The following is a 42,363-nucleotide window of genomic DNA, read 5'->3' as shown; positions in this document are numbered from 1 at the left end:
CCGCCCGAGACGAACTGCGGATCGCGATCGTGACCTGGATCGAGCGCACCTACCACCGCCGCCGACGCCAGACCGCCCTCGGCCGGTTGACCCCCGTCGAATACGAAGCAATTATGGCCACGCCAGCCAGCCAGCCAGGCTGCGTGACTACAACTGTCACCTACTCGTGCAGCAGACCCCCTGTCTGTCACTGGTTGCTACCTCACCGCTTTCCCTCTATCACTCGTTTGGGTATAACCTGATCGGGTGACTGCGGTCACGTTGAGCAATAGCGGGAGAACTGGTGCCACTGGTATGGGGCAAAGCTGCGGATCTGTTACAGGAGTCGCGGCAGGACAAGCTGCACTCACGACTGGGCAAGGCTTACTCCGCGACCTACTTCAGGTCGTTCAGCGCGGGCGAGTACCGGTCGTGGCAGCACAGCCTCAAGGCGCTGCTGGAAGCGTTGGCCGAGGCAGGACTGAGCAACAGCCATGTGCTGCTGGAACACTCGCTGCCGCGTTCGTCACTGCGGGTCGACGCCATCGTGTGCGGCGTCAACCCGGGCACGGGTCGTCCCTCTTACATCTTCGTCGAGCTGAAGCAGTGGAGCCACGTGCACTCGGTCGAGGGAGTTCTCGTCCGGCAGCACAAGAATGATGAGCTCAGGTTGCACCCAGCGGACCAGGTGCGGGACTACTGCCGCTACGTCTGCCATTCGATCCAGCTGGTGGCGGAGGAGAAGGAGCTCGTCAGCGGACTCGCCTACCTGCACAACGCGAGTCGGCGAGACGTGGGACCGCTGCAGCAGTACACCCCTGATCGCTGGGGTCGGATGTACACGAAAGACGACCGGTCCGAGTTGCTGCGGGATCTGGCCCTGCTGCTCGACCGACAGCGCGGTCATGAGGAGAACGTCATCGCCGCGGAGCGGTTCCTGAAGTACCCGGCGCGGCCTTCCGCGCAGTTCATCGAGATCGCCAAGGACGCCATCCACCGGCGTGAGCTGCTGCCGCTGGTGGATCAGCAGATGGCCGCCTACCAGCTGGTGCGGGATGCGCTGACCACGGCGAACGAGGGAGTCCGCAAGAAAGTCGTGGTCGTCGTGGGAGGACCCGGCTCCGGCAAGAGTGCGATCGCCTTGAGCCTGCTGGGCAGCCTCGAGGAACTCGACATGCGCGGGTATCACGCGACGGGCTCCAGGTCGTTCACCGAGACCTTGCGACGCAACCTCGACCCGGAGCGCCGCACGGGAGTCTGGCACCTCTTCAAGTACAACAACAACTTCCGCGAGAATCGCAATCACGGCGTCGACATCATCGTCAGCGACGAGGCACAGCGGCTGCGCCGCTCGAGCACTCCACCGGGGTCGAGGAGGAGCGACGAGAACGCGGAACCCCAGATCAAGGAACTGATCACGGCGGCGCGCGTGCCCGTCTTCCTGCTCGACGAGAACCAGCGGGTGCGGGCCGACGAGGTCGGATCCGTCGCCGAGATCACGAGAGTCGCCCATGAGCTCGGCTGTGAGGTCGAAGAGATCAACCTGCGTGGGCAGTTCCGGTGCGGCGGCAGTGCCGCGTTCGACCGGTGGGTCGACTGCCTGCTCGGGATCGTCGACGAGCCACCCGTCGCCTGGTCAGACCTCGCCTCCGATGATCGATTCGAGGTCCACGTCGGTGACAGTCCACGCGACATGGAGAACTGGCTCCGCGAGCGCAAGAAGGACCGCCAACGGGCACGCATGACTGCGGGCTTCTGCTGGGACTGGCCGTTCGATCGCCGCGCGGAAGAACCCGACATCCAGATCGGGAACTGGCGGCGGTGGTGGAACTTCCGCGAGCCCCAGGAGGATGGGCCCGACCACACCTACTGGGCCACGGAGGAGGGATCACGGCAGCAGGTCGGCTGCGTCTACACCGCTCAGGGGTTCGAGTACGACTGGGCCGGGGTGATCTTCGGTCCTGACCTCGTCTGGCGCGGCGACCGGTGGGTCGCACAACGACACAGGTCCTTCGACCAGAAGGCGAAGAAGGATCCGGGGTTGTTTCCCGAGCTGGTGCGCAATGCCTATCGCGTGCTGCTGACCAGGGGCATGCGCGGCGTCACCATGTTCTCCGTCGACCCGGTGACCCAAGACCACCTTCAGGCGATGGTCGGTCAGCCGAGGAGCTGATCAGCTAACCTCGGGTCGCGGCCCGCCAGGCACCGGATCCCGTAGCTGCCTCCACCCGCGTGTGGATCACGCATGCCCAGGTGGGGGAACGAAGAGTGGCTCTCGTCCGCAGGAGCGCCCAGTCGCTGCTCGAAGACGCGCTGGCAGACCGACTGCACAAGCTGTTGGAAGACCAAGCCCGGATCCAGTTCGAGGCCGGTGTGAGCGTCGGCGAGGTGCGGTCCTGGCAGAACAGCCTGCCTGCCTTCCTCCACGACCTCGTCGACGCGGGTCTCGGCCACGTCGAGGTGCTGCTGGAGCACAAGCTGCCGCACAGTCCGAAGCGGGTGGACGTGGTGCTCTGCGGCCGGAACCCTCAGCACGGCAGGCCTTCGTACGTGCTCGTCGAGCTGAAGCAGTGGTCGAAGGCGGAGCCGTACGGCGACGACCTGGTCAAGGTCGAGTTCTACGCCCAGCCCGTCCTGCACCCGCTCGAACAGGTCCGGCGGTACCGCGAGTACCTGGTGGACTCGACGCCCGCCCTCGCCGACCAACCGGACTCGGTGCACGGAGTGGCCTACCTGCACAACGCCCGGAAAGCCGGCGTTTGGAATATCACGCGCTACGAGGTCGACGAGTTCGGTGAGCTCTACACGCTCGACAACAAGAACGAGCTGATCAACCGGCTCCGCACGTTGCTCGACACCGACGCTGCGACGCGCGACGGTGCCCGTGAGGCCGCCGACGAGTTCCTCGCGATGCGGCACGCACCCTCGAAGCCACTGCTCACCGTTGCGGCAAAAGAGATCCAGGAACGCGAGCAGTTCGTGTTGCTGGACGAGCAGCAGGTCGCGTACAGCCTGGTCCGCAGGGCGGTGGAGAGGGCACGCGCATCGCGCAAGCAGACCGTGGTGATCGTGCTGGGTGGCCCCGGCTCCGGCAAGAGCGTCATCGCGCTGAGCCTGCTCGGCGAGCTCGCGCGGCAGGGCCGGGAGGTGCTGCACGCGACGGGTTCCTCGTCGTTCACCAGCACGATGCGCAAGCACGCCGGCAGCCGCAACCGGCGGGTACAGGCGATGTTCAAGTACTTCAACAACTTCATCGACGCCGATCCGCTCGACCTGGACGTCCTCATCTGCGACGAGGCCCACCGCATCCGCGAGACCAGCCTCAACCGCTACACGAAGCGAGAGGTCCGGGTGAAGGCGCGCAGGCAGATCGAGGAGCTGATCGACGCCGCCAGGGTGCCGGTGTTCCTGCTCGACGAGAACCAGACGGTGCGGCCCGGCGAGATGGGGTCCCGGGTGGAGGTCGAGGCCGCGGCCGAGGCGGCGGGGTGTGACGTGCAGGTGGTGACCCTCGGCGGACAGTTCCGTTGCGGCGGATCGGAGTTCTTCGACGCGTGGGTCGCCAGGCTGCTCGGCGTCACGGGCAAGGCCGCGCAGTGGTCGGAGCTGGTGACGCGCACCGATGACGAGTTCGTGGTCCGCAGCGCCGAGTCGCCGCGCGAAATGGAGTCGTGGCTGCTCGCCCGGCAGGCCGAGGCCGGTGGAACCGCGCGCATCGCGGCCGGGTACTGCTGGAGGTGGAGCGACCCCGTGGTGGAGAACGGGGTGAAGGTGCTGGTGCCGGACGTGCGGATCGGCGAATGGCACCGGCCGTGGAACGCCAAACCCGAACAGCGCGTTCCTGACGTACCGGCGTCGCACTTCTGGGCCAGCGACGAACGCGGGTTCGGGCAGGTCGGCTGCATCTACACCGCTCAGGGGTTCGAGTACGACTGGGCGGGCGTGATCTTCGGGAAGGACTTCGTCTGGCGGAACGACCACTGGGAGGCGCGGCGCGAGCACTCGCACGACCCCGCGGTGAAGAAGGCCGACGAGCTCCAGTTCGCCCGGCTGGTCCGCAACACCTACAAAGTGCTGCTCACCAGGGGCATGCGCGGTGTCTGCGTCTATTCCGAGGACGAGGAGACCCAGGACCACCTGCGGTCGATGGCGCAGTGACGCGAACTATGGCCTGACGGCCCACGATGTCACCCGGAAGAAGTAGGCGCACCCGCTACGGTGGTGCAGGTGACGACGTTTCCGACGGTGCCCGCGGACCTGTTCCGCTTCACCACGGCGCCGAACGCGGAGCTGCACACCGCGGTCCTCCACGTGTTCGGCGAGGCGGCCGAGCGCCTTGAGACCGCTCTCACCACCGACGACCTCCACGAGGAGCTGCGCAGGACGCACCGCCCGGTCGGCGACGAGGAGCTGAAGACCGCTCTCGGGAACCTCGGGCGGTGGGGTCTCACGGAGACGGTCCAGCGGCACGCCGCGCACTTCACGACCGCGGCCGAGTACGAGCGCCACAACGTCGTCCACGTCCTGACCCGCCACGGCGAGGCCGCCGTCGCCGCCACCAGGGAAGCGCTGAGGACGATCACGAGCCGTGGCGCGCTCGACGCCACCCACCTCGACGCCATCGCCGACCGCCTCGAAGCGCTGGCCGCCGCCGAGACGCGCACGAAGGCGACGCTCCGGGAGCTCGAAGCGCACCTGGACGCGTTCCGCACGGACATCGTGCTCTTCGTCGGCGAGCTGCAGCGCGGGGAGCACGTGCCCACCGCCGACACCGTCGGCCACCTGCAGGGGTTCGTCGAGGACCTGGACGCGCGCAAGGACCGCATCCGCCGCGCGCTCGCCGGGCTCACCCGTGATGACCTGCACGAACGCGTCGAGGAGCTCACCGCCTGGTCGCGGCGGCTCGACCGGCTCGAGGACGTCGTCCGCGCCGCCATCGTCGACTTCCTCGGCAAGCTCGACCGGATCGGCGAGCAGCGCCGCAAACCCACCAACACCGCCGCCGACTTCCGGGCGCTCGCGAGCTGGTTCGCGCGCACGAGCGACGACGACGAGGCGCACGCGCTGTTCAACGCGGCGTTCGGGTTGTGGCCGGCCAGGCACGCGCACCTGCAGCACGCGGACGGCGAGCTGATCCCGAGCGCGGAGCCGTGGCACAACACGCCCGCGGTGCCGGTGTCGCCGCAGCTGCGCAAGTCCGGCCGGCAGGAGCACATCGGCGCGACCGGCAAGGTCCGCGACGTCGAGCAGATCCGCCGGGCGCGCAAGGAGCAGGCGCAGCGGGAGCGGCAGCAGCTGGAGCTCGCCTGGCAGCAGCTGCAGACCGACGGCCCGATCCGGATCTCCAGCCTGCAGGAGCTCGACCACGACACGTTCGACCGGCTGCTCGACCTGGTCGGCAGGGCGCTCGGGGCGATGCCGGACAGCACGGGCACCCGCGCGGCCTCCACCAGTGACGGCCGGGTGCACATCAGGCTGCGCAACGCCCGCGGGTGGGCGAAGATCACCACGCAGAGGGGTACGTTGAGCGGCCCGGACTACGTGATCGAAGTGCAGCGCCGATGAGCCGGACCGGGAACCAGCTCGCGCGGTTGGAGAGCGAGGAGGTGGCGCGTGGCATCAGGATGCTGCTCGCGAGCCCGTTGCTGACCGCCGCGCTCGAACCGGACGGCTTCGACCTGGTGCGCCGCCGCCGTGAGCCGATCACGAAGTGGTTCGACTACTACTGCGGCTGGCGGCTGCACGTCGAGCCGCGCGCCGGGTACGCCCGGCTGACCAAGACCACGCAGCGGCCCGACCCGACCCGGCCGGCGCGGCGTGCGCGGTCGGGACGGGCGCCGTTCGACCGCCGCCGCTACACGCTGCTGTGCGTGGTGTGCGCGGAGTTGCTGTCCGGTCCGGCGACGACGATCGGCCTGCTCGCCGACCGCGTGCGGCAGACGACCGCGCTGGAGGGGTTGCCGGTGTTCGACCCGTCCCGCCGGGACGAGCGGTCGGCGTTCGTGGACGTGCTGCTGTTCCTCGAACAGCACGGTGCCGCACGGCCTGTCGACGGCAAGGCGGAGAGCTTCCTCGACCAGCCCGGCGCGAAGGTGCTGTACCGGGTGGACGCCGCGCTCGTCACCCGGCTGCTCGCCGCGCCCGTCGCACCGTCCACAGTGGATGACATCGAGGGCCTGACCCGGGAGAACCGCTACGAGGACAGCTCGGCGGTCCAGCGCACGACCTGGACCCGGCACTCGGTGCTGCGGCGGCTGGTCGACGATCCGGTGGTGTACCGCGACGAGCTCACCGAGGACCAGCGGGCGTTCCTGGCCTCGCCGAGCGGGCGCAAGCTCGTGCACACCGCGGTCGGCATCGCCGGGTGCACGCTGGAGGAGCGCGCGGAGGGCTTCCTGGTCGTCGACGCCGACGCGATCGCGACGGACACGCGGTTCCCCGATGACGACGACCACGCCAAGGTCGCCGCGCTGGTCCTGCTCGACCGGCTCGCCCGGGGCGACGCGACCGAGGACGACCTGGTCGCGGAGACCGACGAGCTGCTGACCCGGTTCCCCAACTGGGCCAAGGCCTACCGTTCGGACGGCGGCGCCGCCCGGCTCGCGCAGGACGGGCTCGCGCTGCTGCGGGCGTTCGGGCTGGCCCGCGTCGAGGACGGCAACGTGAGCAGGCTGCCCGCGGCAGCCAGGTACGCGGTCGAGGAGCTGCATGACTGACCGGTGGCAACCCAGCCGCGCCGGCATCATCAACGTCTGGCGCTACTACGACGAGATCTTCACCTTCCACGAGGGCCGGCTGCTGCTCAGGGGCCCGAACGGCACCGGCAAGTCGAAGGCGCTCGAACTGCTGCTGCCGTACCTGTTCGACGCGAACCTGCGCCCGCACCGCCTGTCGACGTTCGGCAGCGCGGACCGCACCATGCACTGGAACCTCATGGGCGAGGGCGTGCACGGCAGCACACGCGTGGGCTATGTGTGGCTGGAGTTCCAGCAGGGCGAGCGCTGGTTCACCTGTGGCGCGCGGTTGCAGGCGACCACGAACACCAACAACGTCACCACGCACTACTTCACCACCGACCAGCGCGTCGGCGACCTGGCGCTGGTCAACGAGGCCGGACGGCCGCTGACCAGCTCCGACCTCGCGACCGCGATCGGTGAGCACGGCGCCGTGCACCCGTCTCCGGCCGAATACCGCGACACGGTCCGCACGACGTTGTTCCCCGGTGTGAGCGAGCAGCGCTACGACTCGTTGATCACGGCCCTGTTGCAGCTGCGCACGCCGAAGCTGTCCGAGCGGCTCGACCCGAGCGTGCTGTCGACGTTGCTGTCCAGGGCACTTCCGCCGCTGGACACCACTGAGCTCGGGGAGATCGCCGAGGGCTTCGAGCTGCTCGACGGGCAACGCGAGGAGCTGCGGCGGCTCAACGAGGAGATCGCCACGGCCGACGTGCTCGCCGCACGTCAACGCACCTATGCCCAGCGCGTGCTGCGTGCGGCGGCCACGGCGCTGACGTCCGCCGAGGCGGAGCTGGCCGAACGCACCCGTGCCGCCGAGGAGAGCGAGCAGCGCTACCACCAGCAGGTCTCCTACGTGGAGCAGAACGCGGAGCAGCTCACCGCCCTGATCGCGGAGGCGAGCGGGGTCGAGGCCGAGATCACCGGCATCACCGAGCTGCCCGCCTACCGGAAGGGCAAGCAGGTCGACCGGCTGCGCCGCCAGCTCGACACCGCGAGCGCGTGGGCCGCCGCTGCCGCCGCGCACGCCGAGAAGCTGCGCGCCCGTGCCACCGAGGACGCAGACCGGGCGGCCGCGGCCAGGTCCACGGCCGCCGACCGGGCCGAGCACCTGCGCAAGTCCGCCACCGAGGCCGAGCACGCCGCCGAACGCGCGGGCATGCCGTCGGTGTTCGGCGAGCTCGACCGCGGCACCGACGTGCGAGTGCAACGCCAACTGCTCGACGCGGCCGTCGACGCCAGGACCGCGCAGGTCGCCGACGTGCGGCGGGTGCTCCTCGCGCACGAGGTGGCCCTGCACGTGCAGAAGGCGGCGCAGCAGCGGCTGGAGGAGACCCGCGACGAGCTGGCGCAGGCCGAGCAGGCGGAGGTCCAGGCGCAGAAAGCGCACGAGCAAGCGTTTGCGCGCTTCGCGGAGGAGTTCGCGACGTGGGCCCGCGGCTGCTCCGAGCTGACGCTGGCCGACCCCACCGAGATCGTGCCCTCCGCCGTCGTGGAGGCCGCCGCGCTGGCCCGTGAGGAGTTCGCACGCGCCGAGGCGACGTTGCACGAGAGCCGCAACGCGCTGAACCGGCAGCTCTCGCAGTACAACGCCATCCGCGAGAAGCTGGCCAACCAGGTCGACGTGCCACCTCCGGCGCCTTACACCCGCGACCTCGACCACCGGATGACGGCCGCGGGCACCCCGCTGTGGCGTCTCGTCGAGTTCCACCCGGACGTGCCCACCCCGGTGCGCGGGTCCGTCGAGGCGGCACTGGAGGCGTCCGGCCTGCTCGACGCGTGGCTCACGCCGGTCAACTCGTACGGCCTGAGCGACGAGGACCGCTTCGCCGAGCCCCTGCTGGCCGCGCCCGCACCCGGCCGCACTCTGCTCGACGTGCTGACCAGCGAGGACAACCGCGCCCGGCAGCTGCTCGAAGGCATCGCGTTCGGTGAGACCGCGACCGGTCACACGGCGGCGATCGGCGCCGACGGTTCGTGGCGGCTCGCGGCGGCCCACGGTCGCTGGACCAAGCCGGAGCCCACCTACATCGGTACCTCGGCACGGGAGCGGGGCCGTTCCCGGCGCATCGCCGAGCTCACCGCGTCGATCGAGGAGCTCGCCACCGACCTCTCCGGCCTCGACGCGGCCCTGTCGCTGCTGTCCGTGCGCCGCGCGACCCTGGCCGGTGAGATCGCCCGCCAGCCCAGCCACGACCCCCTGGAGCTCGCCGAGGAGCAGCGCACGCGCGCCCAGCTCCGTTGTGCCGCACGGAAAGACGCCGTCGCCGCCGCGACCACCCGGTGCGCGGAGGCCGACCTCGCCGTCACCGAGGCCCTGCGCGCCGTGACCGCGCTGGCGACCGACCTGCCCACGACCGAGCAGGGGCTCGACGCGGTCCTGGCCGCGGTCGCGACGTTCCGCACCACGGGCCAGCGCTGGCTGGACGACCGCCTCGACGCGGCCGCCGCCGAAGCACTGGCCGCCGACGCCGTGGCCCGCGCGGCCACCAGCGCCGAGCTCGCGGAGGAGGCATCCGACTCCGCCGCGACGCAGCAGCAGGAGGCCGAGGGGCTCGCGATCGTCCTGGAGACCGTCGAACGCTCCTCCGGCGCCGAGTACCAGGAGCTGGACCAGCAGCTCGTCACGTTGCGCGCGCAGGCCCGTTCACTGCTCGACTCGCAGGAGGCGTTGCGGCACAAGCAGACCTCGCTCGCGCGCGTCCTCGGCACGTGGGAGGAACGCCGCAAGGCCGACACCGCCCGCGCCTTCGAGGCCACCACGGCCCGTGACGCCGCGAGGACCCGGTTCGGCCACCTGATCGGCAGCCGGCTGCCCGCCGACGCCCTCGTGTCCACATCGGACGCCGCGGGGCTCGTCGAGGAGCTGGCGGACGTCCCGTTCGAACAACGCCTGATCCGCGACGCCGAGGCCCAGCTCAACAACACCGTGCACGACGCACGCCACCAGCTCGCCGGCCGCGTCGACCTCTCCCTCGAACCCGACGACGACGTCACCCTGCTCACCGCCACCGTGAACGGCGTGAGCACCGGCGCCTCCGGCCTGCTGGCCACCCTGCGCTCCGACCGCGACCGCATGCTCGCGCACATCGCCGACAGCGAGCACGCCCTCTTCGACCAGCTCCTCACCGGCGACACCCGCCGTCACCTCGCCCAGCGCATCAGCTCCACCATCGACCTCGTCGACACGATGAACCAGCGCCTGGAGCGCGTGCAGACCGCGTCGAACATCCGCGTGCAGCTCGTCTGGCAGGTGGACCCGCAACTCCCCCTCGGCACCTACGAGGCCCGCGACCTCCTGCTCCGCGACCCCTCCGGCCTCAGGGACGACGAACGCGCGACCCTGCACCAGTTCTTCCGCGAGCGCGTGGAAGAGGCACGCGCCCACGGCACCGCGACAGGCTGGGAACAACAGCTAGCCCAGGTCCTCGACTACACGACCTGGCACCAGTTCGTGGTGAAGGTCGACCGCGGCGACGGCTGGATCCCCGTCACCAAACGCGTCCACGGCGCCCTGTCCGGCGGCGAGAAGGCCATCGTCCTGCACCTCCCGCTGTTCGCCGCGGCTGCCGCCCACTACCAGGCCACCCCGACCGCACCTCGCCTGATCCTGCTCGACGAGGTCTTCGTCGGCGTCGACGCCACGAACCGGGGCCAGCTCCTGGAGCTGCTCGTCGCGTTCGACCTCGACCTGGTCCTCACCTCGGACCACGAGTGGTGCGACTACCAGGAGCTCAGCGGCATCGCGATCCACCAGCTGACCACGGGCACCGACGGCGACGACGCGGTGACGACGGTGCGGTTCACGTGGGACGGCCACAGCCTGCAACCGGACGAGTCGTGACCTGGGGGTGAGAGCGCTTCCAGGTGGTGTTGCGGCGGTTCCCGGAACTCGTGCTCGCCGCTGAGCCCGAGTGGCGGGTGGTGCTTCATCCGAGGCTTGGCGACATCTCGCGTGCGACCGAAGCCCTGACGGCTGCTCGGGCGGCCGACAGGTCGTCGACCGCGTAAATCTCCGGACAGGAGGCGATGACGAGGTCCTTGTCCGACGCAACGGTCAGCAGAGAAACTTTCTCCGACAACGAGCTGGCTTGCCGGACAACTCCCTTGGCGTCGACGCGGATCAGCGTGACCCACGTCTCTGACCAGGGAAAGTCCGCGACGGCGCTGGATTTCCGCAGGCCTTCCACATCGAACTCGGCAAATCTGGGCATGGCACCAAGATTAACCACTGAAGGTTGCGGAAAGCCAAAGATCACCCTTTCACCGCAATGCAGCCAGCAGATGGGACAGGTTGACACCAACGGCGTCGGCCAACCGGCGCACGACTTCTGGAGCGGGTGCCAGCGGGTGGGTGTCGCGGGTGAAGGGCAGGCCCTCGCCGCCGGAGAACTTCGACTGCGGGGTGACCGGCGCGAGGATCGGGTAGACCCGCCAGCGCGGGACCTTGGAGTCCGCCATGGCGAGCGTGTTCTCGTGCCACAGCATCACGGCCGACTGGCGGATGTTCCGCGCGAGCACGCACCCGTAGCCCGTGAGGGTGATGGCGCGGGCGGCGGCGCGGACCGGGTTGCGGAAGTCGCCGTCCACGACCCAGACGCCGTTCATCAGCTCCGCGGACAGCCCTTCGGCCTCCAGCGCCGCGATGGTCTCCGCGTGCTGGTCGTCGGCGGCGGCCGTGGCCAGTTCCACGACCTCCTGCACCTCGGTGGCGGTCACGACGCGTGCGCCGGCCTCCGTCGAGTGGTGCAGCAGCCGTTCGACGTGGCGGTCCTCCGCGTAGGCGGCCCACTCCTGCGCCTTCTCCCACGCCGTGCGCGCGATGACGTCCGCCTCGGAACCACCGCGCAGACGGGCGTCCTGCAGCAGCTGTGCGAGCACCACGGCGATGACGGAGCTCAACAGGCCGTCGTCGCGCGTCTCGTCGTCCTCGGGCACGAGAGAAACGACCAGGTCACGCAGCTCCGCGCGCCAGCTCTCGTCGCCCGCCCACACGCCGACGGCGAGCAGGTTCAGGTAGTGGTCCGCGATGGCCATCCGCACGAGCAACGGCTGACCGGCCGCCTCCCGTGCGTCACGGCGCGCGGTGGCCTTGACCTGCTGCCGTTCCGCGGGGTCCACCGCCGTGACGCGGATCTTGTCGAGCTCGTCGAGGAAGTCGTCCCACCGGTCGTCCGAGAACCGGGCGAAGACGTCGTCCACCTCATACCTCCTGCTGCAGCCGGGCGACGGCCTCGAGTACTCGTCTGGTGCGCGCCACTTCGTGCGCGCGGAACACCGCGGCGCCCGCCACCGCCGCGATCGCAGTCGCGACGAGGGTGCCCTCGACGCGCTCGTGCAGTTCAACGCCGAGGGTCTCCCCGACGAAATCCTTGTTGGACAACGCCATCAGCACCGGCCACCCGGTGGCGACCAGCTCGTCCGTGTGCCGCACCAGCGCGAGGCTGTGCCAGGTGTTCTTGCCGAAGTCGTGCGTGGGGTCGATGAGCACGCTCTTGCGCGGCACGCCCAGGGCGACCACCTTCTCCGCGTGCGCCGTCGTCTCCGCGACGACGTCCGCCACGAGGTCCGGGTAGCTCACCCTATGCGGACGCGTCCGCGGCTTCACGCCCCCGGTGTGCGAACAGACGTACCCGGCGCCGTACTCGGCCGCGACCTCGGCCAGCCTCGGGTCCGCGCCCGCCCACGTGTCGTTGAGCAGGTCCGCACCGGCCTCGCAGGCCAGCCGGCCGACGTCGGCGCGCCACGTGTCGCTGCTGATGATGAGGTCCGGGTACGCGTCGCGCACACGGGCGATGAACGGCACGACGCGGCGCACTTCTTCTTCGGGGTCGACGAGGTCGCCCGGACCGGCCTTCACCCCGCCGATGTCGACGATGTCCGCGCCCTCGCCGACCACGCGGTGGACGGCCTCCATGGCGACGTCCTCGGCGTAGGTGGCGCCCCTGTCGTAGAACGAGTCCGGCGTGCGGTTGATGATCGCCATCACCAGCGCGTGGTCGCGGACGACGGTCCGGCCGCGGAACTGGAGCTCGATCACATCCCGTGTCTACCAGGCGGGCCCCGGCCTGTGCACATGGCGGACGTCTCATACTGCCCTGCGTGGAACTGGTGAAAGCGGTCGACGCGCTGTGGGAGCGGGGATGGTTGCCCTACGACGTTCGCGAGATCGTGTCGCGTTCGCTCGACGAGTCGGCCACCTCGCTCGTGGTGGACGTGATCGCTTCGTCCTGTTCGCCCCATGCCGCGAGCACGGTGCACCCGCGCTGGCAACGGCAGCTGGACGAGATCGGCGCCGCGGTCTGGTGGGAGGGACCGCTGCTGGAGGCGTGGGCGGCACGGCACATCGAGACGGCGTCCTACGCGTCCCGCACGGCCGCGGAGCTGCTCGCGTTCCTGAACCGGCTGCCGACCCTGCCGCGGATCCTGCCGCTGCCCGGTGACGCGCTGAGCGGTCTCGTGCGCGCGGGTGTGGACCCGAAGGTGCTCAACCGGGTGCGCGGGCTGCTGGCGAAGGCCGAGTCGACGTCGTTCCCGGAGGAGGCGGAGGCGCTGTCGGCCAAGGCGCAGGACCTGATGAACCGGCACGCGCTCGAACGGGCGGTGCTGGACGCGGACCTGCCGCAGCTCGCGACGTCGCGGCGGATGTGGCTCGACAAGGCGTACTTCAAGGAGAAGTCGCAGCTCGTGCACGTGGTGGCGGAGGCATCGCGGGCACGTGCGGTGGCCTACGACGGGTTCGGGTTCGTCGCGCTCGTGGGCGACGAGGTGGACCTGGAGATCGTGGAGCTGCTGTCCACGTCGTTGCTGGTGCAGGCAACGCGCGCGATGGTGGCCGCCGGCGGGAAGGAGACCAAGGGCAGCGAGGCGCGGTCGCGGCCGTTCCGCAAGTCGTTCCTGATCGCCTACGCGTCCCGGATCGCGGAGCGGCTGCACACCGCCGACGAGCCGGTGCCGGACGAGCGGCTGCTGCCGGTGCTGGCGAACCGCAGGAAGGCCGTGGACACGTTGTTCGACGAGATGTTCACGCGGACGCGGACCTCGCGCGTGACGGTGCGGTCGGCCGCCGGGTGGGGCGCGGGGCGGGCGGCGGCGGACGCCGCGGACCTGGGAACGGGCCGGAAGGCCGTGCCACGGGGCTGACCCCGTACCCGTTCGAGTGAACTCCCCCTTCCCGGGGCCGTCCCGGGGCAACCGGGGCTGAAAACCGTCAGACCCCCTCCCTAACGTCAACCCCATGCCAAGCACCTACCAGAACGAGACGAAGCTCGGTGAGGTCCTGTACCGGCTGAGCGCCACGACGGACGCGGACGAGTCCGTGGTCCTGGACCTGCTGGGGTCCGCCCCCTCGGGGGAGGTGGTGGCCGACGGCCGCCTCAGGCTGCCCTCCGAGGGCGGGGCAGCCGTCGGCAAGCTGCTCTCCCGCGTCTTGGGCGCCCACACGCGCCTGCGCGGCCGCCCCGCCCGCCACGCGAACGCCAACCAGCCCTGGACCGACTCCCTCGACTCCGACCTCCGCGCAGCCTGGCTCGCCCCGTCCACCGACGACGCCACCGTCCTCATCCGCGCACTGGGCGAGGAGATGCAGCGCTCCTCGACCGCCATCCGGGCCCGCCTGGCCCGCGTGGGCTGCGACCCGGACGTGCCCGGCCGCGAGCTCTCCTCCACCGCCGCCGCACTGCTAGGGGGAATGTCAGGGCAGCCTCAGGGGAAGACCTGATTCGGCGGACCCCCGCGGCGGCGGACCCTGGAGCAGTACGCACCAGAGTCTTCAGGGGGTAACCGTGGAAATCACCGGCCTGATCAGCGCCCTGCTCATCGGCGCCTTCATCGGCGGCCTCGGCCGCCTGGTGGTCCCCGGCAGGCAACACGTCTCGCTGCTCACGACGATCCTCGTCGGCATCGCGGCGGCTCTGCTGGGCACCGCGGCGGCCACCGTCCTCGGCGTCGCCGACACCGCGGGCATCGACTGGATCGAGCTGGCCCTCCAGGTCGGCCTGGCCGGCGCCGGCGTCACCACCCTCGCCAACCGCCGCACGAGGTCCCCCCTCGTCCACTGACCCACCCCTCGTGGCCGGCTTCCCGCCGCCACCGGCCGGGTGGACCCGTCAGTGCCCTACCCGGCCTTGCCCACCGCACAACCTCCCCACAAACCGCACCTCTCCCGACCGCCGACCGCCCTCGCGCCAACCGCCGTCGCACAGCCCGCCGGCACCTCGGCCCGCCACCGGTCCCCGGTCGCACCTCACCCCGCCCTCGGCGCCCGCCGCGCACACCCCGTGCCTTGATCCCGCACGCCTCGCGCGCCGCCCGCCGTCCCCGCGGCCCACCTCCCCGGCCCTTCGACGCGCCCGCTTCCCCGGCCACGACCGCACCGCTTCCCCCGGCCACGCCCGCACCGCGTGTCCCGCAAGCGCCCGCGCCGACCACCGCCGCCCCGGCACGCGCATCCTCGGCCGCCCGCCGCACCCCGACCACGCCCAACGCGTGTTCCGCAAGCGCCCGCGTCAACCACCGCCACCCCGGCACCCCGCGGTCCCCGACGCGCCCGCTGGCTCCCAACCACGCCTCACGCGTTGCTCCGCAAGCGCCCGCACCGTCCGCCGCCAACCCGGCACTCCGCGGTTTCCGGCCGCCCGCCCCACCTCAACCACGCCTCACGCGTTGCTCCGCAAGCGCCCGCGTCAACCACCGCCATCCCCCGGCACCCCGCGGATCTCCGACGCGCCCGCTGCCCAGCCACGCCTCACGCGTTGCCCACGCAAGCGCCCGCGCCGTCCGCCGCCATCCCGGCACCTGCGGTCCCGGCACGCCCGCTGCACCCGGCCACGCCCCACACCCGTGTCCCACAGCGCCCGCGCCGCCCGCCGTATCCCTGACCACGCATCACGTCCCGTGCCGCCCCAGGCCCGCACCTCAACGCCAGGCCCACCCCACCCAGCGACGAGAGGAGCACCTCCCACCACACCACCAGCTGGCTCACCCAGCCTCACCAACGCTCGCACCCGTCACAGGACCGGTCCCGCCGCCAGGCCCGTTCCCTCCCCCGGCTCCCCAGGGCCCCGGCGCGCCCGCTGCTCCCGGCCGACTCCCGTCGCCGGCACAGCGCCCGCGCCGCTTCGCGCCACAGGCCGCCTCACCCCACCCATCACCGGCAACAGGCCAACCCATCAACCACTGACACCCCCAGCGGCCGCCCACCCCAACCCACAGCAACCCCACCGCCCAACAGCGAGGAGAGGAAGGTGCGGATCAGCAGGAAGCGAACTCGGCGAGCAGACCGGAGGCCACCTCCACGTCCGGGCTGAGCTGGCGGTCGGACATGTCCGGGTTGAGCTTCGACTCGGCGAGCTCGAAGGCCGCGCGCAGCTCCGGGGTGTCGGGCACGATGCCGCGCAGCCGCAGGGCGCGCACGGCGGCGACGATCTCGCAGGCGAGCACAAGGCGGAACGCGCCCAGCGAGCGCAGGGCCTGGCTCGCGGACTGGAAGGCGAAGCTCGAGTTCTCCTCCTGGCCGCGCGAGACCACGGCGTTGCCGATGCTGGCCGGCTCGGCCAGGGTGCGGACCTCGGCGAGCGCGGAGTTGGCGCTGTACTCCAGGATCATCACGCCCGAGCTGCCGCGCACGCCTTCGGCCAGGAATGGGTGCAGGCCGGTGAAGTTCGGCTCGACGAGGGTGGCGAGCCGGGCGGTCGAGAGGTGACCGGTGTGCAGCAGGGCCAACCGCAGGCGGTCGAGGGCCTGGCCGAGGTACGCGCTGTGGAAGGCGCCGTGGTGGTAGGCGGCGTCGTCCTCGGGGCCGAAGTGGTCGGAGACGATGAGCGGGTTCTCGGCGGCGGCGTTGAACTCGACGTCGAGGACGCGGCCGAGGTCGGTGGCGGCGTCGACGGCGGGGCCGTGGATCTGCGGGAAGCAGCGGTAGCCGAACGGGTCCTGGATGCGTGCGGGCGGACGGGACGGCTCGCCGAGCAGCCTGCGCATCTCGGCGGCGACGGCGACCTGGCCGGGGTGCGGGCGGCCGAGGTGGACGCGTTCGGCGTAGGCCTCGACGGCGCCGTCGACGGCGAGGAACGACAGGGCGGCCACGACGTGGGTGGCCCTGAGCAGTTCCGCGGCGTCGTGCCAGGCGAGGCCCGCCATGCCGATGGTCAAGGCGTTGCTGCTGATCAACGCGAGGGCGTCGCCGGAGTCGAGGTCGATCGGGTCCGGGGTTTGCGTGGACCCGAGCCAGTAGCGCTCGCCGATCAGGGTGAGGCCGGTCTCGGCGAGTGCGGTGAGGTCGCCGGTGCCGATCGCGCCGTACTCGTGCACGCCGGGGTAGCAGCTGCTGTTCAACGCCGCGAGCAGGGCGTCGGCCACGGCACGGCGGACGCCCGCGCCGCCGGCGAGGAGCTGGTTCAGGCGCACGACCATCATGGCGCGCACCTGTTCCTCCGGCAGCATGCCGCCGAGGCCGCCGGCGTGGCTGCGCAGCAGGCGCAGACCGTGCTCGGCCCAGCCTTCGTTGGTGACGAGCTGGTCGCGGTTCGCGCCCACACCGGTGGTGCGGCCGTACACCTGCCTGCGCACGACGAGGCGCTGGCTGGCGCGCCACGACGCTTCGAGGCGGTCGAGCCCGTCGGCGTGCAGGACCACCGGCGTGTGGTACCTGGCGACGCGCAGGACGTCGTCGCCGCCGAGGGACTGACCGTCCAGCACGACAGGGGTGTCATCGACCATGGCGACAATGTGAACACATAGGGTTCACAGGTGCTCGTACTGCATGGCCTGTGCACGACCGACGGCGCGCTTGCGCTGTGGGCCGAGGATTCCGGGCTGCCCGCACGCAGTGAGAGCAGCCGCCGGGACGCACCGCACCCGTTCGCGGCCACGGCGGAGTCGCTCGCGGCGGCGCTCGGGATCGACGACGAACGGGCGACGCGGCGCGCGTTGCTGCTGCCCTCCTACGCGTCGGGTCCGATGGCGTCGCCGGAGCTGGTGCGCGACCCGCTCACGGCGGGGCGGGCGCAGCGCGGCAAGGTCGGGTTGAAGCAGTGGGGTGTGCCCACGATCCGGTTCGGCGACCAGCCGGAACCGGGTTCGGACGTGCGGTTGAGCGACTCGGCGCGGTTCGTGTTCGACGTGGCGGGCTTCGCGGCGGACCTCGTCACGCGCGGGCGCGTGCTGCCCTCGGTCGCACCGGACCGGCCGCGGGCGCGGTGGGTGCCGGTGCTGTCAGGCACGGACTCGGCGCGGTTCGCCGCGTTGCAGGCCGCGATGCCGCCCGCGTGCCGCTGCGAGGAGATCGCCGCCGACCCGGCGGAGCTGGTGCGCGCGGCGCTCACGACGGTGGTGGACGAGCAGGTGCGCGCTCGCCTCGACAAGACCTCGCTCGCCCCGCGCCGCCGCGGGCAGCAGACGACGGCGGAGGCGTGGCTCGCCGCGCTGACCGGGGACCCGGAGTTCGACGCGGACCCGGTGGAGCTCTACGAGCTGCGCGAACAGCTCGACCGGTGGCGGCAGAGCGCGGGCAGCGAGAGTCCGGTGCGCACGTGCTTCCGGTTGCGTTCGCCCGAGCAGCGCGGCGAGGACGAGTGGGCGGTCGAGTTCCTGCTGCAGGCCGTCGACGAGCCGAGCGTGCTGGTGCCCGCGCACCAGGTGTGGTTCGCCGACGACGCCGTGCTGCGGCGCTGGATCCCGGCGCCGCAGGAGCACCTGCTGGCGGACCTCGGCCGCGCGAGCCGGCTGCACCCCGACCTGGACGAGGCGTTGCGCGGCGCGCACCCGGCGGAGCTGGAGGTCGGAACCGAAGGCGCGTACCGGTTCCTGACCGCGGCGCCGGTGCTGGCGCAGGCCGGTTTCGGCGTGCTGCTGCCGTCGTGGTGGCAGCAGCGGGTGCGGCTCGGGTTGAAGCTCACCACGAAGAGCCGCAGCACGGCGGGGACCGTGGCGAAGGAGAGCGAGATCGGCCTGAAGTCCATCGTGGACTACAGGTGGGAGCTCGCTCTGGGCGAGGACTCGCTCACCGACGCGGAGCTCGCCGAGCTCGCCAGGGCGAAGGTGCCACTGGTGCAGGTGCGCGGCCAGTGGGTGCAGGTCGACCAGAAGCGCCTGGCGGCGGGGCTCGCGTTCCTCCAGCGCGGCGGTGGCCAGATGACCGCCGCCGAGGTGATGCTCCACAGTGGACTGACCGAGGAGGACGAGAGCCTGCCGCTGCCGCTCACGTCGGTCGAGGCGGACGGCTGGCTCGGCGACCTGTTGTCCGGCAGGGCCGACGAGCAGATCGAGCCGGTCGAGCCGCCGGCGGGCTTCGGCGCCCGGCTGCGCCCGTACCAGCAGCGCGGTCTGGCGTGGCTGGCGTTCCTCGACAAGATCGGCCTGGGCGCCTGTCTCGCCGACGACATGGGCTTGGGCAAGACCGTGCAGTTGCTGGCGCTGGAGGCCCTGAACCGCGCGAACGGCAAGCGCCCGCCGACCCTGCTGATCTGCCCGATGTCGGTCGTCGGCAACTGGCAGCGCGAGGCGGCGAGGTTCACGCCGGAGCTCTCCGTCCACGTGCACCACGGCACCGGCCGCCTCGACGGCGACGCGCTGCGCGAGGCCGTCGAGAGCCACGACCTGGTCCTCACGACGTACGCGCTGGCGGGCCGCGACAGTGCCGCGCTGGGCGACCTGACCTGGGACCGGGTCGTGCTCGACGAGGCGCAGAACATCAAGAACAGCGCCACCCGCCAGTCCCAGGCCGTGCGCCGGCTCAAGGCCCGCCACCGCGTCGCCCTGACCGGCACCCCGGTGGAGAACCGCCTCGCCGAGCTGTGGTCGATCATGGACTTCGCGAACCCCGGCGTGCTCGGCACGATCAACACCTTCCGCGCGCGCTTCGCGGTCCCGGTGGAACGCCACAACGACAAGGACGCCGCCGCCCGCCTGCGCAAGATCACGAACCCGTTCGTGCTGCGCCGCGTGAAGACCGACCCGCGCATCATCAGCGACCTGCCGGACAAGGTCGAGGTGCGCCAGCTGTGCAACCTCACCACCGAGCAGGCCTCGCTCTACCAGGCCGTCGTGAACGACATGCTGGAGAAGATCGAGGAAGCAGAGGGCATCGGCCGCAAGGGCCTGGTGCTGGCGACGATGTCGAAGCTCAAGCAGGTCTGCAACCACCCGGCCCACTTCCTGGGCGACGGCTCCCGCATCTCCGGCCGCTCCGGCAAGCTCGCGCGCCTTGAGGAAGTACTCGAAGAGGTCCTCGCCGAGGGCGACAAGGCGTTGTGCTTCACGCAGTTCACCGAGTTCGGCAGCATGCTCGTGCCCCACCTCGCGGCCCGCTTCGACACCGAGGTGATGTTCCTGCACGGTGGCACCGGCAAGGCGGCCCGCGACCGCATGGTCGAACGCTTCCAGGACAGCACCGGCCCGTCGCTGTTCCTGTTGTCCCTCAAGGCAGGTGGCACCGGCCTCAACCTGACCGCCGCCAACCACGTCATCCACCTGGACCGCTGGTGGAACCCCGCGGTCGAGGACCAGGCGACGGACCGCGCGTTCCGCATCGGCCAGAACCGCAACGTCCAGGTGCGCAAGTTCGTCTGCATCGGCACGCTCGAAGAACGCATCGACACCATGATCGAGGAGAAACGCGCACTGGCCCAGCTGGTCGTGGGCGCGGGCGAGAACTGGCTCACCGAGCTGTCCACCTCTCAGCTGCGCGACCTGCTCACGCTCTCCGGGGAGGCCGTCGGTGAGTGACCACTGGTCCGGTGAACACCCCCGCTACGGCAGGACCATCAAGGCCGACAACGGCATCAGGGCGAAGAGCCAGCGCGGCGACATCGCCACCACCTGGTGGTCGCGCCGCTTCCTGGAGGTCCTGGAGTCGTTCGGCATGGGCGGCCGCCTGACCCGCGGCCGCACCTACGCGCGCCAGGGCCAGGTGCTGAGCCTGTCGCTGTCCACGAGCATGGTGATCGCCCTGGTCCAGGGCTCCCGCCCCACCCCGTACCGGGCCCGCATCGCGATCAAGTCGTTCACCACACCCGAGTGGCAGCGCATCGAACACGCCCTCGCCGGCCAAGCCCTCTACACCGCGAAGCTGCTGGCCGGCGAGATGCCCCGCGACATCGAGACCCTCTTCGCCGGCCTCGGCCTGCAGCTGTTCCCGGCGACGATGCGCGAGCTGACGATGGACTGCACCTGCCCCGACTGGGAGGTGCCCTGCAAACACCTGGCCGCCACCTGCTACCTGCTGGCCGAGTCCTTCGACAACGACCCGTTCGAGATCCTCGCCTGGCGCGGCCGCGGCCGTGAGGACCTCCTCGACCGCCTCCGCACCCTCCGCGGCGCCACCCGCACGACGGTGACCCGTGAGGAGGTCCCGCCGCTCACCCAGTGCCTCGACACGTTCTGGCACCGCCAGACCACGACCGCGATCCCCCTCGGCGACCCGACGGCCGCGGTGCGCCCGGACGCGGTCCTCGACCAGCTCGACGCGGTTCCGATCTCCGTTCGGCGCGACAACCTCGTGGACCTGCTGCGGCCGGCGTACTTGCGGCTCGCCGAACCGCCTCCCGATGTGACCGGCACGTGAGCGATTTGCGGGATGCTGGCCAGATGAGGGAGAAGCTGACCTGGCTCGTCGTGCCGGTCCCGCTGTTGCTGGTGCTCATGGGGGCCGTTTTCGCCTGGGGCAACATCCTGTTCGTCATCAGCGAGCACGACGAGATGTGCGCGCGAGGCCTGGTCTACGAGAGGGCAGTGCTCAAGGAAGAAGTGCAGGACCCGTGGACGCTCACGAGCACCTGCGTCTTCGAGGACGGCCGCACCCACGACGAACAGCCGACACCGTGGGTGCCACCGCTGCTCGTGGTGCTCGCTTCGGTGACCGTGCTCTGCGCCGTCGTCGGTGGCTGGGCCATGTGGACCCAGAGGTCCGCCGCCCGTGCGGGCGGTTCCGAGGACCAGTCGCACTGACCAGCGAGGTCAGGAATGCGAATGACGGGCACACCCGCCTCGGAGGCCGGTACCCGTGAGCGCGCCGTCCGGAGGTCCGCGACCCGTCCCCGTGGCCGCGGACCCCTGGACGACACCGGCGGCTAGCCGCCGGCCACCGAGGGCAGGATCTGGATCTCGGCGCCTGCCGGGAGTGGGGTGGCCGGGCCGGAGAGGCGGCGGCACTCCTCGCCGTTGACGTAGAAGTTGACGTAGCGGCGGAGGGTGGAGCGTTCGTCGCGCAGGCGGCGGTCCAGGCCGGGGTAGGTGTCGGCGAGGACGTCCAGGGCGGCGCCGAGGGTGGCGGGTTCGGGGACGTCGACGTCGACGTGGGAAGCGCCGGCCGTGGCGGTGCGCAGGACGCCGGGGATCAGGACGGTGACCTTCATGCGGGCACCTCCGGGGTGCGCGCGGACGCCGCGTGGGCGGGCACCGCGGCGGATTTGGGCGCCACGGATGCGGGCCTTGCGGCGGGCCTGAGGGCTGTGTGGGCAGGTGCCGCGGCGGGCCTGGACGACAAGCGCGCCGGGACCGCGGCGCGACCGGGTGTCGCGGGTGTCGCGGGTGTCGCGACGAGCCTGGGCACCGCAGGCGCGGGTCTTGCAGCGGGCCTGGGAGTCGCGGCGGATGGGGGCACTGCGGGACGGGGTGCCGCGGGTGGGGACACCGCGGTTGGGAGCGCTGCGGGTAGAGGCGCCGCGGAACAGAGGGCCGCGAGTGGAGGCGCCGCAGGCACCAGCGCCGCAGGACGGAGCGCCGCAGGTGGAGACGCCACGAGGTGAGGCGCTGCGGGACAGAGGGCCGCGGGAAGAGGCGCTGCGGTTAGAAGCGCCGCGAGTGGAGGCGCCGCGGTTGGGAGCGCCGCGGGCACAAGCGCCGCAGGACGGAGCGCCGCGGGTGGGCCGGCGGGCGTCAAGGGAGCACCGCCGCGCGGATCGACATCACGTCGGGCAGGTGGGCGGCTACCTGGTGCCAGGTCTCGCCCTCGTCGGGGCTCGCGTAGACCTCGCCGGAGCGGGAGCCGAAGTAGACGCCGGGGGTGGGGGCGGTGTCGGTGCACATGGCGTCGCGCATCACGGCGGTCCAGAAGGCGTCGGGCAGGCCGGCGCCGAGGGCCTGCCAGGACGAGCCGGCGTCGCGGGTGCGGTAGACGCGGCACTTGCCCTCGGGTGGGAAGCGGCGGGCGTCGGCCTCGATCGGGAACGTGAAGACGGTGTCCGGGTCGTGGGGGTGCACGACCATGGCGAAGCCGAAGTCGGTGGGGAGGCCGTCGGCGATGGACTGCCAGGTGTCGCCGCCGTCGTCGCTGCGGTAGACGCCGTGGTGGTTCTGGGCGTAGAAGCGGGACGGGGACGAGGGGTGCTGGGCCACCTTGTGGACGCACTGGCCGAACTCGGGCCACGGGTCGGGGAAGAAGTACGCCTTGATGCCCTTGTTGCGGGCCTCCCAGGACTTGCCGCCGTCGGCGGTGCGGTAGACGCCGCCGGTGGACATGGCCACGAGCACGCGATCGGGGTCTTCCGGGTCGGGGACGATCGTGTGGACGGCCTGGCCGCCGAAGCCCGCCGACCACTCGGGGCGGTGCGGGTGGTTCCAGAGGCCCTCGACGAGCTCGAACGTGCGGCCGCCGTCGGTGGACTTGAACAGCGCGGAGGGCTGGGTGCCCGCGTAGACGACGCCGGGCTGGGTGGCGGGGGCGGGCTGGAGCTGCCAGACGCGTTCCAGGGAGGCGTCGGCCGGGAACGCGATCGGGGGTGACTCCGGTTCGTCCCAGGTGGCGCCGAGGTCGTCCGATGTGGACACGCCGGGGCCGAAGTGCGGGGACGACACCCCGGCGAGCAGGCGGGTGCCCCCGCGGGTGTCGAACGCGACCGCGTACACCTCCTGCATGGGGTGGTGCGGGCCGTCCACCTGCCACGTCACGCGGTCCTCGCTGCGGGCCAGCCACAGGCCCTTGCGGGTGCCGATCGCCAGCAACACCGTCATCTCGCGCCTCCTCGAAGATGTGATGTGGAGCACGTTACGCCGGGGGTCTGACAATTTCTGACGGTGGAGGAAAGGCCACGTAGACCCGCAAGTTACTCACTGGTAGCGTCCGGCGGAGAGACGAAGGAGGCTCCCCCGTGCTGCTCGACCCGAACCACTACGACCCCGCGCACCTCGACGACGAGACCCGCCGCCTGCTCAAGGCCACGGTCGACTGGTTCGAGGCCCGCGGCAAGCGGCAGCTCATCGCCGACGCCCAGGACAAGGTCTGGTACGCGGAGTTCCTCGACTTCGTGAAGCGGGAGAAGCTCTTCGCCACCTTCTGCACGCCCGCGAGCGTCGACCCCGCCAAGCGCTGGGACGCCGCACGCAACGCCGCGTTCAGCGAGGTGCTCGGCTTCTACGGCCTGCAGTACTGGTACGCCTGGCAGGTCACGGTGCTCGGCCTCGGTCCGATCTGGATGAGCGGCAACGAGGAGGCCAAGCAGAAGGCGGCGGCGCTGCTCGACTCCGGCGCCGTCTTCGCGTTCGGCCTCTCCGAGAAGGAGCACGGCGCCGACGTCTACAGCACCGACATGATCGTCACGAAGACCGCCGACGGTTACCGCGCCAACGGCAGCAAGTACTACATCGGCAACGGCAACGTCGCCGGCATGGTCAGCGTCTTCGGCAAGATCGACGACGAGTACCTCTTCTTCGCCGTGGACAGCCAGCACGAGAACTTCAAGCTGGTGAAGAACGTCGTCGACAGCCAGATGTTCGTCAGCGAGTTCCGCCTGGAGGACTACCCGCTGACCGACGCGGACGTCCTGCACCGCGGCCCCGACGCCTTCTCCGCCGCGCTGAACACCGTCAACGTCGGCAAGTTCAACCTGTGCACGGCCAGCATAGGCATCTGCGAGCACTCCTTCTACGAGGCGATCACCCACGCCCACAACCGGATCCTCTACGGCAACCCGGTCACCGACTTCCCGCACGTGCGGCAGAACTTCGTCGACGCCTACGCCCGCCTCGCCGCGATGAAGCTCTTCGCGGACCGCAGCGTCGACTACTTCCGCAGCGCCGGCGAGGACGACCGCCGCTACCTGCTCTTCAACCCCATCACCAAGATGAAGGTCACGAGCGAGGGCGAGAACGTCATCGACCTGCTCTGGGACGTCATCGCCGCCAAGGGTTTCGAGAAGGACACGTACTTCACCCGCGCCACGGCCGACATCCGCGCACTGCCCAAGCTCGAGGGCACCGTGCACGTGAACCTGGCCCTGGTGCTGAAGTTCATGCCCAACTACCTGTTCAACCCCAAGGACTACGCCGAGGTCCCGACCCGCCACGACGCGAGCGACGACGACTTCTTCTGGCACCAGGGCCCCGCGCGCGGTCTCGGCAAGGTCCAGTTCCACGACTGGGAGCCGATCTACACCGAGCACGCGCACCTGCCGAACGTGGCGCTGTTCCACGAGCAGGCGAACGCGCTCAAGACCCTGCTCACCACCGCGGCACCGGACGCGGAGCAGCAGAAGGACCTCGACTTCCTGCTGAACCTGGGCCACCTCTTCACCCTGGTCGTCTACGGCCAGCTGGTGCTGGAGCAGGCCAAGACCACTGACACCGGCGACGCCGTCATCGACCAGATCTTCGACGTGCTGGTCCGCGACTTCGCCGGGTACGCGACCGCGTTGCACGGCAAGCCGAGCAGCACCGAGGCCCAGCAGCAGTGGGCGGTGCGGCAGATCCGCAAGCCGCACGTCGACCAGGCCCGCTTCGACGCCGTGTGGCAGCAGGTGGTCGCGCTCTCCGGCCGCTACGAGATGCGCCCCTAGCCCTGGTAGCGCTCCAACGCCGTGATCAGGAGTTCGAGCCCGAACTCGAACTCCTGGTCGTGGTCGTAGGTCCCCAGCTCGTCGATGACCTCCGCCGACAACGGGAACGCCGCCGCGTCCACGCCCTCGAACGGTGAGAGCGCGATCCCGCCGAGCTCCGGCGACGTCGCGACCTCCCTCATCAGGGTTCCGAGCAGGTACGACACCATCGCCCGCATCATCCCGACGGCGACCTTGCCGCGGAAGCCCGCCTTCTCGATGTTCACCAGCGCGGCCTCAATGGTCCGGAACCCCGCCTCCCCGCTCAGCCGCCGGGTCGCGAGCAGCACGAACGCCCGCGGATGCTGCCGCGCGAGCTCCCGCACCGCACGCGCGTGCGCACGGACGTGGTCGCGCCAGTCGTCGCTGTCGACGTGATAGGGCTTGGCCTGCGCCATGATCCGCTCGGCGGCGAGGTCGACCAGCACCGCCTTGTTCGGCACGTGGTTGTACAGCGACATCGTGCCCGCGCCCAGCTCCGCCGCGAGCCGCCGCATCGAGACGGCCTCCACGCCCTCGCGTTCGATCAGCCGCACCGCCACATCCACGATGCGGGCGCGGGTCAGCGGTTCACGGGGCGAGGACACTGGCGAAGACCATACGACGTGGAGTAGCTTCCGTCCGACGTACGGCGTACGTAGGAGGTCGGGCGGCATGACCGAGTCCAAGGCGCTCAGAGCGCTGCGCGAGGCGATCGTCCTGGAGCTCATCGAGTCGCAGAACGAGTACGACTTCGACGCGGGCCTGGCCCCCTTCAGCCGCCCCCGGTTCGAGATCATGGCCACCGGTCAGGTCCTCGACGGCACCGAGGCGGTGCGGGACTACTGGACGCGCACGCGCGCGGCGTTCCCCGACCAGAAGAGCAAGGTCGTCGAGGTCTACCACGCCGACGACGCCGTGATCGTCGAGTTCGAGCTGCAGGGCACGCACCTGGGCAGCCTGACCGGCGAACCGGTGACCGGCAAGTCGTTCAAGGTCCGGATGTCCGGGTTCTTCCTGTTCGACAAGGACGTGCTGGTCTGCCAACGCGTCTACGGCGACTCCGCGACGGTGCTGCACCAGCTCGGCCTGATCGAGGCCCCGCAAGAGTATTAGCGCCCGCACGGGCACAAGACGCAGCGAAGCCGCTGCCCGAAAACGGACAGCGGCTTCGCGACAGATCAGATGTGCTGACCAGTCAGACTCAGACGGCGCGAACGCCCTGGGCCTGCGGGCCCTTCTGGCCCTGACCGATCTCGAACTCGACCCGCTGGTTCTCCTCGAGAGCCTTGTAGCCGTTCATCTGGATCTCGGAGTAGTGGACGAACACGTCGGCGCCACCGTTGTCAGGGGAGATGAAGCCGAAGCCCTTCTCCGCGTTGAACCACTTGACGGTGCCCTGTACTGCCATCTTGCTACTTCTCCTCTAACAGGTGCCGGATCGCGCTCGCGACCACCGGGTCAAGCTTGGAACTGCGTCATCTCCGGAACCTGGAGAATCCACACGCTCTCAACCTCGTCGCATGATCACGCTCAAGCACGAACACACAACGTACGACCATGGACAGTGAACCACGACCTCCCGCTCCCAGTCGAGCCATCGTTCGCGCTGCTACCGTGAGATCCGGAACGAGGACGCGGAGGTGGCCGTGCCCCAGGTGGCGGCGTTGTCGATCACGGTGGCGGTGGCCCCGCGCGTGCGCGCCGGACTGCACGCCCTCCTGCTCGCCCGGTTGACCAGCCTGTCCGCCGAGCTCGCCCCGCGGCCCTCCGGCGGCGTGACGAACCTCGTCACCGGGACCGTCACCGGCAACGTGGTCCAGGTCACCGGAAACGTCGACGGTGGCATCAACATCGGCTCCGGGCCGCACCGGAGGCGGTAACCTGGAGGGTCGTTGGACCCGGGGGGCCGTGGCTTTGACCGGCAGTGAACGACTGCTCTTCTTCTTCGTCGGACTGGTGACCACGTTCGTGTTCATCCGCATCAGCGTGCGCATGATCAGGGCGAAGGTGCGCTGGTGGCCGCGCAACGTCGTGCACGGGGACACGCACGTGCACCACGTCGTGTTCGGCACGGTGCTGCTGCTCCTGTCCAGCGTGACCAGCCTGGTGATCCCGGACGACCTGCACGGCGCGCGGCTCGCGGCCGCGGCCGGGCTCGGCGTCGGGGCCGCGCTGGTGCTGGACGAGTTCGCGCTGATCCTGCACCTGCGGGACGTGTACTGGACGAAGGCGGGCCGGCTGTCGGTGGACGCGGTGTTCCTCGCCGTGGGGCTGACCGGGCTGTTCCTGCTGGGCGCGCGGCCGCTGGGCTACGACGAGGTGCTGCAGCTCAACCCGGAGACGACGCCGGCGAGCACGTTCACGTTGCGGCTCATCGCGATCGGCGTCAACCTGTGCTTCGCCATCGCGGCACTGCTCAAGGGCAAGATCTGGACCGGGCTGCTGGGCCTGCTGGTGCCGGTCGTGCCCGCGGTGGGCGCGGTCCGGCTCGCGCGGCCGGGGTCGCCGTGGGCGCGCTGGCGCTACCGGGAGGGCTCGCGGAAGCTGGCCCGCGCGTACCGGCGCGAGGCGCGGATCCGGCAGCCGATCATCCGGGCGAAGATCGCCGTGCAGGAGTTCATCTCCGGCCGCCACGACCTCCCCGACTAGCGCCGGGGAGGTCGTGGCGGGCGACCGGGGTCAGCCGCCGACGATGTCCTGCTGCACGCACACCGGTTGCAGCTCGCTCGCGCACAGCTCCTGCGCCTTGATCACGCCCTGGGTCACCATGGTGCGCACCGTGTCGCGCTTGATCAGCGTGGCGCCCAGCAGCACGGCCTTCACGTCCCGCCGGGAGACGGGGTCGCGCAGGTTGCCCGTCGCGAGGTCGTCGGCACCGGCCAGGTCGCCGCGGGCGACCGCGATGGCCAGCCGGGCGGCCGCCTCCGCCTCGTCGCGCACCGGCTTGTAGACGGTCACGCACTGGTCGCCGCGCAGCACGGCCCGCAGACCGTCCAGTGTGGCGTCCTGCCCGGTGACCGGGACCTTGCCCGCGAGGCCCTTCTTCCTGAGCACCTCGATGACCGCGCCGCCGAGGCCGTCGTTCGCGGCGACCACGCCGTCGACCTTGCCGCCGTTCTCGGTGAGGATCCGCTCGAACACCTGTCCGCCGAGGACCGCGTCCCAGTTGTCCACCGGCGCCGACTTCACGAGCTTCAGCGCCCCGCTGGCGTACTTGGCCTCCAGCCGGTCCTTGTGGCCCTGCGCGAACAGCGTCGCGTTGTGGTCGGTGGGCGCGCCCTCGACCTCGATGATCTGCGCACCCGGCCGGTCACCGAGGCAGCCGAGCAGCCCCTCCGCCTGGAGCTGGCCGACGTTGCGGCTGTCGAAACCGACGTGGTACTCGGCCAGGCCGCCGAGCGTCACGCGGTCGTAGTCGATGACCGTGATGCCGGCGTCTTTCGCCTTCTTCTGCACGGCGAGGCCACCGGCCGACGACAACGGCGTGATGACCAGTACCTTCACCTTGCGCCGGATCATCTCGTCGGCGATCTGGGCGAACTTCGCCTCGTTGCCGTCCGCGTTCTCGATGAACGGCTCGATGTCGGCGTAGTTGAACGCCTGCGTCAACAATGGGCGATCTTGTTCTTCCCACCGCGTCGAGGACGTTCGGTCCGGAAGGATTACACCGACAACGGGTTTGGGGCCGCGCGTGGGCAGGGACAGACCGCCCTGGTCAGCATCGCCGCAACCGGAGAGAAGGAGGAGCGCGCATGCCGACGCCGCCATTACCCGTCTTCGCATAAACGCGGAGTTCATCGCTTGCGAGATGTTAAGTCAAGATTTCTTCTCGGCCATCACGCTCTGCGGCCGATCGACTACAGTTCGATTCCGTACGAAAGGCGCTGATGTTCGCCCTATTTCGCACCTAGTGTGCTGGACTTGGGCGGCAATCGGGGGCCGTACCTTCTGTGTTGGATCCAGCCCTGACCGGGTGTGAGGAGACAGCTAGGTGAGAACGCGCAGAACCGTGATGGCGGTGGCGGCAACGGTGTCGCTGATCGCCGCGGGCACATCGGCGGCGGGGGCAGCGCCGGCCGCGGCCGGGCAGCAGCAGGACACGGAGTACACGGTGCTCCTGCAGGACCCGGGCAACCGCGACTTCGCGATCGACGCCGTGCACGCGGCGGGTGGCGAGGTCGTGCGGGACAACCAGGCGATCGGCCTGCTGACCGTGAAGGCACCCGCGAACGGCTTCGTGGAGAAGGTCTCGGCGTCGAAGGACGTCGCCGGCGCCGCACGCGCGAAGCCGATCGGCCACGCGCCGGCGCAGAAGAAGGCCGAGAAGGCCAAGCGCGACAACGTGGAGAAGGAGAACACCACCACCGCGGCGAACAAGGCTCCCGCCGCGCCGAAGTCGACCGCGGGCATGGACCCGCTCGACGGCGACCTGTGGGGCCTGAACCTCGTCCGCTCGAACATCGCCCGCGCCAAGCAGGCCGGTGACAAGCGGGTGTACGTCGGCATCCTCGACACCGGTGTGGACGGTTCGCACCCGGACATCGCGCCGAACTTCAACAACGAGCTGTCGCGCAACTTCACCGTCGACATCCCGAACGACGCCGACGGTGGCGAGTTCGACGGCCCGTGCGAGTTCCGCGGCTGCGTCGACCCGGCCAACTGGGACGACGGCGGCCACGGCACGCACGTCGCCGGCACCATCGGCGCCGCTGCCAACGGCTTCGGCATCTCCGGTGTCGCGCCGGGCGTGTCGCTGGTCAACATCCGCGGTGGGCAGGACGCGGGGTCGTTCTTCCTGCAGCCGGTCGTCGACGCGCTGACCTACGGCGCCGACATCGGCCTCGACGTGATCAACATGTCGTTCTACGTCGACCCGTGGTACATGAACTGCGCCAACGACTCCACCGCCACGGCGGAGGAGCAGCTGGAGCAGCGCACGATCATCGCGACCGTGCAGCGCGCCCTGAACTACGCGCACCGCAAGGGCGTCACGCTGATCGGCGCGGGCGGCAACAACCACGAGGACCTCGGCAAGCCGCGCACCGACACGGCGAGCCCGAACTACCCGCCGGGTCACGCCCGTCCCCGCCCGATCGACAACGCCACCTGCCTCAACCTGCCGACCGAGGGCAACCACGTCATCTCGGTCTCGTCGCTCGGCCCGTCGACCGCCAAGGCGGACTACTCCAACTACGGTGTGGAGCAGACCGCGCTCTCGGCTCCCGGCGGCTACTTCCGCGACGGCCTCGGCACGCCGTGGTACCGCACCAACGAGAACATGATCCTGTCGACCTACCCGCGCAACGTCGCCCTCGCCGAGGGCAACATCGACGAGGCCGGGAACATCACGCAGAAGGGCCTCGACGCCGGCGTCAAGAAGGCCGTCGACGGTGACAGGATCGGCTACTACCAGTACCTGCAGGGCACCTCGATGGCCGCCCCGCACGCCGCTGGTGTCGCCGCCCTGGTCGTGAGCCAGTACGGCAAGAAGGACAAGAAGAACGGCGGCCTCACCCTCGACCCCGACAAGGTCGAGAAGGTGCTGTACAAGACGGCGATCCAGCGTGCGTGCCCGAACCCGCGCACGGTGTCGTACGTCAACGTCGGTCGTTCCGCCGAGTTCGACGCCACCTGCGAGGGTGACGCGAAGTTCAACGGCTTCTACGGTCACGGCATCGTGGACGCCTACGGCGCGGTGACCCGCGGCGGTCAGTTCATCTGATTTCCGTTGCACCACAGGGGCTCCCGGCTTCGGCCGGGAGCCTTTGCCGTTTCCGGGGCCTGTTGCGGGGATTGTCCGTTTCGCGAATTAGTAAAGACTCTTGCCAATAGTGGTGTGGACCGCTTACCGTTGCCCTCACGCCGCCCGGGACCCCACACATCCCTGCCCCGGAGGAAAACCGTGAAACTCTCTGGTCGCATCGCGGCCGCGCTTCTGGCGTGCGCCGCGCTCATCACCACCACCGCAACAACGGCTTCCGCAGCCAACCTCGACGAGCCGCGCCTCAAGGACATCGCGATGCAGATCGTGTCCAGCGCGGAGAACTCCTCCACGGACTGGAGGGCCCAGTTCGGCTACATCGAGGACATCGACGACGGTCGCGGCTACACCGCCGGGATCATCGGCTTCTGCAGTGGCACGGGGGACATGCTCGACCTGGTCGAGCTCTACAAGTCCCGCAAGCCCGGCAACGTGCTGGAGAAGTACCTCCCCGCACTGCGCAGGGTGAACGGCACGGACTCGCACTCGGGCCTGGACCCGAACTTCACCAGGGACTGGAAGACCGCGGCGAAGGACTCGACCTTCAAGGCGGCCCAGGAGTCCGAACGCGACCGCGTGTACTTCAACCCGGCCGTGGCACAGGGCAAGGCCGACGGAGTGCGCGCGCTCGGCCAGTTCGCTTACTACGACGCGATCGTCGTCCACGGCGACGGTGGCGACAAGACCAGCTTCAGCAACATCCGCAAGCGCGCGCTGGGCAAGGCGAAGCCGCCGTCGCAGGGCGGCAACGAGACCACCTGGCTCAACGCGTTCATGGACGCCCGCGTGTGGGCGATGAAGCAGGAGGCCGCGCACGAGGACGTCTCCCGCATCGAGACCGCGCAGCGCGTGTGGCTCAAGGCCGGCAACTTCGACCTGAAGACGCCGCTCAAGTGGAAGGTCTACGGCGACAGCTTCGAGATCAGGTGACCTCGTGACCGCGCAGGCGAAGGGCGTCCCGATCGGGGCGCCCTTCGCCGTGCGACCGGGGGGTGGCCCCCTGCCGCGCTTCGACGCAGCGCGTTCCCCCGCGCGGCCGAACGGGTGATCCATTCGGCCAACACGGCGAAACCGCAGGCAGATTGCGTCGTTCGCCCCCGTAGGAACTCCACGGCTGCATAGAGTTCTTCGATCCCCGCACCTCGGAGGAGGCCAACGGTGTTCGAAGGGCGCACCCGGCTGCGCGGACTCGTCCAAGGCCTGGTCGGGGCCGTGGGGGCAGGTGCGACACCGGTGCTCGTCGTCGAGGGCTGCGGAGGCTCCGGCAAGTCCGCGCTGCTGCACCAGACGGTGCTGGAGTGGCAGGACCGGACGCCCACGGTGCTCGTGCGGCCGCGTGAGCTGAGCGCCGACGACGAGGACACCGCGTGGGACAGCGCGGTGCGGCCGGTGCTCGCGGCCGTGCTGCTGGGGCTGAGCACCGAGGTCCCCGGCTTCCCCCTGTCGTTCGAACGCGTCCTGCTCGCGCAGATCGCCATGCGCGTCGACACCGACACCCTCGACCAGGAGGCCGCGCTCGAAGAGCTCAACCGGCAGACGAACAACTACCGCGACCGCAACCTGCGCGACCTGGTGCGCGACCTCGCCGCCACGGCCGGCTCGCTGATCCAGCTGCCGGTGGACCCGGCGCCGGTGGTGAACCGGATCGCCGACTACCTCGGCGGCATGCTGGAGACCTCGCGCCGGGCGTCCGGCTTCCGCTGGAGCAGGGCGGCGCTGGAGTGGTTCGGGCACCAGGACCAGCGGCTCTCCCTCAACGCCGACCACGCCCGGTTGCGGCTGAGCGCCCAGGCCCGCAGCAGGGACCCCGACGTGCGCCGCGACGTCGACGACCTGCTCGTCGCCGCGCTGCTGGCCGATCTGCGGCACAGCCTCGCGCCGGTCAGCACCCGGCGGCACAACGTGCTGATGCTGCTCGACGACGGCGACATCGCGGTGGCCACGACGTTCGTCCGCGCGCTGCTGCGGGTGCGCAGGGCGATCGCGGACACCGCCCGCGGCGGCCATCCCGCGCTGCCCGACCCGCTGCTCGTCGTGACCACGAGCGGCGGGCTGCTGGCCGAGGAACTGGCCGAGGACGAGCTGCCGGAGGCACCGGTGCTCGCCGAGTCCGATGTGGACGCCGACCTCGCCCGCTCAGCACGCGTGTGGCTGCGGGTCCGGTCGGAGGACCTGACGAGCAAGGACGTCGTGCAGCTCGCCAAGAGCCACCTGTGGCCCAACGACCTCGCCGCGAGCACCGTGGGCAAGGTCGTGCACCGGTTGAGCCGCGGTCACCCGAAGTCCGTCGACACGCTGCTGCGCAAGCTCCACGACGAACCGAGCCGCACCCGTGAGCCCGCCAGGCTGCTGCGCGGCGCGGAGACGGGCCTGCTCGAACCGTTCGTGCGCGAGTTCTCCGCCGGGGGCAGGGCGAACAAGCACCACGTGCAGGCCCTCGTCACGTTGTCGGCGGCGCTCACCAAGCTGGAGGCGCAGACGCTCGCCCCGCTGCTGCCCGACCCGGTCGGGCTGGGCTCGCCGCTGTACTCGTCGCCGACGCTGTGGACACCGGGTGAGTCCGGTGAGCAGCGGCTGCCACCGCTCGTCCGCTACCTCGGCCTGCGGCTGCTGGCCGCGCGGCCCGGCACCGACGAGGCGTCGTGGGACGCGGTGGTCGGCAAGCTGCGCGACCACGCCGGTGACGAGGGTCCCCGGCTGCGGCACACGCTGCTGCTGGGCGACCGCGCGGCGGTGGCGGCGGAGCTGCTGGAGTCGTTGGCGGACATGGCGACCAAGGCCTGGCTCGACCTCTTCGACCTGGTCACCGGTGAGGTGAACCCGCGCGAGACCGCGCCGGACTCGATCGGCGGTGCCGCGCGCGGCAGCGACCTGGCCCACGTCCACCGGCTGCTCGGCGTCGTGCCCGCGTTCGACCACGACCCGTGCGTCACGGACCCCGACGTGCTGCAGGACTACGCCGTGCACGTGGAACAAGCCCTGCGGCAGCTCTCCAACCGCGCGCAGGACCCGGCGCTGCTGCTCAGGCGCGCACAGCGCTACGAACGGTTCGGGAGGAACCACCGGTGACGTTCACCGAACGCTTCTACCTCGGGATCTGGCCCAGACCGCGAGCGCTGCGGCACCCCGCGAAGTGGACCGACTGGCTGCGCCCGGTCGCCGTGCTCGCGGTCGTCGCGCTCGTGGCCGGGGGCGTCACCGGCGGTCCGTGGCTGTGGAAGCGGTTGTCCTGCAAGGACGGCTGGTTGCCCAGCGCGGACGTGTGGTCGGCCGGCGGCGAGTGCGTCGGGCTGAGCCAGGGGCCCTACGCCTTCGGGCTCGACGCGTTCACGAACGTGCTGAAGGTGATCGAGAAGCAGAACGCCGCGGCGGCCGAGGTCTGCGACCCCAGCGGCACCCCGGTGACGGTCGGCGTGCTGCTCACGATGACCGACCAGTACGCCGGTGCGCGAGCCGTGCACGAGCTGGAGGGCATGGCGGCCGGGCAGGCCCGCGCGAACGGCACCGGCTGCCTGCACCCGGTGCGGCTGCTGGTCGGCAACATCGGCGCGTACGGGCCGGAGCAGGAGGCCGTGCAGGTCGCGCGCCGACTCGCCGACCACCCCGAGGTCGTCGCCGTGGCCGGGATCGGGCTGAGCCACCAGCACTCGGCGGAGATCGCCGACCTGCTGGCGGCGGAGAAGATCCCGATGGTCTCGGACCTGGTCACGGCGGAGGGGTTCGACCAGAGCGGTTCCACGGCGCAGGAGACGGACTACAGCGGCTGCGAGCCCGACACGACCTACCAGAACGGCGTGGGCCGCGACCACTACTACCGGGTGGCCTTCCGCGGCTCCGAGCAGATCCGCTCGCTCGGCGCGGCGCTGCCGGGCACCCGGCTCGACTTCATCATGGTGCCGACCGGCGGCACCGACCCCTACACCTGCACCGCGTTGCCGTTGATGCACAAGCAGTTCGGCGGCAACATCACCGAGGTCAAGTTCGACCCGGACGAGGCGAGCACGGTGTCGCAGACCGCCAGGCGGGTCTGCAACGTGACCAAGGACGTGACGGTCGGCTACATCGCCCGCGGCCGCGACCTGGCGATGTTCCTGCACAGCCTCGACCAGGAGTTCTCGCAGGGCCACTGCTCTGCGAGCTCGATCACGGTGGTGAGCACGTCGGACGGGCAGCGGGTGCGGGCGGCCGAGCTCGACCCGCGGCTGGAGGACCTGCGCGTGCAGGCGTTGTCCTCGCCCTCCTTCACCTCCGGCAAGCTGCGCCTGGTGGCCACCCTGGTCGGTGGGGCGGACAAGCAGGTCCCCGGCAACACCGGGTTCGCCGACTTCGAGCGCCAGTTCACCCGGATCGGGTTCGACGTGGCGCACACCGACGCGGGCTGGGCGGTCAACGGCTACGACGCCGTGTCCGTGGTCGAGGAGGCCGTCAACAAGCTGCCGGTGACCAAACCGGTGCAGCGCAGCCAGGTGAACACCCAGATCAGCTTCGTCTCCTCACCGGAGACCGCGGTGCTGGGAGCGGGCGGGCCGATCATGTTCGACAACGACGGCAACCGGGTCGGCGCCGAGCCGCCGGTCGTGCGGGTGTGCCCGTTGCCGCAGAAGCAGAACGGGGCGGTGGGCCGGGTCCGCAGCGTGACGCTGCACCCCGGCACCCCCACCCCGTCCTGCTGAGCGGGCGTCTGCAAGTACCACCGACTTCATGTCGGTGGTACTTGCAGACGCCACTTCCTAGAGCTGGGTCCAGTCGAGCACCGGCGCCGCGAAGTCGCGGATGGACGCCAGCAGCCCCAGGCGGGCCGCCTTCACGTCCGCGTCCTCGGCCATCACGAGCACCTCGTCGAAGAACGTGTTGATCGGCCCGGTCAGCTCCCCGGCCGCCGCCACGAACGCCGCGAGCCCGGCGACGTCCTTGGTCACACCGTCGAACGCCTTGTGCAGCGCCACTTCCGCCGGCTCGGCCAGCACCGCGGCGTCGTAGGACGGCGCCACGTCCGCGGGCACGATCCGGCGCACCCGCTGCAACGCGGCCGCGAGTGCGTCGAAGGACTCGTCGCCCGCCAGCGACTCCAGCTGCGCGAGCGTCTCGTCGGCGAGGACCGGCGAGTCGGCCAGCGGCAGCACCGCCTGCACGAACCGGTGCTCGTGGCCCGCGTCGAGCAGCGCCTGCTCGTAGCGGCGGACGGCGAACTCCCGTGCCGTCTCCAGCGCCTCGGCCGGCACCTCGAGCCCTTCCGCGGCGAGCGACAACGCCTTCGTCAGCGTGATCGCGCGCAGGTCGGGGAACGCGCGCAGCACGCTCACCGCGCCCAGCGCCGCCCGCCGGAGCCCGAACGGGTCGGACGAGCCGGTCGGCTGCGCCCCGATGCCGAAGAGGCCCGCGAGCAGGTCGAACCGGTCAGCGAGCGACAGCAGCGCACCCGGCACCGACGACGGCAGCGCGTCACCGGCCGACCGCGGCAGCTCCATCTCCCACAACGCCTGCGCGACCTCGGGGGTCTCCCCCGCCCGCACCGCGTACTCCTTCGCCATCACACCGGCGAGCGACGACAGCTCGATCACCATCTGCGAGCCGAGGTCGAACTTCGCGAGCTGCCCCGCGCGGTCCAGCGTCTCGCGGTCGACCTCGACCACACCGGCGAACCGGCCGGCCAGTGCGGCGATGCGGCCGGCGCGGTCGGCCATCGAGCCGAGCTTGTCCGCGAACGTGAGCTTCGCCAGCCCCGCCTTCATCTCCTCCAGCGGCGTCTTGAGGTCGGCGCGCCAGAAGAACGCCGCGTCCTCGTACCGGGCGCGCAGCACGGCCTCGTTGCCCGCGCGGACCAGGTCGGCGTCCACCGACCCGTTCGCCACGGCCACGAAGTGCGGCAGCAGCGCGCCGTCGGCGGTGCGGACCGGCAGGTACCGCTGGTGCTTGCGCATGACCGTGGTGAGGATCTGGCCGGGCAGCTCCAGGTACCGCTCCTCGAACGAGCCGAGGATCGGCGTCGGCCACTCGACCAGGTTCGTCACCTCGTCCAGCAGGCCGTCGACCTCCGCGACCCCGCCGGCGGACGCGGCGAGCTCCTGCGCGGCGGCCACGATGGCCTCGGCGCGGGCCTGCGCGTCGACCTGGATGCCGTGCGAGGACAGGAACTCCGGGTAACCGTCCGCGGCGGACACCTCGACCACCGGCGCGTCGGCCGTGCGGTGCACGCGGGTGACCGTGCCGGAGGCCAGCGCCGACACCGCGACCGGCACCGGCGTGGTGCCGAGCAGCGCGAGCAGCCAGCGGATCGGGCGGGTGAACGACAGCTTCGGGTCGTTCCACTTCATGTTCTTCTCGGCGCGCAGGTCGGAGACGACCTCACCGAGCAGCCCGCTGAGCACCTCGACGGCACCGCGGCCGGCATCGGTCCTGGTGAGCGCCACGAACTCGACGCCGTTCTCCTCGACCCGGCCCAGCGCGGCGACGTCGACGCCCTGGCCGCGGGCGAAGCCCTGCACGGCCTTCGTCGGGTTGCCGTCGGCGTCGAACGCGGCGGAGACCCGCGGGCCGCGCACCGTGCGCTCGGCGTCCGGCTCCCGCGGCGACACCTCGGGCACCAGCACGACGATCCGGCGCGGCGTGCCGTGCACGGTCACCTCGCCGTGCGTCAGGCGGGTCGCACCGAGCTTCGCCGTCACACCGGCGCGCACCGCGTCCACGGTCCGCAGCACCTCGGCCGGCGGCAGCTCCTCCGTGCCGATCTCGAACAGCAGCGTCGCCGGCTCGGTCACGTCGGCGAACGACGTCGGCGCGGCGGCGGGGGCCAGGGTCTCGGCGAGGCCCAGCGGGTGGCCGAGCTCCTCGCGCCGCTCCGCCCACAGCGCGGCGACCTCGCGGGCCAGCCCGCGCATCCGGCCGAACGCACGCGCGCGCTCGGTCGTGGAGATCGAACCGCGCGCGTCGAGCACGTTGAAGATGTGCGAGCACTTCAGCACGAAGCTGTGCGCCGGGACGGGCAGGCGGGCGTCGAGCATCCGGCGCGCCTCGGCCGCGAACTCCTCGAAGAGGCGCTTGTTCGCCTCCACGTCCGCGTCGTCGAGGTAGTACCGCGACATCTCGTACTCGGACTGGCCGAACGCCTCGCCGTAGGAGATGCCGGGCGCGTAGGCGATCTTCTTGAAGTGGTCGACGCCCTGCAGCGCCATCATGATCCGCTCGATGCCGTAGGTGATCTCCACCGACACCGGGTCCAGCGTCATGCCGCCGGCCTGCTGGAAGTAGGTGAACTGGGTGATCTCCAGGCCGTCGAGCCAGACCTCCCAGCCCAGGCCCCACGCGCCCAGTGCGGGCGAGGCCCAGTTGTCCTCGACGAACCGCACGTCGTGGGCCCGCACGTCGATGCCCAGCGCCTCCAGCGAGCCCAGGTAGAGCTCCTGCGGGTTGCCGGGGTCGGGCTTGAGGATCACCTGGAACTGGGTGTGGGTCTGCAGCCGGTTCGGGTTCTCGCCGTAACGGGCGTCGTCGGGCCGCACGGACGGCTCCACGTACGCGACGCGCCACGGCTCGGGACCGAGCACCCGGAGCACGGTCGCCGGGTTCAGCGTCCCGGCTCCGACCTCGGTGTTGAAGGGCTGCACGACGAGGCAGCCCCGTTCGGTCCAGTACTTGGTCAGCGCGAGCAGCGCGTCCTGCATCGTCAACACGGCGGCCAGTCTACGAAGCGGACAAAACCCCTGGTCACGGGGCCTGGATCGGGTGGTCTTCCCCACTGTGTCACGCTACGCACAACCAAGTGGGGAGTCACCACGTCTACTTGGGGTACCCGCACGTGCCGAGAGGAGTGGGTGTGGACAACCGGCCGCCGCGGCCAGGAGAGCCGAACGGGTCTCCTCGGCGACCCAGCGCCACCCCGCGTCCGCCGTCGGGGCAGCCCCGCCGTCCTCAGGACCCGCCGCGCGGCTCGGAGCCGCCCCGCAGGGACCCGCGCCGGTCGGACCAGCCGAAGCGCCAGGAACCGCCGCGCCGGGAGCCGCCCAGGCGCGTGGAACCACCCCGTCGCGGCACGTCGGACAGCCGCGGCGAGCCAGCGGGCCGCGCGGAGCCGCGCCGTGTGCCCGCCCGCGCCTCGTCGTCCGGCCCGCGCCCGCGTCCGGTGGCCGACCGCCCCACCGTCCGCACGACCCCGGCGAAGACCGCCGCGCCCGCCGCCAAGCCGCCGCAGCGCCCTGCCCAGCGCCCGCGTCCCGCCGCCGCCCGCCGCCCGAGCGCGGCCCAGCGCGGTGCGTCGACCGGCGCCAGGATCTTCATCAGCATGCTGTCGGCGACGGTCCTGCTGGTCACCGGCATCGCGTGGCAGAACCTCACCTCGTTGACCGACGGCCTCACCAAGCAGGACCTGAACCTCGCCGACGCCGGGGAGAAGCCCGCCGACGGCGCGATCGACATCCTGCTCGTCGGCATGGACAGCCGCACCGACTCCAAGGGCAACCCGCTGCCGCAGAACGTCCTGAACGAGCTGCAGGCGGGCGGCAGCGACGACGGCGGGTTCAACACCGACACGCTGATCCTGCTGCACATCCCGAACGACAGCGGCAAGGCCTTCGCGGTGTCGTTCCCGCGCGACTCCTACGTGAAGATCGCGGGCGGCTTTGGCCGCCACAAGATCAACTCCGCCTACGGCTACGCCAAGAACCAGGCCGCCGAGAAGCTCAAGGGCAGCGGCAAGAGCGGCCCCGAGGTCGAGATGGAGTCGCGCAAGGCCGGCGCGAACAACCTCATCGAGACCATCCAGAACCTGACCGACGTGAAGATCGACCACTACGCCGAGGTCAACCTGGTCGGCTTCTACGAGATCACCAAGGCCATCGGCGGCATCGACGTGTGCCTGAACTCGAACGTCCGCGACAGCTTCTCCGGCGCGAACTTCAAGGCAGGCCCGCAGACCATCGAGGGCAAGAACGCGCTGGCGTTCGTCCGCCAGCGCCACGGCCTGCCCATGGGCGACCTCGACCGCGTCGTCCGCCAGCAGGTGTTCATGGCCGGTCTGGCGAAGAAGATGCTCTCCGCGGGCGTCCTGGCCGACAGCACCAAGCGCAACGACATGATCAAGGCCGTGTCCGGCGCGATCGTGCTCGACGACGGCTGGGACATCACGAGGTTCGCGTTGCAGATGAAGGACATGACCGGCGGGAACATGACGTTCCAGACCATCCCGACCGGCAACCCCGACCTGCAGACCCCCGAGGACGGCAGCGCGGTCGAGGTGAAGGAGAACGAGGTCCGCAAGTTCGTGAAGAACCTCGGCAAGACCCCGGACGCCGCCGACGTCCCCGACCCGACCTTCGACAACGCCACCGTCACGGTCGACGTCCGCAACGCCTCCGGCCAGCCCGGCCTCGCGGCCACGGTCCTGCAGTCCCTCGTCACGAAGGGCTTCGTCGGCGGCCAGACCGGCAACGCCGCCGCGCTGGCCACGTCCGTCGTCCGCTACCCCCAGGGCGGCGAGGCGGCCGGCAAGGCCGTCCAGCAGGTCCTGGGCGGCATCGACACCGAGGAGGACGGCGACCTCCCCGCCGGCCGCGTCCGCGTGTTCCTCGGCGCGGACTACTCCGGTCCCGGCTCGCAGGGCTTCACCGGCACCCCGCTGCTCGCACTGGACGGCGCCCGCCAGCAGCCCGCCCCGCCCCCTGCCCCCATCTCCGCGGACGGCGTGCGCTGCGTGAACTGATACTCAGAGTAGAGTTCTTTACCCCGTTCGGGGGATGTTGGCCGTAAGTTGCGTAAGCGGCGAAGCATCGGCGCCTTCCATCAGCGTGAGACCCGCTCATGGGGTGGAGGAAACCGGTGACGACTGCGACAGGACCGATCGACACAGCCGCGTACCAACGCGTGCTCGGTGACGAGATCCGCAGCCTTCGCAAGCAGCGCGGCTGGACCAGGAAAGAACTGAACAAGCGCTTGCAGACGGAGATCTCCCTGCAGACCCTGGCGACGTACGAGCTGGGCACCCGCCAGTGCTCGGTCGTGCGCCTGGTCGAGATCTGCCACGCACTCGACGTGCCCGCGCACGAGGTGCTGGCCCGCGTGCACGAACGCTTCTTCGGCGACACGCCGGCAGGTCACCTGACCCTGAACCTGTCCCTGGTCGCCGCCACGGACAACCCCCGCCTCGCGCCACTGCGCCGGTGGGCGGCCGGGCGCCTGCACGTGCTGCCTCCCGGGGCGTCACCGGAGGTGCACCTCGACCTGGCGGCGGTGGAGAACATGGCGCAGCTCTGCCAGCTGCCGGCGGTAGAGCTGATCCGCACGCTGCGGTCGATGTCCCGTTAGAACGGTCGCGGGGAACGCGGGCGGAGCCGCGGGAACAGCACCCACCGTTGTACCGAACCCCGTTCACACCACCGAAACCACCGCCCACGAAGGGTTACCCGCCCACGCCGGTAGCATCGCCGGGGTGAACGATTCCCCCGCCCGCCTCCCCCTGCGCACCGCAGCCGCCGTGAAGCTGGGCAACCTGAGCTCCACGCTGTCTCAGAAGATGGGTCTCGGCGCAGGTGGCATGATCGGCGGCCGAGTCGCCCTCAAGCTCGACCCCCAGGCGTTGAACCGCCTGACCGCCGGCCGCAGGGTCGCCGTGGTCACCGGCACGAACGGCAAGACGACCAGCACGATGATGCTGGCCAGGGCCGTCACGGCGCTGGCTGAGGTCGCCACCAACCACAGCGGCGCGAACATGCCCGACGGGCACGTGACGGCGCTGTCGAAGCAGCCGGACGCCCCGTACGCCGTGCTGGAGTGCGACGAGGGGTACTTCCCCGCCGTCGCCGGTGCCAGCAACCCGGCGGTCGCGGTGATCCTGAACCTCAGCCGCGACCAGCTCGACCGGGTCGGTGAGGTGCGCACGATCGAGCGCAGCATCCGCGACACGATCGCCGGGCTGCAGAACTGCGTGATCGTCGCCAACTGCGACGACGTGATGGTGACCAGTGCGGCGAGGGACGCGAAGAACGTCGTCTGGGTCGCCACCGGCACGAGCTGGCACCACGACAGCGCGAGCTGCCCGCGGTGCGGTGACCCGATCCGCTGGCAGGGCGAGCACTGGCACTGCACGAACTGCGACCTGGCGCGGCCG

32 protein-coding genes and 1 pseudogene (1 of these 33 running past the window's edge) are annotated in these 42,363 nt (G+C 70.8%); 23 read left to right on the top strand and 10 right to left on the bottom strand.

Annotation, left to right across the window (positions count from 1 at the left end):
• From ACZ7CD_RS30720 to ACZ7CD_RS30695, 6 genes and pseudogenes are all read left to right on the top strand, one after another.
• A pseudogene (locus tag ACZ7CD_RS30720) lies at positions 1–131 on the top strand (IS3 family transposase); the annotation flags it as partial.
• 314 nt (positions 132–445) lie between these two features.
• Complete coding sequence (locus tag ACZ7CD_RS30715) at positions 446–2,152, top strand: DNA/RNA helicase domain-containing protein (protein ID WP_470380244.1); 1,707 nt, start codon at positions 446–448, stop codon at positions 2,150–2,152.
• A gap of 95 nt (positions 2,153–2,247) precedes the next feature.
• On the top strand, positions 2,248–4,137 hold the full coding sequence (locus ACZ7CD_RS30710; protein ID WP_470380243.1) for a DNA/RNA helicase domain-containing protein: 1,890 nt from the start codon (positions 2,248–2,250) through the stop codon (positions 4,135–4,137).
• Positions 4,138–4,206: 69 nt separating this feature from the next.
• Positions 4,207–5,544, top strand: coding sequence for a TIGR02677 family protein (locus ACZ7CD_RS30705; RefSeq protein ID WP_360400661.1), 1,338 nt, complete (start codon positions 4,207–4,209; stop codon positions 5,542–5,544).
• Positions 5,541–6,695, top strand: coding sequence for a TIGR02678 family protein (locus ACZ7CD_RS30700; protein WP_470380242.1), 1,155 nt, complete (start codon positions 5,541–5,543; stop codon positions 6,693–6,695). The genes ACZ7CD_RS30705 and ACZ7CD_RS30700 overlap by 4 nt, the downstream gene beginning before the upstream one ends.
• Positions 6,688–10,557: a TIGR02680 family protein gene (locus ACZ7CD_RS30695; RefSeq protein WP_470380241.1), complete on the top strand. Its 3,870-nt coding sequence runs from the start codon at positions 6,688–6,690 to the stop codon at positions 10,555–10,557. The genes ACZ7CD_RS30700 and ACZ7CD_RS30695 overlap by 8 nt, the downstream gene beginning before the upstream one ends.
• An 85-nt stretch (positions 10,558–10,642) precedes the next feature.
• On the opposite strand, the gene ACZ7CD_RS30690 is transcribed toward ACZ7CD_RS30695, so the two are convergent.
• Genes ACZ7CD_RS30690 through folP form a run of 3 tightly spaced genes read right to left on the bottom strand, consistent with a single transcriptional unit; the run spans position 10,643 to position 12,753 of the window.
• Complete coding sequence (locus tag ACZ7CD_RS30690) at positions 10,643–10,927, bottom strand: hypothetical protein (RefSeq protein ID WP_360400652.1); 285 nt, start codon at positions 10,925–10,927, stop codon at positions 10,643–10,645.
• Positions 10,928–10,976: 49 nt separating this feature from the next.
• Positions 10,977–11,915 carry a hypothetical protein gene (locus ACZ7CD_RS30685; RefSeq protein WP_360400649.1) on the bottom strand — a complete coding sequence of 313 codons (939 nt, stop codon included), beginning with the start codon at positions 11,913–11,915 and terminating at the stop codon, positions 10,977–10,979.
• A gap of 1 nt (position 11,916) precedes the next feature.
• Positions 11,917–12,753, bottom strand: a complete 837-nt coding sequence (gene folP, locus ACZ7CD_RS30680) for a dihydropteroate synthase (RefSeq protein ID WP_360400646.1) — start codon at positions 12,751–12,753, stop codon at positions 11,917–11,919.
• A gap of 62 nt (positions 12,754–12,815) precedes the next feature.
• Here folP and ACZ7CD_RS30675 point away from each other — a divergent pair, with 62 nt between their 5' ends.
• From ACZ7CD_RS30675 to ACZ7CD_RS30665, 3 genes are all read left to right on the top strand, one after another.
• Positions 12,816–13,856 (top strand): DUF2786 domain-containing protein, encoded by a 1,041-nt coding sequence (locus ACZ7CD_RS30675; RefSeq protein WP_470380240.1) that lies wholly within the window; start codon positions 12,816–12,818, stop codon positions 13,854–13,856.
• A gap of 94 nt (positions 13,857–13,950) precedes the next feature.
• Positions 13,951–14,433: a hypothetical protein gene (locus ACZ7CD_RS30670; RefSeq protein WP_360400640.1), complete on the top strand. Its 483-nt coding sequence runs from the start codon at positions 13,951–13,953 to the stop codon at positions 14,431–14,433.
• A gap of 64 nt (positions 14,434–14,497) precedes the next feature.
• Positions 14,498–14,773, top strand: coding sequence for a GlsB/YeaQ/YmgE family stress response membrane protein (locus ACZ7CD_RS30665; protein ID WP_360400637.1), 276 nt, complete (start codon positions 14,498–14,500; stop codon positions 14,771–14,773).
• Positions 14,774–15,965: 1,192 nt separating this feature from the next.
• On the opposite strand, the gene ACZ7CD_RS30660 is transcribed toward ACZ7CD_RS30665, so the two are convergent.
• The gene (locus ACZ7CD_RS30660) at positions 15,966–17,432 is read right to left on the bottom strand and encodes an aromatic amino acid ammonia-lyase (protein WP_470380239.1); all 1,467 of its coding nucleotides are present in this window, start codon (positions 17,430–17,432) and stop codon (positions 15,966–15,968) included.
• A 30-nt stretch (positions 17,433–17,462) separates the two neighbouring features.
• On the opposite strand from ACZ7CD_RS30660, the gene ACZ7CD_RS30655 reads away from it, so the two are divergent.
• The 3 genes from ACZ7CD_RS30655 to ACZ7CD_RS30645 are packed head-to-tail and all read left to right on the top strand — an operon-like array spanning position 17,463 to position 21,659.
• The gene (locus tag ACZ7CD_RS30655; protein ID WP_470380238.1) at positions 17,463–20,438 is read left to right on the top strand and encodes a DEAD/DEAH box helicase; all 2,976 of its coding nucleotides are present in this window, start codon (positions 17,463–17,465) and stop codon (positions 20,436–20,438) included.
• Complete coding sequence (locus ACZ7CD_RS30650) at positions 20,431–21,276, top strand: SWIM zinc finger family protein (protein WP_470371317.1); 846 nt, start codon at positions 20,431–20,433, stop codon at positions 21,274–21,276. The genes ACZ7CD_RS30655 and ACZ7CD_RS30650 overlap by 8 nt, the downstream gene beginning before the upstream one ends.
• A 23-nt stretch (positions 21,277–21,299) precedes the next feature.
• Entirely contained in the window at positions 21,300–21,659 is a 360-nt protein-coding gene (locus tag ACZ7CD_RS30645; protein WP_470380237.1) for a hypothetical protein, read from the top strand.
• Positions 21,660–21,781: 122 nt separating this feature from the next.
• Here the strand turns inward: ACZ7CD_RS30645 and ACZ7CD_RS30640 are convergent, their stop codons facing one another.
• Both ACZ7CD_RS30640 and ACZ7CD_RS30635 read right to left on the bottom strand, forming a co-directional pair.
• A complete protein-coding gene (locus ACZ7CD_RS30640) occupies positions 21,782–22,066 on the bottom strand; it encodes a ubiquitin-like small modifier protein 1 (protein WP_360400622.1) in 285 nt (94 codons plus the stop codon).
• A gap of 523 nt (positions 22,067–22,589) precedes the next feature.
• Positions 22,590–23,663, bottom strand: coding sequence for a WD40/YVTN/BNR-like repeat-containing protein (locus ACZ7CD_RS30635; RefSeq protein ID WP_360400619.1), 1,074 nt, complete (start codon positions 23,661–23,663; stop codon positions 22,590–22,592).
• A 137-nt stretch (positions 23,664–23,800) separates the two neighbouring features.
• Here ACZ7CD_RS30635 and ACZ7CD_RS30630 point away from each other — a divergent pair, with 137 nt between their 5' ends.
• The gene (locus ACZ7CD_RS30630) at positions 23,801–25,483 is read left to right on the top strand and encodes an acyl-CoA dehydrogenase (protein ID WP_470375605.1); all 1,683 of its coding nucleotides are present in this window, start codon (positions 23,801–23,803) and stop codon (positions 25,481–25,483) included.
• Here the strand turns inward: ACZ7CD_RS30630 and ACZ7CD_RS30625 are convergent.
• Positions 25,480–26,109, bottom strand: a complete 630-nt coding sequence (locus ACZ7CD_RS30625; RefSeq protein ID WP_360400613.1) for a TetR/AcrR family transcriptional regulator C-terminal domain-containing protein — start codon at positions 26,107–26,109, stop codon at positions 25,480–25,482. The genes ACZ7CD_RS30630 and ACZ7CD_RS30625 overlap by 4 nt on opposite strands.
• Positions 26,110–26,176: 67 nt before the next feature.
• On the opposite strand from ACZ7CD_RS30625, the gene ACZ7CD_RS30620 reads away from it, so the two are divergent.
• Complete coding sequence (locus ACZ7CD_RS30620) at positions 26,177–26,617, top strand: ester cyclase (RefSeq protein ID WP_470371320.1); 441 nt, start codon at positions 26,177–26,179, stop codon at positions 26,615–26,617.
• Positions 26,618–26,705: 88 nt separating this feature from the next.
• Here ACZ7CD_RS30620 and ACZ7CD_RS30615 read toward each other — a convergent pair whose 3' ends face one another.
• Complete coding sequence (locus ACZ7CD_RS30615; protein ID WP_030468404.1) at positions 26,706–26,912, bottom strand: cold-shock protein; 207 nt, start codon at positions 26,910–26,912, stop codon at positions 26,706–26,708.
• A 232-nt stretch (positions 26,913–27,144) separates the two neighbouring features.
• Here ACZ7CD_RS30615 and ACZ7CD_RS30610 point away from each other — a divergent pair, with 232 nt between their 5' ends.
• Together ACZ7CD_RS30610 and ACZ7CD_RS30605 are read left to right on the top strand one after the other, a co-directional pair.
• Positions 27,145–27,384 (top strand): hypothetical protein, encoded by a 240-nt coding sequence (locus ACZ7CD_RS30610; RefSeq protein WP_360400607.1) that lies wholly within the window; start codon positions 27,145–27,147, stop codon positions 27,382–27,384.
• 76 nt (positions 27,385–27,460) lie between these two features.
• Entirely contained in the window at positions 27,461–28,153 is a 693-nt protein-coding gene (locus ACZ7CD_RS30605; RefSeq protein WP_360400604.1) for a hypothetical protein, read from the top strand.
• A gap of 30 nt (positions 28,154–28,183) precedes the next feature.
• On the opposite strand, the gene ACZ7CD_RS30600 is transcribed toward ACZ7CD_RS30605, so the two are convergent.
• Positions 28,184–29,272: a sugar ABC transporter substrate-binding protein gene (locus tag ACZ7CD_RS30600; protein WP_360400601.1), complete on the bottom strand. Its 1,089-nt coding sequence runs from the start codon at positions 29,270–29,272 to the stop codon at positions 28,184–28,186.
• 244 nt (positions 29,273–29,516) lie between these two features.
• Here ACZ7CD_RS30600 and ACZ7CD_RS30595 point away from each other — a divergent pair, with 244 nt between their 5' ends.
• The 4 genes from ACZ7CD_RS30595 (at position 29,517) to ACZ7CD_RS30580 (ending at position 35,938) form a co-directional block, all read left to right on the top strand.
• A complete protein-coding gene (locus ACZ7CD_RS30595) occupies positions 29,517–31,226 on the top strand; it encodes a S8 family serine peptidase (RefSeq protein ID WP_470380251.1) in 1,710 nt (569 codons plus the stop codon).
• A gap of 180 nt (positions 31,227–31,406) precedes the next feature.
• Entirely contained in the window at positions 31,407–32,195 is a 789-nt protein-coding gene (locus ACZ7CD_RS30590) for a chitosanase (RefSeq protein WP_458434090.1), read from the top strand.
• Between the two features lie 228 nt (positions 32,196–32,423).
• Positions 32,424–34,334: a hypothetical protein gene (locus ACZ7CD_RS30585; RefSeq protein ID WP_470371322.1), complete on the top strand. Its 1,911-nt coding sequence runs from the start codon at positions 32,424–32,426 to the stop codon at positions 34,332–34,334.
• Complete coding sequence (locus ACZ7CD_RS30580) at positions 34,331–35,938, top strand: ABC transporter substrate-binding protein (protein WP_470380236.1); 1,608 nt, start codon at positions 34,331–34,333, stop codon at positions 35,936–35,938. The genes ACZ7CD_RS30585 and ACZ7CD_RS30580 overlap by 4 nt, the downstream gene beginning before the upstream one ends.
• 57 nt (positions 35,939–35,995) lie before the next feature.
• Here the strand turns inward: ACZ7CD_RS30580 and ACZ7CD_RS30575 are convergent, their stop codons facing one another.
• Entirely contained in the window at positions 35,996–38,926 is a 2,931-nt protein-coding gene (locus ACZ7CD_RS30575) for a glycine--tRNA ligase (protein WP_470380250.1), read from the bottom strand.
• Between the two features lie 347 nt (positions 38,927–39,273).
• Between ACZ7CD_RS30575 and ACZ7CD_RS30570 the strand changes: the two genes are divergently transcribed.
• The 3 genes from ACZ7CD_RS30570 to ACZ7CD_RS30560 form a co-directional block, all read left to right on the top strand.
• On the top strand, positions 39,274–40,959 hold the full coding sequence (locus ACZ7CD_RS30570; RefSeq protein WP_360398252.1) for an LCP family protein: 1,686 nt from the start codon (positions 39,274–39,276) through the stop codon (positions 40,957–40,959).
• Between the two features lie 116 nt (positions 40,960–41,075).
• Positions 41,076–41,561 (top strand): helix-turn-helix domain-containing protein, encoded by a 486-nt coding sequence (locus ACZ7CD_RS30565; protein ID WP_360398250.1) that lies wholly within the window; start codon positions 41,076–41,078, stop codon positions 41,559–41,561.
• Positions 41,562–41,685: 124 nt separating this feature from the next.
• Positions 41,686–42,363, top strand: the 5' portion of a protein-coding gene (locus ACZ7CD_RS30560; protein ID WP_470380235.1) for a MurT ligase domain-containing protein. The gene runs 570 nt beyond the window's last position; 678 of the gene's 1,248 nt are visible here — the first part of the coding sequence; the start codon lies at positions 41,686–41,688; its stop codon lies beyond the right edge, outside the window.

The organism is Lentzea sp. NPDC036949, assembly GCF_055608075.1.
The sequence above is the reverse complement of the archived record's forward strand: the minus strand, read 5'-3'. Positions and strand labels throughout refer to the sequence as shown.

What these genes read in the sequence shown, in the direction of transcription:
- ACZ7CD_RS30640 (WP_360400622.1), bottom strand. Translation starts at nt 22,066, where the DNA reads ATGAAGGTCACCGTCCTGATCCCCGGCGTCCTGCGCACCGCCACGGCC.
- ACZ7CD_RS30620 (WP_470371320.1), top strand. Translation starts at nt 26,177, where the DNA reads ATGACCGAGTCCAAGGCGCTCAGAGCGCTGCGCGAGGCGATCGTCCTG.
- ACZ7CD_RS30595 (WP_470380251.1), top strand. Translation starts at nt 29,517, where the DNA reads ATGGCGGTGGCGGCAACGGTGTCGCTGATCGCCGCGGGCACATCGGCG.
- ACZ7CD_RS30575 (WP_470380250.1), bottom strand. Translation starts at nt 38,926, where the DNA reads ATGCAGGACGCGCTGCTCGCGCTGACCAAGTACTGGACCGAACGGGGC.
- ACZ7CD_RS30600 (WP_360400601.1), bottom strand. Translation starts at nt 29,272, where the DNA reads ATGGCGGCGTCGGCATGCGCGCTCCTCCTTCTCTCCGGTTGCGGCGAT.
- ACZ7CD_RS30700 (WP_470380242.1), top strand. Translation starts at nt 5,541, where the DNA reads ATGAGCCGGACCGGGAACCAGCTCGCGCGGTTGGAGAGCGAGGAGGTG.
- ACZ7CD_RS30660 (WP_470380239.1), bottom strand. Translation starts at nt 17,432, where the DNA reads ATGGTCGATGACACCCCTGTCGTGCTGGACGGTCAGTCCCTCGGCGGC.
- ACZ7CD_RS30645 (WP_470380237.1), top strand. Translation starts at nt 21,300, where the DNA reads ATGAGGGAGAAGCTGACCTGGCTCGTCGTGCCGGTCCCGCTGTTGCTG.
- ACZ7CD_RS30690 (WP_360400652.1), bottom strand. Translation starts at nt 10,927, where the DNA reads ATGCCCAGATTTGCCGAGTTCGATGTGGAAGGCCTGCGGAAATCCAGC.
- ACZ7CD_RS30615 (WP_030468404.1), bottom strand. Translation starts at nt 26,912, where the DNA reads ATGGCAGTACAGGGCACCGTCAAGTGGTTCAACGCGGAGAAGGGCTTC.
- ACZ7CD_RS30670 (WP_360400640.1), top strand. Translation starts at nt 13,951, where the DNA reads ATGCCAAGCACCTACCAGAACGAGACGAAGCTCGGTGAGGTCCTGTAC.
- ACZ7CD_RS30635 (WP_360400619.1), bottom strand. Translation starts at nt 23,663, where the DNA reads ATGACGGTGTTGCTGGCGATCGGCACCCGCAAGGGCCTGTGGCTGGCC.
- ACZ7CD_RS30695 (WP_470380241.1), top strand. Translation starts at nt 6,688, where the DNA reads ATGACTGACCGGTGGCAACCCAGCCGCGCCGGCATCATCAACGTCTGG.